Genomic DNA, 57,671 nt, shown 5'->3' with positions numbered 1-57,671 from the left:
GATCTCGGGAGTCGCGGTTACTCTAGGCGGTCGGACGGCGGCCGGGAAGGCCGGGGATCTCCCCGGGAGCCCGGCCGGCAGGAGGACGTTCCTCGACCCGAGCGGAGGCCGCGGCGATGGGCAGCGTGGAATACTTCGAGCACACCGCCGACGTCGGCCTTCGCGTCCGAGCGGGGGACCTGGACGAGCTGTTCCGACTGGCCGCCGAGGGGCTGTTCGACTACATCGTGGTCAACCGCGCCGAGGTCCGTCCCGAGGTGTCGGAGACGGTCTCGCTGCGGGCCGACTCGCCGTCGGAACTGCTGGTCGACTGGCTCAACGAGCTGATCTTCCGCCTGGAGACGACCCACCGGCTGTTCGCTCGCTTCGAGGTCCAGCTCTCCGGCGAGGGGACGGCCCTGGAGGCGGCCATCGCCGGAGAGCCGATCGACCGCGACCGGCACGTGCTCGACCACGAGGTCAAGGCCGTCACCCGCCACGAGGCGACGCTCCGCCGGGAAGGCAACGGCTGGCTGGCGGAGCTGATCCTCGACATCTGATCCGGGTCGGCTCGGATGGCCCTCGGCCCGAGGATCGAGTGAAGGGCCGGGGGCCGGTTAGAGGAGATCGACGGGCAGGTCGTGCTCGGCGATGAAGCGATCGGCCTCGGCCCGGGAGAAGATGCCGGCGGTGGTGCCGACGGCCCGAACACAACTGGCCCCCAGGGCGCTGGCCAGCTTCAGGCAGCCGGGCTCGTCGAGCCCGGAGATCAGGCCGGCGATGTAGCCGGCGTCGAAGGCGTCTCCGCTGCCGGTGCCGTCCACGAAGTCGACCGGGTAGACGCCCAGGCGGAAGCGGTGGGCGTCGGAGACGGAGATCGAGCCGTGCTCCCCCCGGGTGATGACCACCCGCGAGGCCCCCAGGGACCGAAACGCCTCGGCCTGTCGAATCGGGTCGGTCTCCCCGTCGAGGATCAGGGCGGCCTCGTCGGCGTTCGGCAGGAAGACGTCGGTGTGGGGCAGCACCGGCCGGAGCGGCCCGAGGTAGTCGGCCGGGCCGGGGCAGGCGACGTCGAGCACGGTGGTGATCCCCCGCTGCCGGGCCCTCGCGAAGCGATCGGCCAGCGCCTCGGGGTCGAGGCCCGGCAAGATCAGGTAGCCGCCGACGTAGAGCACCCGGGAATCGGGAGCGAGGGCCGCGTCGAGGTCGGCGGCCGACAGGGCCGCGTTGGCCCCGAAGCTGTGGATGAACCGGCGATCCTGGCCCTTGACGTTCACAATCAGCGTCTGGCTGGTCGCCCGATCGCGGTCGACGACCAGGCCGCTGGTGTCCACCCCCTCGCGCTCCAGCGTCCCGGCGACGAAGCGGCCGAAGGCGTCATCGCCGACCCGGCAGCAGATCCGGGCCCCCACCCCCAGCCGGGAGAGCACCACGGCCACGTTGGCCGCCAGACCGCCGATGTTCAGGACCAGGTCGTCCACCTTGACCAGCTCCCCAGGGCCGGGGAGGCGGTCGATCGGCGGGGTCAGGTGATCGGCGACAATCACCCCGGCGCAGACGACCGGGGCGCCGTGGGAGTGGGTAGCGGACATCGTGTCGGGGGCCTCGCACGCTTTCCAATCGATCCCGGCAGCAGACGCTCCAGGCTACCGCGCCCCGGCGGAGGGGTGAAGCGGCCCCCCCTCTCTCTCTCCGGCCGGCGCCCCAGCCATCGCCCCGGCCCCCGGGCCTCCCGAGGCGGCGGCCCGCATCCGCACGATGTTTCGGAAAATCAACCCGTGATGATCCTGCGGAGCCCCCCGCTTCGACGCCCCCCCATTTCTCTTGTGCCGATTCGAAACCACCGTCTAAAGTTGTCCTATCTTCCACACCCCTCCGAAAACGGCACATCCCCACGGAGATCGCTCCTCTCCGACGACCTTCGCCCCGATCGATCACGCATGCAAGGAATCACGCTTGCAATGCACGGGCGGGAGATGCAAGATGAGGGAGGAGGCGCAGGGGCCCGGGTCCCGGGCCAGGGCCTCGGGCGGCCGATCGGAGGTCGGCCCGAGGGTGGGACGGGAGGGCGACGGGGACCGGACCGCGGCCCGATTGAGTGTTGCGACCCGAGAGAGACACCGAACGATGACCAATCTGCCTGACGGGCCCTGGCACCGGAGCGACCGCCGCGGAGCGAGGGTGGAGCGGCGACGGAGAGTCCGGCGGCCGGGCTTCGGACTCGAGCCGCTGGAGCAGCGCCGCCTGATGGTGGCGTCGCTGACAATCGCGGACGCTTCGGGGATCGAGGGGCCGAACACGCCGGTCAACTTCATCGTCCGGCTGTCGGAGCCCAGCGCCACTCCGGTGCAGGTCCAGTACCAGACGTCGGACATCACCGCGAAGGCCGGCACCGACTACGTGCCCGCCAGCGGGACGCTGACGATCCCCCCGGGTCAGGTGGAGGCCGTGATCACCGTCCTGCTGTTGGACGGGCCGGTCTACGGCGGCACCCAGACCTGGCGCGTGACTCTCAGCGACGCCTTCGGCGCGGTGATCCAAGACGGGACGGCCATCGGCACCGTGATCGACGACGAGCCGCTTCCGAGCCTCTCGGTCGATCCGGTCCAGGTGGTCGAGGGGGATGATGGCTCTCCTCAGGCGGTCTTCACCGTGCGCTTGCAGCCCCGGTCCTTCTTCGACACCTCCTTCTCCTTCGCCACCAGCGACGGATCGGCGACCGCCGGCTCGGACTACCAGGCCGTTCAAGGCTCGATCACGTTCAAGGCGGGAGAGATGGAGAAGACCATCTCGGTCCCGATCCTCCCCGACCAGGCGATCGAGGCGGACGAAACCTTCCGCCTGGTCTTCACCCCCACCGGGGGCCCGTCACAGCAACCGCCGGCCGAGGGATTCCCGGCGACCATCCTGGACGATGATCAGGAGTTCCGCTTCTCCAAGTCGAGCTATTCGGTCGCCGAGGGCGACTCGGTCGAGGTCGTCATCTTCCGGAACGCCGGAGGAGCGCTCGCCCGAGCCGCCTCGGTCGACCTGGCGGCCGGCGGCGGCTCGGCGACCATCCCCGGCGACCTGCCCGCCTTCGCCCAGACCGTCCAATTCGCCCCCGGGACCAATCGGGTCGCGGTCGTGATCTCGACCGTTGATGACTCCGAGCCCGAGGAAGCCGAGACGGTCGACCTGCTGCTCCAAAATCCGACCGCCGGCGCCTCGATCGGCATCCCAGGGACCGCCTCGCTCACCATCGCCGCCAACGATCAGCCAACCCCGGGCCCGGGTCCGGGGCCTGGTCCGGGGCCTGGTCCTGGTCCTGGTCCCGAACCCGACCCCGGCCTGATCTCTGCTGGCCTCAGGGGGGATTACGACGGCGACGGGAGAACCGACCTGGCCCTCTACCGCTACGACGCCGCGACCGGATCGGCTGTGTTCGAGATCCGGATGTCCAACAACGGCAACCCGTTCGACACCTCGATCGTCATCACCAACGTCGGCCCGAACGTGATCCCCGTCTCCGGCGACTTCGACGGCGACGGCAAGACCGATGCGGCGGTGGTCGATCCGCAGGGCAAGCTGTTCGGCTCGACCGTGCCGAATGCGAGCATCTGGATCTTCCTGCTCTCCGGCTCGAACAATGCCCGCCGCGAGGTCCCCTTCGGCGGCGCCGGCGTGCTCGACCGGCCGGCTCCGGCCGATTATGACGGCGACGGCCGGACGGAGATCGCCACCTTCCGGGCGACCAGCGACATCACCCCAGGAGCCGCCGAGTGGTTCATCCTCCCCTCTCGGCCGAACCCGAACTACGAAACCAACACCGGGGCCTTCCGCGTCGTCTTCGGCGCCCCGGGGGGAGATGATCTCCCCGCTCCGGCCGACTTCGACGGCGACGGCCGGGCCGACATCGCCACCTTCCGCCCGATCCCGACCCCCGACGACCTGAAGCGGGGGGTCAGCCCGTTCGTGGCCCAGTGGTTCATCCTGCCCTCGCTGCGCAACGACCTGACCTTCTCGGGCAAGGTGGGCGGCTACCCCGTCACCTTCGGCGCCGCCGGCAACGCCGACCAGCCGGCGATGGACGATTTCAACGGCGACGGCCGGGCGGAGATCACCGCCTTCCGCTCCATCAGCGACCTGGTGGACGGCCGAGCCCAGTTCTTCGTTCTGCCCAGCGCCGGGGAGGCGCCGAACTACGGCGGCGGCTTCCCGGTGACGTTCGGCCAGGCCGGCGACCAGGCCGCCATCGGCGACTACGACGGCGACGGTCGGCCGGAATACGCCGTGTACAACCCCGGCAACGGGGTCTGGCTGATCGACCCGGCCGGGCTCCCCTCGGGGCAGCCCTCGAATTCGCCGATGGCCCAGACCTTCCGCCCCAACGGTGGCGGGGTGCCGGTGCTGGCTCCGCTGTACTTCCGCCTGCTGGCGACGAACAACATCCCGGCGATCACCTGATCGCCGGGCCCGGAGCGATCCCGAGCCGGTCGATCGACCGGGGGGAGTCCGCCCCGCTCGGGTGCCGGCCTCCCCCCGGTCGGTCGGTTCCGGATCCGGTCCCTGGCGTTGGCGTTGTCGGGTGGGGAGCGATCGCCTCAGCGGGGCCGGTCATCCATCCGAGCGGTGGTCGACGGAGACGACGACCTCGTCGGGCCGGGGTTCGTCCCGGGAGCGGACGCGCTGGCCGATCAGCTCCTCGATCTCGACGTCGGAGATGACCTCCCGCTCGATCAGGGCGTCGGCCAGGCGGTCGAGCTGCGCTCGGTGCTCTTCCAGCAGGCGGTAGGAGCGCTGGTCGGCCTCTCGGAGGATGCGGGCGACCTCCTCGTCGATGACCTGCTGGGTGTGCTCGGAGTGGTCGCGGGGCTCGGTCATCTCTCGGCCGAGGAAGGGGTGCTCCTCGGACCCCTGGACGTAGACCGGGCCGACCCGGGGGCTCATGCCCCACTGGGTGACCATCATCCGGGCGAGCCGGGTGGCCTGCTTCAGGTCCTCGGCGGCGCCGGTGGAAAGATCGTCGTAGACGAGCTTCTCGGCCGCTCGGCCGCCGAGCAGCACGTCGAGCCGGGCCCGGATCTGGCTCTCGGAATAGCCCAGGCGGTCCTCCTCGGGGAGGAACTGGGTGACGCCCAGCGACCGCCCTCGGGGGATGATCGTCACCTTGTGCACCGGGTCGGTCTTGGGGGTCATCCAGGCGACCAGGGCGTGGCCGGCCTCGTGGTAGGCGGTGGCGCGCTTGTCCTTCTGGGTGATGAACTCCTCACGCTTGGCCCCCATGATCACCTTGTCTCGGGCGGCGTCGAAGTCCTTCATGTCGACCTTGTCCTTGTTCTCGCGCGTGGCGATCAGCGCCGCCTCGTTCACGAGATTGGCCAGGTCGGCCCCGGACATGCCGACGGTGGACCGGGCGATGGCGTCGAGGTCCACCTCGTCGGCTAGGGGAACGTGCCTGGTGTGGACCTTGAGAATCTCCAGGCGTCCCTTGCGGGTCGGCCGGTCGACGGTGACGTGGCGGTCGAAGCGGCCGGGCCGGAGCAAGGCCGGGTCGAGCACGTCGGGGCGGTTGGTGGCGGCCAGAACGATGACCGTCTCGCTCGGCGTGAAGCCGTCCATCTCCGTCAGGATCTGGTTGAGCGTCTGCTCCCGCTCGTCATGGCCGCCGCCCAGGCCGGCTCCCCGGACGCGCCCCACGGCGTCGATCTCGTCGATGAACAGAATGCAGGGGGAGTTCTCCTTGGCCGTCTTGAACATGTCGCGGACCCGGCTGGCGCCGACGCCGACGAACATCTGGATGAACTCCGACCCGGAGATCGAGAAAAACGGCACACCCGCCTCTCCGGCCACGGCTCGGGCCATCAGCGTCTTGCCCGAGCCCGGGGGGCCGATCAGCAGGACCCCCTTGGGAATGCGCCCGCCCAGGCGCTGGAACTTCTCGGGGGTCTTGAGGAACTCGACGATCTCCTGAAGCTCGGCCTTGGCGTTCTCCAGGCCGGCAACCTCGTCGAAGGTGGTGCGCTGCTTGGACTTGTCGTGCCGCTTGGCCGGGCTCTTGACGAAATTGCCGAGGATCCCCCCGTCGAACTGGTCCCGGGCCCGACGCATCATGAAAAAGATCAGGCCGCCGATGAGCACCATCGGCAGCAGGAAGCTGACCCACAGCAGCGTGGTCGGCGTCGAGGGCTCCAGCACCGTGACCTCGGGCTTGTTCCGGGGGGTGTCGGTGCCGGGGATGGTGTCGCTCTCCAGCGCCTCGAGGATCTCGTCGAGCGCCTTCTCGGTGGGGATCGTGGTGACGAAATGCGACACCGTCGTCGCGGCGGCGTTGGGGGAGGCCTTGTAGTCCGTGTCGGGCTGGCGGAGCTTCCCCCGCGCCTCGCTCCCCTGGATCGTGATCGATTCGATGTTGTCGGAAGCCACCTGGTCGAGGAACCAGGGGGAATAATTGACGCGAACCTCGGCCCGGAAGGGGTTCCACATCAGGAACACCAGGACCATCGCGGCAATCAAGAACAGCAGCGACCACGGGGGCGTGGGAGTGCCGGACGAGCCGCCTCCCGAGCCGCCGCCGTTGCCGGCCTTGCGCCGCTCGGGAGCGCGGCTTCGGGTGGTGCTGTCGCCGTCTTGGGGCGCTCGCTGATTCTCCATCGGCTCGTCATTCCGTCCTGAAAAGGGTAGCCCGAGGGGGACACTCCGGCTCCTGGTTGTTCGGCGCGTGCCGGCCGGTCCTCGACAGAAGGAGTGTAGAATCGGGGTCGATCCGAGGCGACCGCGGCCGCTCGGGAGCCGAGGCCCGGCCCGGCCCGGTCCGGCTTAGTGGCCGGCGCCTCCCTGCTCCAGCCACTTCTCGCAGTCCAGGGCGGCGGCGCAGCCGGAGCCGGCGGCGGTGATGGCCTGGCGGTAATGGGTGTCCACCACGTCGCCGCAGGCGAAGACCCCGGCCACGTCGGTGGCGGTGGCGAAGTTCGCCATCCGCTCCCGGAGCCCGGCGGGGGCCTCGACGTCGTCCCAGGCCAGCGCGGCCCGGGTCAGCAGATACCCCTCGGGGGTCATGGCCAGCTGCCCCCGGAAAATCTGGGTGTTCGGCACGTGGCCGATGGCCAAAAACAGGCCGGAAACCTTCAGATCCTTGACGATCTCGCCGGTCTGGGTCGAGCGGAGCCGGATCCCCTGAAGCTTTGGCCGCGGGTCGGTCTCGCCGTAGACTTCGTCGACCACGGCGTTCCAGGCGTAGTCGATCTTCGGGTTGGCGAACAGCTTCTCCTGCATGATCTTGGAGGCGCGGAGCCGGTCGCGCCGGTGGATCAGTGTGACCTTCGAGGCGAACCGGGTGAGGAAGGTCGCCTCCTCGGCGGCCGAGTCGCCCCCGCCCACCACGGCGATCTCCTTGCCCTTGTAGAAGTGGCCGTCGCAGGTGGCGCAGGTGCTCACGCCGGCCCCCTTGAACGGCCCTTCGTTGCCCAGCCATCGCGCGGCGGCTCCGGTGGCGACGATCAGGGAGTCGGCGGTGTACTCGGTCCGGGTCCCGCTCTCGGGGTCGCCGGAGGGGTCGTCGGTGGTCGAGACGACGAAGGGCCGCTTCGAGAGGTCGACGGCGATGGCGGTTTCCCAGCGGGTGTCGGCGCCGAAGCGCTGGGCCTGCTCCCGCATCCGGTTCATCAGGTCGGGGCCGTTGATCCCCTCGGGGAAGCCGGGGAAGTTCTCGACGTCGGTCGTCAGGGTGAGCTGACCGCCGGGCTCTCGGCCCTCGAAGACCAGGGGGGCGAGGTTGGCCCGGGCGGCGTAAATGGCGGCCGTCAGGCCGGCGGAACCCGAGCCAATGACGATCACGGCGGCGTGCTGGGACATCGTTCCCTCACCAAGGTCGACCGAACGAAGCGATCCGGGGGCCCTCGGCGGCCGGCCGGGGCGGGGACCCGACATGGTACCAGGATTGGCCCCGGGGATCGGCCCCGAATCCGGTCCCGGCGGCCTTCGGCGCCCAGGGGCCCTCGAGCCTCCCCAAAGCGGAGGGGGCGCAACCGGCCCATTATACGAACCGCGACCGGCCTCCGCCCAGGGAGCCGCCGGCGCCGAGCCCCGACCGGACGTCGGAGCGTAAGCTAGGGTTCCCTCGGCAGGACGGGGACGAGGAACCCCGCCAGCGCCCCCCCGCCGACCGCCCCGCCCCCCGGGGACGTCGCGAGGACCGAGGACCAGGAGCGTGCGACCGATGCTCGTACTGACCCGCAAGCGAATGGAAAAGCTCTACATCGGCGGAAACATCTGCGTCACCGTCGTGCGGCTGGAAGGGGGCCAGGTCCGGCTGGGAATCGAGGCACCCCGGGATGTCCCGGTCGTCCGCGCCGAGCTGCGCGACCGAGACCGCGCCGAGGCCCTGGCCCGGAACCCCGGCTCACCCCCCCGGGCCTCCTCGGCCTCGGCCTCGGCCTCGGCCTCGGCCTCGGCGGCAGCGGCGGCGGCGTCCCCGCCCAGCTGGCCGGTCCGCTCCGGACCGCTCACCGGCCGGGCTTCCTCGGTCCGGGGGCCCGGGGCGACGCTTCAGGATTGCTGAACCAGGTCCGGCTCCCGGAACCGGTAGCCCACGCCCCGGACCGTCTCGATCAGCTCGGAGCCCGCCCCCAGCTTCTTGCGCAGGCTCTTGATGTGGACATCGATCGTCCGCTCCAGGACCATCGCGTCCTCGCCGATGGCGGCGTCCATCAACTCGTGCCGGGTAAAGGCGCGGCCGGCCTGCCGGAGCAACACCTCCAGCAGCCGGAACTCGGTGGGGGTCAGCGGCAGCTCGACCCCCTCGAACAACGCGCGGTGCCGGTGCTTGTCCACCGTCACCCCCTGGACCTCGATCACCTCGCCGGTCGCCGGCTCCCGGCGGCCCGATCTCCGGCGGAGCACCGCCTTGATCTTCCCCACGAGCACCTTGATGCTGTACGGCTTGGTGATGTAATCATCGGCCCCCACCGCCAGGCCGATCAACTGGTCGCTCTCCTCGGACTTGGCCGTCACCATCAGGATCGGGATCTCCCTCGTGCGGGGCCCCGACCGCAGCTCCCGGCAGACCTCCAGGCCCGGCTTGACCGGCAGCATCAGGTCGAGCACGATCAGGTCGGGCAGGCGGAGCTGGGCCTGCCGCAGGCCGTCCTGGCCGTCCCAGGCGGTGAGGACCTCGTACCCCTCTCGCCTCAGGTTCATCGCCAGCGTCTCGGCGAGGTGACGCTCGTCTTCGACGATCAGGATTCGAGTGGTGGCCATGAGCGTTGCCGTCAGGGGGTGCGCGCCGGAAGTCTCCAGGACGATCGTACCCGACCCAGCTCGGGCTCGTTGTGAAGGATCCGCGAGGATTTCATGAAGCCGACGCCGGCTCGAACGGCCGGCGTTCGAGCAGCTGGCGGACGACCGCGACGGGGTCGCCGGTCTGCTCGAAGATGGCGACCTGGCGCTCCGAGCCGGTGGGCTGCTCGGCCAGGTCGAGCACCGTCTCAATCTCCCGGAGGCAGCCCAGCTCCTCGGGCACCCCGCGGCGGAGCAGCGTCTCGACCAGCTCCCGCACCACGCGGCGGGCCGGGCGCGGCTCGGCGGTGAACGGGTCGACCAGCTCGGCGGCCATCCCGTAGCGGCAGGCCCGCCACTTGTTCTGGCGGTTCATGAACGGGTGGCCGTCGGGCAGGTAGGTCCCCTCATCGATCTGCCGGGACAGATCCCGGACGAGGCACTGCACCAGCGCCGCGATCGCCACCACCGAGGGCAAATCCGGCGGCATGTCGCACACGCGCACCTCGACCGTCCCAAAGTTGTGGTGCGGGCGGATGTCCCACCAGATCTCCCGGAGCGACCGGATGAAGTTCGTCTCGACCAGATGGTTGAGCAGCCAGACGTACTCGCTCCAGTTGCGCATCACCGGAGGCATCCCGGCGGTGGGGAGGTCCTCCATCACCTTGCTGCGCTGCGAGTGCAACCCCGTGTTCCGGCCCGACCAGAACGGGCTGTTGGCCGACAGCGCCAGCAGGGTCGGCAGATGCCGGAGCATCCGGTCGCAGATCATGATCGCCTTGTCGCCGGAGTCGACCCCCACGTGCACGTGCAGCCCGAAGGTGACCAGCCGTCGGGCGGTGTCCTGCAACAGGTCGACCAGCCCGTAATACCGCTCGTCGGGGGTCACGCGCTGCTCGTACCACCTGGAGAAGGGGTGGGTCCCGGCCCAAAACAGCCGGAGGCCGTGGCGGCCGACAATCTCCTCGACCACCCGGAGCTTGCCGGCCAGGTCCTCGCCCACCTCGGCGGCGGTCTGGCAGATCTCGGTGTTGATCTCCAGGTACGACTGCATGATCTCCGGCTTCACCCGCCCCGACAGCGCGGCGGGGATCTCCGGCAGAATGTCGTTGATCGCGTTGCGCAGGGCGAAGGTTCCCTCGTCGACCAGCTGCAGCTCGATCTCCACCCCCAGGCTCGGCCAGGTGTTGCGGACGAATTCGAGGCGCTCATGCATGGCCGGAGCCTCCCTCGGAGAGCAGGACGACGGATCGGGCCAGGATCTTGGCGCCGATGACCAGGGCGCGCTCGTCGATGTCGAAGCGGGGGGAGTGCAGGGCCGGCCAGCCGGCCGCACCGGCGACCCCCAGCCGAAGCATCGCACCGGGAGCCAGGCGGAGGTACGCGGCGAAGTCCTCACCGCCCAGGCTCGGGTGCGGGATCTCCCCCACCTTGTCCGGCCCAACGACCTCCGCCGCGGCCCGGGACAGAGCATCCATCACCCCCGGATCGTTGATCACCGGGTCGACCCCCTGGAGGAACTCGACCTGAATCTCCGCCCCGGTGGCCGCGTTCACCCCCCGGGCGATCGCCTGGATCGCGGCGCAGGCGCGCTCCCGAGCGGCCTGGCTCAACGACCGAAGCGTCCCCTCCAGGCAGACGGTATCGGGAATCACGTTGTTCGCCTGCCCGCCGTGGAACATGCCAAAGGTGACCACCACCGGCTCCCGGACGTCGACCGACCTCGGCACCTCCTGATAGACGGCCGAGACAAACCGCACCGCCGCCGCGATCGGGTCGATCGCCTGGTGAGGACGGGCCGCATGCCCCCCCCGGCCCCGGACCTCGACCTTCAGATCCCGGCAGTCGGCCGTCAGCACCCCGGCCCGACGGGCGACTCGGCCAACCCCCAGCTCCGGGTCGACATGCAACGCGACGATCGCCGACACCCCCTCCATCGCCCCGGCCCGGATCATCTCCAGCGCCCCGTCCCCCGTCTCCTCGGCCGGCTGGAAGATCGCCCGCCAGGGAATCGCCCGGGGCAAGTGCTCCCGGCAGCGATGCAAGGCCAGCGCCGCCCCCAACGCCATCGCGGTGTGCGCGTCGTGCCCACACGCATGCATCACCCCCGCGCAGGTCGACCGGTACGGCACGGCGAGCTTGGCGTCCTGCATCCGCAGCGCGTCGATGTCGGCCCGCAAGGCGACCCGAGGCGGGCCGTCGGACCCCGGTTCCGGTTCCGGCCCGGCGATGAGCCCCCGGCCGGTCGGGGCGATCCGAATGAGGATCCCGGCGTCCCCGAGGATCCGGGCCAGCTCCTCGGTGGTCCGGTATTCCTCCAGACTCGGCTCGGGATGGGCGTGCAAGTGCCGTCTGACCGACCGGAGCAGGTCGGCCATCTCGTCGATGCAGGCGTCGATCGCCTCGGCGAAGGTCATGACCATCGTTCCATCTTATCCCGGCGCGCGGCGAGGGCGAAAGCGAACGGCGAGGCGACCTCCCCGCGAAACCGCGCCGATGCTTGTCATCGGATCGTCCCCCGGCGATCATCGACGCTGAGGGATGGGCGCGAGGGCTCCCCCCGGCCGATCCGATCTCCAACGGGCCTCCCCCCCAGCCGGGCGGCCCGGCGACCGGAATCCGCTCCGACCGACCGACCGACCGGCCGACCCGAGCCCTCCCCGAGACGCGACGATGACCGAGACGACCTACTTCGAGGAAGTCCGCTGCGAGCTCTCCGCCGGCCTTCGAGACGACCACCTGACGGCCAGCGTGGTCGACGACGAGGGACGGGTCCAGTACCTCGACGTGACCCCCGGCCTGATCAACCGGCACGACGGGATCCCGTTCTTGCCGGTCGGGTTCGTCCAGATCGACCGAGAGCGGCGCCGGGTGCTGGTCGAGTTCCCCTGCGAGGCGTATTCCGGGGCCAACAGGGCCTGGATCCCCTTCGAGACGCTGCGGCACGAGGACAGGCCGATCCCATGATCCTCTCGGACCGGGAAATCGCCGCCGCCATCCGGGAGGGCTCGCTCCGGATCGACCCGGTCCCCGCCGATCATCTCTGGACCTCGACGGCCGTCGACCTGACCCTCGACGCCACCCTGGTCCGCTGGAAGACCGGCGGCCTGGTCGTCCGGCCGGGGGTCTCGGGCTTCAACGTCCGCCGTCTGCTGGCCGATCCCGACCTGGCCGATCGGGTGCCGATCCCCCCCGAGGGCTTCCCCCTGGGCCCCGGCCAGTTCGTGCTCGGCTACACCGAGCAGGCGATCCATCTCCCCCGATCGGCCCGCCTGGCCGCCCGGGTCGAGGGCAAGAGCAGCCTGGCCCGGCTGGGAGTCGGCGTCCACGTCACCGCCCCCACCATCCACGCCGGCTTCGGCGACAACCCGGAACGCATTGACGAGCCCGGCCTGCCGATCCAGCTCGAAATCTTCAACCTCGGCCCCCTGACCGTGGCCCTCGACGCCGGCATGCCCATCTGCCAGCTCATCCTCGAGGAGGTCGGCCAGGAGCCGAACAAGGGCTACGCCGGCCAGTTCTCCGCGCAGCGGAGCTTCACCGAGCTTCGGCCCTGAGCCGAACCGCCTCCCAAAAGCTCGTGGTCGGCGTTCGTTGTGACCGCCAGACCCCCGAATCGCGATCCTCTTACCAGAGGGACGCCAACCGTCCGGGGACGTCCCCCGTCCGCCTCGATCCTTGGCAACTCGATCACCCCGACCGCGGCGCTCGCTCACCTCCCGCGAAGGGCCGAAGGGAATCCGACCACGGAACGAGACAACCTTGCCCCCCTCCACGCCGCACGGCCTCCCCTCGTCCCGAACCGGTTCGCCCGGAGCCGGCGGCTCCGGCCTCCCCTCCTCGACCGCGTGTCCTGCTCGAATTCCGCGATCGTTCCCCATCATCCCGGCGCGGAACGAACCCATTCCGGGCCCCGTCCCGGAAGGGGCCTCCGAACGGAATCCCATGTTAAGCAAGAAGTTACAGCATGGAACTGGAGCCTCATCCTCGGGCGCTCCGGAGCGCACCGAGCGCGTGCCGTCCCGAATCGGCCCCGCACCGACCGGCGTCGGGAAGCGACCGAGGGGTCGGTGGCGACGAGGACGAGCGACCTCGATCCTCATCCCGGTGCTCCCGGCGCCGAACGAACCCATTCCAGGCCGTCCCCCCGGCGGCCTCATCCGACACAAGCCGCACAGGGCCAACCACTTACGCTATCACTCCCAGCACGCTCCGGGGAGCGCACCACCGCGCACCGATCGGTGTTCCCCACGCTCCCGGACGGTGTTGCGAGGAGGGCCGCCTGGTCCCGGTGTCCGAGGGGGAACGGCCTCGCACGGCCCCGGGGCGGGACGGGGCTTCCGCGACCGAGCCCGACGCGGTCCGGGGCCCCCGGACGGACCCGTCGGGACGCCTCCCCCCGGTCGATCCGGTCAGCCGATCCGGCCGGTGATGTAGGCCTCGGTCCTTGGGTCCTTGGGGGTGGTGAAGAGGACGTCGGTAGGGCTGAACTCGGCGAGGACGCCGGGGCGGTGGCCGTTCCCCCGGGCCTCGTCGAGCATCAGGCAGGCGGTCATGTCGCTGACCCGACGGGCCTGCTGCATGTTGTGGGTGACGATGACGATGGTGTACTCGGCCTTAAGGTCCTCCATCAGGTCCTCGACCCGGGCGGTGGAGATGGGGTCGAGGGCCGAGCAGGGCTCGTCCATGAGGATGACCTCGGGCTCGACGGCCAGCGTTCGGGCGATGCAGAGCCGCTGCTGCTGGCCTCCGGAGAGGTCCAGGCCGGAGCGGTTGAGCTTGTCCTTCACCTCGTCCCAGAGGGCGGCTCGGCGGAGGGAGCGCTCGACCAGCTCGTCCAGGTCTCCAGTGTAGCCGTTGATCCGGGCCCCCCAGGCGACGTTGTGGTAGACGGTCTTCGGGAAGGGGTTGGGCTTCTGGAAGACCATGCCGACGCGGCGGCGGAGGGTGACGGGGTCGACCTCGGGCCCGGCGACCGGATCGCCGTCGAAGCCCAGCTGCCCCTCCATGCGGAAGCCGGGGATCAGATCGTTCATCCGGTTGAAGCAGCGCAGCAGCGTGCTCTTGCCGCAGCCCGAGGGGCCGATCAGCGCGGTGATCCGGTTCCGGGGGATGGCGATGGAAACGCCCCGCAGGGCCTGGGTCGAACCGTACCAGACCGAGAGGTCTCGGGCGACGAGGACGGCATCGGCGCCGGGCGCCGGGGGAGCCGCCGGGGAGGGATTCCGGGAGACGATCGGCTGCTGGTCGAGGCTCATCACGACTCGGCTCCCCCCTGGTCGGTGGGTTGGGCGACTTCGGAGTCGGGTCCGGACGCGCCGGGCCCCGGGACGACGACGGCGGAGGCGAGGCCCGTGCGAGAGCGGCCGGCCCGGCGGCCCGACCAACCGAGGCGGCCAAGCTGAGCGATCGCCCGGCTGGCGGCCCGCTGGCCGGTCGGGGTCCGGAGGAAGATCGCCACCGCGTTCATCGACAGCAGGATCCCCAGCAGGATCAGGATTCCCCCGGCGGCGACCGAGCGGAACTCCTCCCGAGGGAGGGTGGCGAAGTTGTAGATCTCCACCGGCAGGGCGGTGTAGTAATCGGACGGGCCGCTCGGCGGGAAGAGGATCGAGTTGGCGGCGCCGACCATCAGCAATGGCGCCGTCTCGCCGATGGCCCGGGACAGCGCCAGGATCGTTCCCGTGAGGATTCCCGGCAGGGCCGAGGGCAGGACGTGGTCCCGAATGACCTGCCAGCGGGTCGCCCCCAGGGCCAGCGCGGCCTGCCGCAGCGACGGCGGCACGGCCCGAAGCGCCTCCTGGGTGGCGATGACCACGATCGGCAGGACCAGCAGGCTGAGCGTCAGCGCCCCGGCCCAGAGCATCTTCCCCAGCGCCAGCGCCTGGAACCCGAACGCCCGGCTGAAGACCACCAGGCCAAGGATGCCGTAGACGATCGACGGCACGCCGGCGAGGTTGGCGATGTTCGTCTGGATCGCCCGGCGCAGCCGGCCCGCAGGAGCGTACTCCTCCAGGTACAAGCCCGCCCCGACCCCGACCGGTATGGCGATCAGCGCCACCAGCAGCAGCAGCCACAGGCTGCCGATGATCCCGGCCTTGAACCCGGCGAGCTCCGGATTGGGGCTGTTGGTCGAGGAGGCGATCCGGGAGAGGAAGGCGGCCAGCTCCCGAAGCTGCTCCCCGACGGCGAACCACGGCGGGTTCGGCGGCAGGGCCAGCGCCTTGACCAGCACCGCGCCGAGAAGCACCACGAGCACGACCACACCGCTGAGCGTCGCCGCCAGGCAAAGCCCGGCGAAGCCGGCGCCCAGCGCCCGGCGCAGTCCCCGGCGAGGCCGGTACAGGGCGTCGCTGGCCCGGCTCACTCGTATTCCTCCCGGAAGTGCTTGAGGATGATCCCCGAGACGATGTTCATCGCCAGGGTGATGGCGAACAGCGCCATGCCGACGGCGTAGAGCGACAGGTGCTCGGCCGAGCCGACCGCCGCCTCTCCCTTCATCACGTTGACGATGTAGGCGGTCATCGTCTCGACCGACCGCAGCGGGTTGAGCACGATCTGAGGCTTCACTCCCGCGGCCAGGAGCACCGCCATCGTCTCCCCCACCGCCCGGCTGATCGCCAGGAGGAACGAGGCCAGCACCCCCGACAGCCCCGCCGGCAGGACGACCCTCGTGGCGACCTCGAACTTCGTCGCCCCCAGGCCGTAGGCCGCCTCCCGAAGCCCCCGGGGGACGGCCGAGAGCACGTCCTCCGACAGGGAGGAAACCATCGGGATGATCATCACCCCGACCACGATGCAGGCGCTCAGGGCGTTGTAGAACTCGACCCGGATCGCCGGCTCCAGCACCGCCTTGAGCACCGGGGTGACCAGCAGCAGGGCAAGGTAGCCGTAGACGATCGTCGGGATGCCGGCCAGCAGCTCCAGCGCCGGCTTGAGCACGGCGCGGAGCCCCCGGGGGGCGTACTCGCTCAGGAAGATGGCGCTGAGCAGCCCGATCGGCAGGGCGATCAGCGACGAGCCGAAGGCGATGACGAACGTCCCCCAGAGCAGCGGCAGGATGCCGTACCTCGGCGGATCGGCCTTGGGGTTGAGCGTCGCGCCGCCGAGGAACTCGAACAGGCCGATCCCGGCGACCCGGAAGAAGCGGACCGTCTCCAGCCCCAGCACGAAGACGATGCCAACGGTCGTCAGCACGGTGATCAAGGCGCAGACGAAGATCAGCGGGGGGACGACGAACTCCTGAGCCGACTGGAGCCGGGACCGGCCGGCCCAGGATCGCCTCGGGGGCGGCTCGGGGGAGATCGGCGTGGTCTGGGGAGACTGGGTCACGATCGACCTTGCCGGGAGGCGGCTCGGGAAGCGTCCGGGAGGGGCGTCCCGGCCGTCTCCCTCGACGGCCGGGGTGGGGATTGGCTCACTCGGCCTCGGCGGTGCGGCCGCCTTGGAGCCGCGCCAGCGCGGCGAGGTTCTCGGCCCGCTCCTCCTCGGTCGGAGCGACGTAGCCGGCCGTCTCGGCGAGCTCGGCGACATGCTCCAGGTAGTAGGTCACGAAGTCGGCGACCTCGGAGCGGGCCAGCGCGGCGTCCTTGACGTAGATGAACAGCGGGCGGGAGAGCGGAGCGTAGGAACCGTCGTAGATCGTCTCGATCGCGGGAGCGACCGGCTCGGCGTCGTCTCCGTTCTTGATCGGGACGGCTCGGAGCTTGTCCCGGTTGGCGGCGAAGTAGGCGAAGCCGAAGTAGCCGATGGCTCCCCGATCGCCGGCGATGCCGCTGATCAGGACGTTGTCATCGGCGCTGGGCTGGACGTCCTCGCGCTGGCCTTCGAGCTTCAGGGCGTCCTTGACGAAGAACTCGAAGGTGCCCGAGTCGTCATCGGGGGTATAGAGGGAGATCGGCTGGTCGGGCCACTCCGGGTTGAGATCCCTCCAGGAGGAGACCGTGCTGCCCGGCTTGAAGAGCTCGGTCAGCTGGGAGACGCTCAGGGCGTCGACGAAGGTGTTCTCCGGGTTGACGGCGACGGTGATGCCGTCGTGGCCGACGACGAAGCGCGTCCAGTCGAGGCCGTTGGCCCGGGCCTTCTCCTCCTCCTCGGGCTTGGCGGGGCGGGAGGCGTCAACGATGTCGACCTCGCCCGCGAGGTAACGGCCGAAGCCTCCTCCGGTGCCGTGGTAGTCGACAATGATGCGCGGGGTGCCCTCGACGGAGGCGGTGTACGCCTCCTGGGCGGCGAGGCTAATCGGGTAGACGGTGCTCGACCCGTCGATCACAACCGGGGACGGCCCGCCACAGCCGGCCAGTGCCAAGGAAGCCAGCAGGACCAGGGCAAAAGGGGAGAGGAAACGGAGCATGAGAGGGGATGGTTCCTGGGTCTGAGGGCGTCCGGCGGGCCCGGCCGACGACCGAGGGCCAACGACCGGGACCGACGTCCGATCGGGTGGGCGGCAGGGTCGATCCGAGGGGACACCGGCCCTATCCTAGAAGCCGATCGTACCTCAGATCGGTGAAATTCTTGTGAAGACCTGGGCCGACCCTTCCTCAGAGGATCCCGAAGGCGGCTCGGGAGGAGCGACGCCCTGGCTTGCCAAGCTCGGACGGCTGGGGATAATCGGGACGGGAGCCGGGGAGGCCCTCGGCCGGGGAGAATGATTCCCGACCTCAGGCCCGATCGCCCCGGCGACGGTGGCGATGGCGATGGCGAGACCGACGAGCAGGGAGGTGGTCGCGTGCGCGTCGAAGACCGATCGCCCGGCCGGGAGCCCACGGGATCGACCCCAAGGGCCCTGCTGCTGGTCGCCCTGATCGTCCTGGGGGCGGCGGCCGAGGGAGCCGGCCAGGGAACCGCGAACCGTCCGATCGGCGACGGGCCCGTCCCGGAGGGCCTGAACTTCGCCAACGGGCTGTTCCGCGCACGGCGATTCGACCTGGCCGTCCAGGAGTACGATCGGTTCCTGAACTCCGCCCCCGCCGACTCCCCCCACCGGGTCGAGGCGATCTTCGGCAAGGCGAACGCCCACCACTTCCTCCAGGAGTACGAGGAGGCCCGGACGGCGTTCGAGGAGTTCCTTCGGGTTGCCCCGGCCGACCACCCGAACGCCCCGACGGCGCTGTACCGGATCGGGGAGCTGGCGTATGTTCTCGGCGACCTGCCGGCGGCCCGGAGGGCGCTGGAGGCCTATACGAGCGGCCCTCCCGCCCACCGGTACCAGGATCTCGCCTGGCCCTACCTGGGCGACGTGAGGTTCCGGGAAGGGGACCTCGACGGGGCGAAAGCCGCCTATGAGCGGGCCCTGACCGCGTTCCCCGACGGCCGGCTCGCCGACCGTTCCCGGCTCAACCTGGCCCGGGTCCTGGCGCGGCTGGGGGACCGGGAGGGAGCCCTGGCCCGGTTCCGGGAGCTGATCGACCGGCCCGGGGCGGAGGGGAGGGACGAGGCGCTCGACCAGGTCGCCCGCATGGAGCTGGAGGCCGGGCGGTTCGATCGGGCGCTGGAGGCGTTCGAGGCCCTGGAGCGCGACGTGCCGCAGAGCGTCTACGCCCCCCGAGCCCGGCTGGGGAAGGCCGAGGCCCTGGCGGCGATGGGGAAGCCGGACGAGGCCGCCGCGGTGCTCTCGGCATTGCGGGACGACCCGTCCGCCGAACTGGGCGCCCGGGCGTCGTACCAACTGGGGATGCTGGAGCGGGATCGCGGCCGGGTCGCCGAGGCAAAGGCGATCTTCGACGAGGCGATCGACCGGTTCCCGGACACCTCGACCACCCCCGCCCTGCGCTACCGGGCCGCCGAGACCGTCGAACTGGCGGGGAATCCGGCGGAAGCCTTGGCTCGGTTCGAGCGGCTGGCGGAAGCGCATCCCAATCACTCCTGGGCCGACGACGCCCTGCTCCAGGCCGCCTCGATCGCCCTGGAGTCGGATCAGCCCGATCGGGCCGCCGAGCTGGCCCGCCGCGCCCGAGGACCGCAAGGAAACGGCCCGCTGGCGGCCCCCGCCCTGCTGATCGAGGCGAGGGCGGCCCTCGACCGGGGGCAGGCGGACGAGGCCGTCGGCCTGCTCCAGACCTTGCTCGACTCCTCCGCTCCGGACGCGGGGACCGCAGAGGCGGCTCGCTACTATCTCGGGCTCGCCCTGCGGGCCTCGGGGCGGCAGGAGGAGGCGATCGCGCAGCTCGAATCGCTGGCGGAGGCGGCGGGTTCCCGGTTCTCGGCCGACGCGCTCTACCTGGTCGGCCAGCACCGGTTCGACGAGGGCCGCTTCGACGAGGCGGCCGACGCGCTGGCCCGCTACCTCGACGCCCGGCCCGATGGCGACGTGGCCGATCACGCCCTGGCCCGGCTGGCGCTGGCGCTCGACGCCCAGGGGCGAGACGACGAGGCGGACGACGCCCTCGACCGGCTCTCGGAGGGCTTCCCCTCGAGCGTCGTGCTGGGGCCGACCCGGCTTCGGATCGCCGAGCAGGCGATGGCCGAGGAGCGTTGGGACCGGGCCGAATCCCTCTTCCGGGCCGTGGCCGAGGATGAGGACGCCGAGCCGGCGCTGCGGGCGAGGGCCTGGTCGGGCCTCGGCTGGTCGCTCCGGGGCAAGGGGAGGCTCGAGGAGGCGGCCGAGGCGTTCGCCCTTCTGATCGACCTGGCCCCCGACGACCCGATGGCCGAGGAGGCGGGGCTCGCCCGGGGCCAGGCGCTCCGGGAGCTGGGAAAGACCGACGAGGCGCTGGCCGCGTTCTCCTGGGTCGTGGAGCACGCCCCGGACTCCGGATCGGCCCCGAAGGCCGACCTGGAGCGGGCCCGCCTGCTGGTCGACGCCGGCCGTCCCGGGGAGGCGGCGGCGATCTATTCCCGCCTCGTCGATCGAGGGGCCGAGGGGACCGGAGCGCCGGTGGACCGGCTCCTGAGCGAGCTGGGCTGGGCCTGGATCGACTCGGCAGCGGAGAGCGAGGCCGATCGGGCCTTCTCCCGGCTGCTGGACGAGCACCCGGACTCCCCCTTCGCCGGAGACGCCCGGCTGAACCTGGCCGAGTCGGCATACCGCAGGGGAGAGCTGGACCGGGTTGTCGCGGTGCTCGGCCCGCTGGCGGCCGAGGGCGCCGAGGTGGACCCGAGGTTGCGGCAGGCGGCCCTGTACCGGATGGGGAGGACCCGGGCGGATCTCGGGGAGTGGGACGAGGCGGGATCGCTCTTCGACCGGCTGGTTTCGGAGTTCCCCGCGGGGCTCTACGTCCGGGAGGCGCGGTTCTGGGCCGCGGAAGTCGCCTTCCGATCGGGCAACGCCCAGGAGGCCGAGCAACGGTTCACCGCGCTGATCGAGGAATCGCCGGCCGACCAGGAGCCGGAGCCCTGGCTGGCGACGGCCCTCCTGAGGCGCATCCAGGCGCTGGTGCAACTGGAGCGCTGGAGCGATGTGCTCGCCCTGGCCGACGCCCTGAAGGCGGAGCGGCCCGACTTCCCCCAGATGGCCGAGCTCGACTACGCCCGGGGCCGAGCCCTGCAAGGCAAGGCCCCTCCCCAGTTCGACGAGGCGAGGAGGGCCTACCAGGCGGTCATCGACGCCCGCAAGGGGGGAGAGCTGGCGGCGATGGCGCAATTCATGAGGGGAGAGACGTATTTCCACGAGAAAAACTACGACGAGGCGATCCGGGAATTCCTCCGGGTCGTCTACCTTCCCTCCTACAATGACGCGAGGAAGTGGCAGGCGCTCTCCCTGCTGGAGGCGGGAAAAGCGTTTGAACAACTCGACCGCTGGGCCGACGCCGCCGATCTCTACGAAGAGTTGCGCTCCCAGTTCCCCGACGAGCCGGCCTCGGAGGAGGCGGCTCGGCGGCTCGCGGTCGCCCGGAGGCGGGCGTCCGACGGGGCGGTTGGCCCGGGATCGCCCCCCGGCCGTCGCGGATGAGGTCGGCGGTCGCGACGGGATCCGGCCCGGCCGGATCGATCACGGCTCCCCTGCGAAAAGGACGTTCGCCATGCCTCGATCCTCATTCGGATTCGCTCGCCTCCCGGGGCCGGCCCGAGGGCTCCGGCCGGCGGTCGTCGTGCTGGTGCTGGTCGCCTCGAGCGTCGGGGCGGACCGCCCGTCGAACTGGGAGCGGGCCACGGGCGTCGTCTCCGAGCAGGCCCAGGTCCTCTCTCGGGCCGCCTCCGACTGGTACCGCCGCACTCCCCCGGCCGACCGTGTCACCTGGGGGGGACTGGCGGCCTGCGCCCTGCTGGGGCTGAGCGTGCTGGCCGAGCGATCGAGGCGGCTGAGGCACGGCGAGGCGCTGCCTCCCCGGTTCGTGGACCGCTTCCTGGACCGCGTGCGAGACGGTCAGCTCGACCGGACCAAGGGGATCGACCTGTGCGAGTCGCACCCGAGCCCCGCCTCCCGGGTCGCGCTGGCGGCCCTGAGACGCTGGGGAAGGCCGGCGAGCGACCTGGACCGAGCGGTCGCCCTGGCGAAGCAGGTCGAGGTGGACCGGATGCGGCGGAACGTGGGGACGCTGCGCCGGATCGCGGCGCTGGCGCCGCTGATCGGGCTGCTCGGGACCCTGCTGGCCGCCGGCCGGGCGCTGTCGGCGTTGGGAGAGACGGCGGGGGCGACCGCCTGGGGACCGGCGCTGGCCGGGGCGCTGGCGCCGTTGACGGCGGGGGTCGCGGTGGCGATCCTGGCACTGGTGGCCTATGACGGGTTGATGGGCCGGGTCGAGGCGATTTCCGGGGCCCTGGACCGGCTCGGGGCCGAGACGGCCGAGGCGATCGCCCAGCTCTCCGCCGCTCCGGCCGGGCGATCCCCCGGAGGAATTGGCCGGGCCGCCGCTCCCAGGCCCCATTTCGACCGGGGAGGGTCCCCCTCCTCTCGGCCCGCCGGGCCGATCCGGGTCGAGATCCCAGATGCCCTGAGGGACTTCTGACTCGGATCGACCGGCCGGAGTCGGGGCCCGGCAGTGACCTCCGGGCCCCCTCCCCGACGACCCGCCAACCAACCGCACCGGACGGATGGACACCAGTCGAGGATCGGCCGAGCGTCGCCCCGGGCTCCCCCCGGATCGGGACCCCAGCCGGGGGGGCGGAGCGGCGAGAACGGCCCGGAGGCGCGATGACCGGCCTGAACCTGGAACCGTTCCTCCGGCTGCTCCGGGCCGACGTGGGGGCCTGGGCGTCCCTCGGGGCGATCGCCTTCCTGCTGGCCCTGGCGGTCTGGACCGGGTGGGGATCGCGTCGCGTCCTGCGCAAGGGCCTGGTGCTCTCGGTGCTGGCGCACGTCGGTCTGGTCCTCTTCGGGGGAGAGGACCTGGCCCGATGGATGTCGCCGGGGCTCCCGGGGGGGATGACCGCCCCGGACGAGGGGATTCGATCGATCCGGCTTTCCTCGGTCGGGTCCCTCGGCGGCGTCGAGGCCGGACAGCCCCTCGGGGGCCTTGGGAGCGGCAGGGGGGCGGCGGCCGACCTCGACCTGGCCGGGCTCGACCTCCCGGCGCCGGCCGACCCGATCCTGCGGGCCAGCCGCCCGGCGCCGGTCGAGGGCCCGGAGGCCGGGCCGACCGTTCCGATCCGGCCCGACTCCCCGGCACTCGCCGAGGCGGCTCCGAGCCCGATGCCGGAGGTGCCGGGCCTGGCCGAGGAGCGTCCCCCGCAACTCGTGCCCGAGGCCGACCCGGTCTCGGAGGTCGTCCCCGCCGAGGTCGATCTGTCGGAGGTTGCGGCGCCGGCCCCGGCCGAACGCGCCCCGGAGGGGGTTGCGCCTCCGCCGCTCCCTGAGCCCGACCGCCTGGCCTCCCGTCCCCCCGGCCAGCGATCGGGGAGAGAGGACGAGACATCCCCCCGGGTCGGTCCGGCCGAGCCCCTGCCCCGGCTGGACGAGCCCGAGCCTCCTGCTCTGACAGTGCCCGATCCCCCGAGATTCCGGCCCGAGGCGGAGCCCGATCGCCGCTTCGCCAGCGGCGGCCCGGAGCCGACGGTCGGGAGGCCAAGGACCGAACCGATCGCCCCGGACTCGGACGCCGTGCCCGCCCCGAGGGGGCTCGAGCAGAGGAACGAGCCTCCTCCGCTCGGCCTGCCGGAGGCCGACCTGCGCGCGATGGCCCGCCCGAGGGCGCGGCCGGAGCCGGGACCGGCGTCGGAAACCGAAGCCGGGAGGGCCTCCCCGGGATTGGTGCCGGAGCTCGATCGGGTCGTCCCGGGGGCGGTGCCCGACCGGCCGGGGCTCGAGGGGCCTGGCGGCGGTCGCGCGCTGCTGGAGGTGCCGGAGGTCTACCGATCGAGGCTCGACCCGAACCGATCGGACCTGGCCCGGAGGGCCGGCGCCAGCTCGGCCAGCGAGGAGGCCGTGGAGCGGGCCCTCGACTGGCTCGCCCGCCATCAGGACGAGGACGGCCGATGGGACGCCGGCACGGCCCGCTACCGGGACGGCTCGGCCGCCCCAGGGGAGGACAGCTTCACCACGCACTGCCCCCCGGGGGACATCTGCCCCGGGGAATGCTACTACTGGGAGGCCGACACGGCGCTGACCGGCCTGGCGCTGCTGGCGTTCCTCGGGTCGGGCTACACGCAGACCGAGGGGAAGTACGCCCCGGTGGTCGGCCGGGGGATCGACTTCCTCGTCCGGTCCCAGAAGCCCGACGGCGACCTGAGGGGCACGAGCAAGGCCGTGGGGATGTACTGCCACACGATGGCGGCCCTGGCGCTGTCGGAAGCGTACGCGATGAGCGGCGACCCCGAGCTGCGGGGGCCGGTTGAGCGGGCGGTCGCCTTTCTCGAGGAAGCGCAGTACCCCGGCCGGATGGGCTGGCGCTACGCCCCGGGAGGAGAGATCGCCCAATTGCCCGCCGAGGACGGCCGGGGGCTGGTGTACGCGCCGCACCCTCCGGTCGGAGATACGAGCGTCCTGGGCTGGGTGGTGATGGTGCTCAAGTCGGCCTCGGAGGTGGGCGTGCCGGTCTCTCCGGCGAGCCTCCGATCGGCCCGGGACTGGCTGTCCCGAGTCGCCGACGGCCATTCCGGGGGCCTGGCCCGCTATCAACCCACCCGGCCCCCCGACCCGGTGATGACCGCCGAGGCCTGGGCCTGCCGCCAGTTCCTCGGCCTGGGAGGTCCCGGCCCGGCCAGCTCGGAGGCGGCCGCCGAGCTGCTCGGCAACTTGCCCACGGCCAAATCCTATAATAGTTACTTCTGGTATTATGCCACGCTGGCGATGTATCAGCACGGCGGCCCGTCCTGGGAGCGCTGGAATGCGTCGATCCGAGACACCCTCGTCGGCCTCCAGCGCCGGGATGGCCACCGCTCCGGGAGCTGGGACCCCGACCCGACCCGATACGGCACGCACGGCGGCCGGGTGTATGCGACCGCTCTGGCGACGCTAACCCTGGAAGTGTATTACCGCTACCTCCGCCTCTACGCCCCCGAGGGGGGCGCGGTCGGGATCGCGGACCCGCTCCGGCCGGGGGGAGGCGTGGAGCGGGCGGGGGCGGACGCGGTTCGTTGAGAGGGAGGGATCGGATCGGGCGAAGGGTGGAGGGTGAGGGGAGCCGGGAGAGCAGAACGCGAAGAGGGGAAGAGGGGAGAGCGGAACGCGAAGAGGAGAAGAGGGGAGAGCAGAACGCGAAGAGGGGAGAAGGGAGAGCGGAACGCGAAGAGGGGGAGACAGGCGAGCAGAAAGCAAAACCAAAGAGAGGGGAGAGCAGAACGCGAAGAGGGGAAGAGGGGAGTGCAGAACGCGAAGAGGGGAAGAGGGGAGAGCAGAACGCGAAGGGGGAGGAGGGATCGCAGAACGCGAAGAGGGGAAGAGGGGAGAGCAGAACGCGAAGAGGGGAGCCGGGAGAGCGGAACGCGAAGAGGGGAAGAGGGGAGAGCGGAACGCGAAGAGGGGAAGACAGGCGAGCAGAAAGCAAAACCAAAAAGAGGGGAGAGCGGAAGAGGGAAGGGGGCGGTCGGATCGAAGATCGGGGGGCTCCCCCGGTGTCGGTTCGGCGCGGGTCCGTTACAATTGTCGTCGCCTGGGCGAGCCGCCGAGATCCGGGAGGGTCCGGGAGGGGGCGCCTCGGGGCCGGACGGGGGGGAGGATGCCTTGGACCGCCTGCTCTCGATGCCGATGTGCTGGGCCCAGACGGCTCCGGACCAGTCACGGTTTCCGCTGCTGGCCCTCCGGCGCTGGTTCTGGGGGCAGACCCTGTCGTCTCCCCGGGCCGAGCCGGGCTCCGAAGGGCTGGTGGCCTGGGTGCTCGGCCTGCTCGTGCTGCTGGCCGTCGCGATGGCGGCCCAGGGGCCGGGGAAGGCGCTCCGGCAACTGTTCGACCTGCCGGGGCACGTGCGGCTGATCGGGGAGGCGACGGCTCGGCTCCGGACGTCGGCCCGGCTGGTGATGATCCTGCTGGGGGTGGCGGTGCTGTCGTGGACCAGCGCCCTGGTGGCGCGGTACAACCGGCCGGAGGGCCTGGCCGATCTGGCGCTGCTGACCGGAAGCCGGTCGGCCGTGGAACTGGCGATCGAGCAGGCGGGCCTCGCCGCGTTGACCCCGCTGCGCGACCTGTTCAGCCTGGCCGACCTGATCGTCTTGCTGGGCGTGGGGGCGTTCGTGTCGTTCAAGTTCGCGGCCGACCGCTGGGGAGATCCCGAGGCGGAGCCGATGGGCAAGCCGCTGCCGCTCTGGGGGACCGTCGCCTGGGTGAGTGCGGCCCTGTACGGGCTCTACCGGCTGGCGCAGATGATGGCGACCGGGGGAGACCTGCCGATCGGGGGGGGCCTGTTGGTGGAGCCCCTGGTGGTGCCGGCCCTGATGCTGGTGGCCGACGGGCTGCTGGCGTCCTGGGTGCTGGTCGAGCTGGCTCGGGCCGAGCGGTCGAGCGATGTTGAGCCGTTCCGGACGGCGGCCGTGCTGTCGGTGCTGCCGGCGGCGGCGCTGGCGTGCCTGCTGGTGTTGCCGGCTCGCTACGCGGCGGTCGCGGCCTACCTCAGCCTGCCCTACGTGCCGGTGGAAGTCGCCCGGGCGGCGATCGGGCCGGTGCTCGGGGGCTGGGGCCTGGTGTCCTTGCAGGGGGCGGCCGTGGTGACGGCGGGCCTGGCGGGAGCGGTCCCGTGGTGCAGGGGAGGACCGGGCTCGGCGCTTCGGGGCTTCGGTCGACTGCTTCGGGCCGAGGGGGGGCACCTGGTGGCGGCGTTGGCCGTCGGGGGAATCGCGGCCGGCTTCCCGGCCGGTCTGGCCTACCTCGTGATGCTGTCGCTGCCGGCGCAGCCCTGGGTGCTGCCGGCGGCCGAGAGCTATGCCCATTACGCCACGATCATGGTGGGGCTCGGGCTGCTGGCGGCGCTGGTGGAGCTGGGGGGCCGATCGGTGCTCCCGGCCAGGCAGGGGGAGCGCGAAGCGGTGGCGGAGGCGGCCGGGGCCGCAAGCTGACGTCCCCGGAGAGGCGCGCCGGGGCGGGTCGACCTCGCCGTTCCGCTTGACATGAACCCGCCCCGGTGTGAGGATAGTCATAGTCGATCAGGCCCGGAGAACGCATGCGAGCGGCGGATCAGGATACCGCCCTCGCGGCCTGGAAGCGCCCGCCACCGTGGCCAGCCTACTGCATCGTCCTCGCTCGTCGACCGCGTCCCGGGCCGGGCCCATCCCCACGACACGTTGACAATTCGGCACTCGCCTCATTCCGAGGTTCATCGCCCCCTGCGCGGGCGACGGCCGCCGGCCGAGGGAGCGGGCACGCCGCGCCGTCCCCTCCCGTTGCGTCCGCGCGCCGTCGCGACCGACCCACGCGCCCGCCGTCGCGTCCGGAGGCACCGAGCAGTCAGGAGGGACACCGCATGTCGGCCGGATCGGACTTGATCGCCAAGCTCGCCCGCCGCCAGAACCTGGCGGACTACCAGAAGAAGCACTGGACCGGGACCTTCACCGAGTATCTCGACATCGTCTCCCGAGACCCCAAGGTCACGCGGAACGCGTACCAGCGGGTCTATGACATGATTCTCAGCTTCGGCACCGAAGAGATCGTCGTCCACAAGGAGAAGCTCGTCCGCTACAAGTTCTTCGACGACCCGATCGACGACGGGCACGACGCGATCTTCGGCCTGGAGAAGCCGTTGATGAATCTGGTCAACGTGCTCAAGAGCGCCGCGTTGGGCTACGGCACCGAGCGTCGCGTGCTGTTGCTGCACGGGCCGGTCGGCAGCTCCAAGAGCACGATCGCCCGGCTCTTGAAGAAGGGGCTGGAGTACTACTCCCAGACGGACGAGGGAGCGCTGTACACCTTCGACTGGAAGGAAGAGGGCCCGGAGGGCGAGACGCACTGGGTCCCCTGCCCGATGCACGAGGAGCCGCTCCGGCTGGTGCCCCAGGAGCACCGGGCCGATCTGCTGGCGGAGCTGAACGAGGGGCGAGGGCCGGACGACTTCCAGGTGAAGATCGTCGGGGATCTCGACCCTTACTGCCGCCAGATGTTCAAGGAGCGCCTGGAGCTGCATGGCGGCGACTGGGCCCGGGTGCTGGAGGACGTCCGCGTCCGTCGCGTCATCCTCTCGGAGCAGGACCGCATCGGCATCGGCACCTTCCAGCCCAAGGACGAGAAGAACCAGGACGCCACCGAGCTGACCGGGGATATCAACTACCGGAAGATCGCCGAGTACGGCTCGGACTCGGATCCGCGCGCGTTCAACTTCGACGGCGAGTTCAACATCGCCAACCGCGGCATCATCGAGTTCATCGAGGTGCTCAAGCTGGACGTGGCCTTCCTGTACGACCTGCTCGGGGCCAGCCAGGAGCACAAGATCAAGCCGAAGAAGTTCGCGCAGACGGACATCGACGAGGTGATCATCGGCCACACCAACGAGCCGGAATACCGCAAGCTCCAGTCCAACGAGTTCATGGAGGCGCTGCGCGACCGGACGGTGAAGATCGACGTGCCGTACGTCACCAAGCTGTCGGACGAGATCAAAATCTACGAGAAGGATTACAACAGCCGGCGCGTCACGGGGAAGCGGATCGCACCGCATACGCTGGAAGTGGCCGCGATGTGGGCCGTCCTCACCCGGCTGGAGGAACCCAAGAACGCCGGCCTGACGCTCATGCAAAAACTGAAGCTCTACAACGGCAAGACGCTGCCGGGCTTCACCGAGGACAACATCAAGGAGCTGAAGGAGGAGGCCGAGCGCGAGGGAATGCACGGCATCAGCCCGCGCTACGTGCAGGACAAGATCTCCAACGCCCTGGTCGCGCACGCCGAGGAACGCTCCGTCAATCCGTTCATGGTGCTCAACGAGCTGGAAGCCGGGCTGAAGCACCACTCCCTGATCAACAACGACGAGGTGCGCAAACACTACAAGCATCTGCTCGCGGTGGTGAAGGAAGAGTACGAGGACATCGTCAAGAACGAGGTCCAGCGCGCCATCGCCGCCGACGACGAGGCCCTGACGCGGCTCTGCGGCAACTACATCGACAACGTGAAGGCCTACACCCAGCGGGAGAAGGTCAAGAACAAGTACACCGGCCAGCCCGAGGAACCCGACGAGCGGCTGATGCGGTCGATCGAGGAGAAGATCGACATCCCGGAGAGCCGCAAAGACGACTTCCGCCGGGAGATCATGAACTACATCGGCGCGCTGGCCATCGACGGCAAGAAGTTCGACTACCGCACCAACGAGCGGCTGCAAAAGGCCCTGGAGCTGAAGCTCTTCCAGGACCAGAAGGACACGATCAAGCTGACGAGCCTCGTCTCCAGCGTGGTCGACCAGGACACGCAGGAGAAGATCGACATCGTCAAGGGCCGGCTGATCCGCGACTACGGCTACGACGAGGACTCGGCGACCGACGTGCTGAACTACGTCGCCAGCATCTTCGCCCGGGGCGACGTGAAGCGCGGGGGGGGCTAACCCGCTCGGGGAGTCGGGGAGGGTCCCCCGGCCCCTCCCATCGGGGATCGGACGCGGTTCCCCCGTTCTTTCGAATCGAGCAGGCAGGGCGGGCCGGCCCGACGCGGGCGGCTCCCTCCGCGCCGACGGGCGTCGCCGCGCCCGGGCCGGCCCGCCCGATCTCCCAGCGTGGGGAGGGGCGAGGGCCTTGGTGCGAAAAATCGAGCGGGACCAGAACCGCTTCCGGCAAATCGTCCGCGGCAAGATCAAGGCGGACCTGAAGAAGTACATCACCCACGGCGAGATGATCGGCAAAACCGGCGGGGAGCTGGTCTCGATCCCGATGCCGTCGATCGACCTGCCCGAGTTCCGCTACGGAACCAAGGGCTCCGGCGGCGTCGGCCAGGGCCCCGGCGACATCGGCCAGCCGATCGGCCGCTCCGGGGACGGCGAGGAAGGGACCGGCCAGGCCGGCGACCGTCCCGGGCAGCACATCCTCGAGGTCGAGCTCACCATGGACGAGCTCGCCCAGATCCTCGGCGAGGAACTGGAGCTGCCCCGCATCCAGCCCAAGGGGCAAGCCAACATCATCGAGGAGAAAGACAAATATACCGGCATCCGCCAGGCCGGCCCCGAAAGCCTCCGCCACTTCAAGCGGACTTACAAGAAGGCCCTGAAGCGTCAGATCGCTTCGAACACCTACAACCCGGACGACCCCGTGGTCATCCCGGTCCGCGAGGACAAGCTCTACCGCTCCTGGAGCCCCATCTACCTGCCGCAGACCAACGCCGTCGTCTTCTACCTGATGGACGTCTCCGGCAGCATGACCGACGACCAGAAGGAGATCGTCCGGATCGAAGCCTTCTGGATCGACACATGGCTCCGCAGCCAGTACGACGGTGTCACCACCCGCTACATCATCCACGACGCCGCCGCCAAGGAGGTCGACGAGCACACCTTCTACCACACCCGGGAAAGCGGCGGCACCCGAATCAGCTCCGCCTACCGCCTGGCGCACAAGATCATCGACGCCGAGCATCCGCCCGCCGACTGGAACATCTACGTCCTCCACTTCTCCGACGGCGACAACTGGGGAGAGGACAACCGCCACTGCGTCGAACTGCTCCGCAACGACCTGCTGCCCAAGTGCAACCTCTTCGGCTACGGCCAGGTCGAGAGTCCCTACGGCTCCGGCGAGTTCATCCGAGAGCTGGAGGACGCCTTCGAGGATGAGCCGAACCTGGCGCTGTCGGAGATCCGAGACAAAGAGGGAATCTACGACTCGATCAAGGAATTCCTCGGCCGAGGCCGCTGAGGCGGGACCGGCGAGCCCTGGAGCAATCGGAGCCAGCCGCGATGCCGACCGAACCCACCCGAGATCGGACGACGACGCCGGGGCCCTCGCCCGACCGGGTCCCGGTGCGCCAGCCCGAGCCGGGTCGCGACCGATCGGAGCGGACAAGCGGTGCCGCCAGCCGCCCGATCGCCTGGATCGTCGGCCTCCCGGCTAGGGGCGTCGAAGCCTGCTCCGAGCCTGCCGGCCAGGGCCACGCGGGCGAGCAGTCTCGGCGCCCGAGCGGATCTCGGGGGCCAGGACGTCCGAACCAAGCTCGATGGCGAGGAAGTCGGCCTGAGTCCCGAGGCCGACCGGTTCCCCGCAGTCATCAGATGCCTCGCGGCGACGGGCGGCCAAGCGATCTCGGCCGGCCGGTCGGCCGGAGGGACGGGCCCCCAGCGGAGGAGAGCCGATGAGCTTCGTCAGCACCCAGCACGACCTGCCGGCCGACCTGAGGGCCCTCCAGGCGGAGATCGAGGAGCACGCGCGCTCCTTCGGCCTGGATTTCTTCGACACCATCTTCGAGGTGCTCGACTACGACGAGCTCTCCGAGATCGCCGCCCTGGGGGGGTTTCCCACCCGGTATCCGCACTGGCGGTTCGGCATGGAGTACGAGCAGCTCTCCAAGGGGTACCGCTACGGGTTGCAGAAGATCTACGAGATGGTGATCAACACCGACCCGTGCTACGCCTACCTGCTGCGCTGCAACATGCCGGTCGACCAGAAGCTGGTGATGGCGCACGTTTACGGCCACAACGACTTCTTCAAGAACAATATCTGCTTCGCGCCGACGAATCGGAAGATGATGGATGAGATGGCCAACCACGGCAGCCGGATCCGCTCCTACATGGAGCGGTTCGGCGAGGAGACCGTGGAGGACTTCATCGACAGCTGCCTCTGCCTGGACAACCTGATCGACATCCACTCGCCGTTCATCAAGCGCCGGGACGCCCCCAACCGCTACGACTTCTCGACCGAGGGGGACGACGCCCCCCCGTCGGACAAGTTCCGCAGCAAGGACTACATGGACCGCTTCGTCAACCCGCCGGAGGCGCTCAAGGAGGCCGCCCGCCGGCGCGAGGAGGAGAAGGCCAAGGCCCGGAAGTTCCCGGAGTCCCCCGAGCGCGACGTGCTGCTCTTTTTGCTGGAGAACGCCCCGCTCAACTCCTGGCAGCTCGACGTGCTGGCGATCATCCGAGAGGAGGCGTACTACTTCGCCCCCCAGGGCCAGACGAAGATCATGAACGAGGGCTGGGCCTCGTACTGGCACTCGACGATGATGACCACCCGGCTGCTCGACGGCTCGGAGCTGGTCGACTACGCCGACCACCACTCCGGCACGATGGCCACCCAGCCCGGCCGGCTGAACCCGTACAAGCTGGGGATCGAGCTGTTCCGCGACATCGAGGAGCGCTGGAACAAGGGGCAGTTCGGCCCCGAATACGAGGCCTGCGACGACTACGAGACCCGGCGCACGTGGGACACCGGCGCCGGCCTGGGCCGCCAGAAAATCTTCGAGGTCCGCCGGATCCACAGCGACGTGACCTTCATCGACACCTTCCTCACCCCGGACTTTTGCCGCCGACATCAGCTCTTTAGCTTTCGGCACAACGACCAGGCCGAGCTGTACGAGATCGAGAGCCGGGAATTCAAGAAGATCAAGGAACGGCTGCTGTTTGGCCTGACCAACTTCGGCCGGCCGATCATCCGGGTCCGGGACGGGAACTACCGGAACCGAGGGGAGATGTACCTGGAGCAGGAATACTTCGGCGTTGACCTGAAGCTGGACTACGCGCAAGACACGCTCCGGCACCTGCATCGCCTCTGGACGAGGCCGGTCCACCTGGAGACCTGCGTCGAGGGGAGGCCGACGCTCCTGTCGTTCGACGGGTCCGACCACACGATCCGACCATTGGGAGGCCAGTCCCATGAGCCTGAGCACCGCGATCGCCGCCGCGCTTGACGCGTGGCCCGACCAGCCCGGCATCGTCTCGGCCCAGGACGGGCCGGACCGCCTCGAGCTGACCCTCTCCTCCAACGCCCCCGTCGGGGTGATGCTGGAACACCTCGACTTCGCCGTCTCCGACCCCTCCCGATCTCCCTGGACGATCGACGAGCTGCGCGGCTGGGCGGATCGGCTGGCGAAACACGTCACCTACCTGATGGAGCCCCTCGTGGTGCTCGAAGTCGACGCCCAGGGGGGGGAAGTGGAGCTTCGGAGCCAGTCCCCGACACCCAGGGGGCAACTCCGGTCGTACTACGAAGTCCGCCTGAACGTGGCCGGAACGCTCCGGCTGCATCGGGTCGCCTTCGACGCGACCGACCGGAAGCGACGGCCGACGCCGTTCCAGCTCAGCCGAGAGGTCCTGGAGCGTCTGGCCGACGACCTGGCCGACACCGCCCACGGCCGATGACGGGGGGATCCTCCGGATCGGCGACGGTGAAGAGGCTCCCGGTCGCCATCCGGGCGAGGCGGCGCGCCATCGCCCGGGACGACCGGGCCCGGCTTCTGGTATAGTGGGCCGATCAGATCGGGCCGAGGAGCCCGATCGCACGCCCCGACCACCGGAGGCCCCCCCCGCCGATGCTCCATCCCTGGCACGACGTGACCCCGGGCGAAGACCTGCCCATGGTCTTCAACGCCATCGTCGAGATCCCGACGGGGGCGAACATCAAGTACGAACTCGACAAGCGCACCGGCCTGCTCCGCATGGACCGGGTGCTTTACTCCGCCGTCTACTACCCGGCCAACTACGGCTTCATCCCCCAGACCTACGCCGAGGACGACGACCCGCTCGACGTGCTCGTGCTCTGCCAGGAACCCCTGGCGCCGATGACGCTGGTCACCGCCCGGGCCATCGGCCTGATGACGATGATCGACTCGGGCAAGAAGGACCACAAGATCCTCGCCGTCGCCTGCGGCGACCCGGAGTTCAACAGCTTCCGGGAGGCCGACGAATTGCCCCCGCACCGGCTCCAGATGCTCCGGCGGTTCTTCCAGGACTACAAATACCTGGAGGGCAAGGCGGTGGAGGTCGACGAGTTCCAGCCGTCGTCCTCGACGTCTCCGATCATCGAAGACGCGCTGCAACGTTATAGCCACTTGCGGCGAAAGGGGTTCCGATCGTGACCGTGACGCGGGCCATCGTCATCGGCGGCTCCGGCCAGATCGGCGGCTGGCTGCTCCGGCACCTGTGGGATCGGGGGCATGAGGCGGTCGGCACGTATGCCACCGTCCCCTACCCCGGGCTGCATCCGCTCCAGGCCTCGGACCGAGAGGCGGCCGCGCGATGGCTCCGGGACCAGCGGCCCGACGTGGTCTTCTACCCGGCCGGCTTCACCTTCGTCGACGGCTGCGAGCGCGACCCGGAGAAGGCGAGGGCCTCCAACCTCGAGGAGCCGCTGAACCTGGCCCGGGTCGCCGGCGACCTCGGTGCCCGGTTCGTCTACTTCTCGACCGATTACGTCTTTTCGGGCCGAGACGGCCCGGACGACGAGAACGCCCCCCCCGATCCTCCCAACGTCTACGGCCGAGCGAAGCTCGAGGCCGAGCGGGCGATCGCCGACCTGCTCGGCGACCGAGCGCTGATCGCCCGGACGAGCTGGGTCTACGGTCCCGAACGCCAGGGGAAGAACTTCGCCTACCAGGTGGTCCGCCGGCTCATCGGCGGAGAGCCGGTGATGGTCCCCTCCGACCAGGTGTCCAGCCCTAGCTACGGCCCCGACGTGGCGCTGGCCGCCGTCCGGCTCGTCGAGGACGGGCACTCCGGCCTGTTCCACGTTGCCGGGCCGGAGGTGATCAGCCGACTTGAGTTCGCCAGGGGGATCGCCGTCGGCTTCGGGCTCGACCCGTCCCCGATCGGATCGAAGCCGACGGCCGAACTGAGTCAGGGGGCCCCCCGCCCCTTGCGGGGAGGCCTGGCGACCTCGAAGCTCGCCCAGGCGCTGCCCGGCCTGATGCGTCCGCTGTCTTCGAGCCTCCAGGACTTCCTCCAACGGCTGGAGGCCGGAGAGGGCTGGAGCGACCCCCGGGTCCGGCCGTCGGGGCCCTGATCGGGGTCGGGAACGGTGCGACGTTCCTGCTCATCGAGGGAGCGGGCGAGTTCGCGACTCCTGGAGCGTGTCGGGACAAAGCTCGCCTATCGCCCCCGGGCGAGGCCGGCTAGGATGAACACCGGTCGGAGAGGATTGCATTGGGAGGCCCGGGGCAGGGAGGCTCGGATGACGCCCTACGACGTGTCGATGGTGGCGGTGATCATCGCCGGGATGATCTGGGGGGCGTGGCGGGGGATCACCTGGCAGCTGGCGAGCATCCTCTCGCTGGTGCTGGGGTATGCGGTCGCCGTGCCGATGTCGGCCCAGGTCGCGCCGTACTTCCCCGGGCAGCCGATCGTGGCGCGGAGCCTGGCGATGCTGGCGCTCTACGTTGCCGTGTCGGCGAGCGTCTTCGGGGTCGCCTGGGCGATCCGGACCACGCTGCGCAAGATGAGGTTCGAGGCGTATGACCGGCACCTGGGGATGATTCTCGGCGGGCTGGAGGGGGCGCTGCTGGGCGTCGTCGCGACGGTGTTCATCATCAGCCTCGCCCCGCAGAGCCGGACGCCGATTCTGACGAGCAAGGCCGGCACGGCGGTTGATCACGCCTTGAAGCTGGTGCAGCCGGCGCTGCCGGCGGAGATCCGTCGGATGCTCGAGCCGTTCTGGAAGGACCTGGAAGCCGGCCCCGATCCCGAAGGCGAGGCGGACCTTGGGCCGATCGCGGCGGAGTCGGGCGGCGGTCTGACCGAGGGGACCGAGCCGAAGGCCGACCCGGACCTGTTCCGGAGCGCCTTCGAGCGCGGCGGGGCGGAGGCCGGGAGGGCCATCGCGGATCAGTTGCAGGGCGGCTGGATCGGGCAATCGGGCGTCCGCGATGATCGAACTTCCCGTCGGTGACCGGCCGATCAACCTGACGCAGGTGCTCAAGCTCGCCGGCTGGGCCGACAACGGCGGCATGGCCAAGGCGATGATCGCCGACGGTCTGGTGCGGGTGAACGGCGAGGTCGAGCTTCGGAAGCGCCGGCAGATGGCCGCTGGCGACACGGTCCAGCTCGACATCGAGGATGGCCCCCCCGCGCTACGGCTGGTCTGATCCCGGGAGGCTTCCCCGAACCGGCCGGGCGCCGGGTTCGGGAGTCGCATCGATCGGAAGCCGTCCGAATTGATACAATCGCCCGGCCGGCAATCGCCGGTGAGAGGGCCAAGGTCGCCTCCCCGACGCTGGTCTGGCCGGAGCGTTCTGAACTCCTTCGCCGCGCCCGGGACGGAATCATGAAGCGGATCGGGATCCTGACCGCGGGGGGAGACACCCCCGCGCTAAACGCGACCATCGCCGGTGCCGTCGAGCGGGCCAATCAGCTCCGGATCGAGGTCATCGGCCTGATCAAGGGCTACAGCGGCCTGCTCAACCCCGAGGTGCCTCATGTGCATCTCAATCCTCTGTTTCAGAGCATCCCCGAGCTGGACGCGGCCCGGGGCGGGACGATTCTGGGCGCCTCGCGAGACTACGTCTCGGCCGACGATCGGGAGACGATCGAGCGGGTCGTCTCCCGGCTCAACCGCCTGGGGGTGGAGGGCCTGATCTGCATTGGCGGCGACGGCACGCTCAACGGCATGCAGGCGATCTGCGAGTCCCTGCCCACGGTGCTCGCCCCCAAGACGATCGACAACGACCTCGGCCTGAACTACGCCGACGAGCCCTCCGAATTCTCCCGGGTGCCGGACGAGCAGTCTCCCAAGGGGTACCGCTACACCAAGGCCGAGGAGCGGCGGTTCGAGCTGGAGGAGATGGTCAACTTCGCCACCCCCGGCTACGCGACCTCGGTCTTCGTCGCCGCCCAGAACGTCCAGCGGATCCGGACGACGGCGGAGAGCCACCGCCGGATCGCGGTCATCGAGGTGATGGGCCGGGATTGCGGCATGATCGCCCTGGGGACGGCCTTCGGCCAGCCGGACATGATCCTCGTGCCCGAGGTGCCGGTCGACCCGGAGGCCGTCGTGACCCGGGTCCTGGAGATCCTCGATTGTCAGAAGCACGCCGTGATCTGCGTCTCGGAGGGGATCAAGGACGCCCAGGGGCACAATTTCGGCGCCGTGAGAACGGTGAAGGATCCGGCCGGCAACATCCAGTACTCCGGGGCGGCGGAGGCGGTGAAGCAGATCCTCGTGGAGCAGATCGGCGACGCCTTCTTCACCCGAAAGCGGCGCAACGAGAGCGCCGACGCCGCGATCTTCTGCCGGAAGATCGGCCACACCCAGCGCGGCGGCCGACCGATCCGGTTCGACCGCTTCCAGGCCTCGCAACTGGGGGGCGAGGCGGTCGACCTGCTCGTCGAGGGTCGGCATAACTACGTGGCCACGCTTCAGTACCGCGACGGCGGGTTTGTGCACGAGGGGATCGACGCGAGCCGGCTCCGCGACCGCTGGGGAGTGATCCACGCCCGCCCCCTGTCTCGCAGCTTCTACGACGAGGCGAGGTTCCGCCCCTCGGCCAAGGGGGTGGCCTACCTGCAGGCGATCTTCTCCGACGCGCTGGGGTCGGAGGACCTGGAAGCCCAGCGGCCGATCTTCGATTCGGGGAACCTCATCCGCCCTTACGATTCGGTCAATTTCCACATCAGCAAGCGGATCCGGCGCCTCTGCCCCGACGCCGGCTGAGGCCGGGGGGTTGTCGAGCATGGTTCGATCGCCTACAGTCCCCCGACACCTTCTCGCCACGGAACGGGGGCTGATCGGATTGCGCCGAGGTGGGTCGGCTCGGACGGAATCGGGCCCACAGGCCCCCTCGAACGGCCACAATGAGGCTACCTTGCAGATTCGAACCACCGGCCGAGCACGTGACCGCCTTGAGATCATCCGCCCGGAGGCCAGCGAGGAGGACGGGACCGACTCGCTCGCCTCGGTCGTGCGCCGGGGGCTGATGCACGCTCCGAAGTTCATGCCCTGCCGCTTCCTCTACGACGCGATCGGCTCGGAATTGTTCGAGCGGATCTGCTCGCTGCCGGAGTACTACCCGACCCGGACCGAGGACGCCATCCTCCGCGATTGGGCGGCGGAGATGGTCGTCGGGTGGGCCGAAGCGACGACGATGATCGAGCTGGGCAGCGGCAGCTCGACCAAGACCCGACGGCTGATCGAGGCGGCGCTCCAGGAGTACGGCCGGCTGCACTACGTGCCGATCGACGTCTCGGAGATAATCCTCGAGCAGTCGGCCCGGGCGCTGATCCAGGCCTACCCCCGGCTGTCGGTCACGGGGGTCGTGGCGGATTATGACACCGCGCTTCGGGCGATCGCCGGGCGGTTCCCGGGCCCGAAGCTGGTGGTCTTCCTCGGATCGAGCCTGGGCAACTTTGACGACGAGGATGCCGTCGGCCTGCTCCGGAACCTCTCCGAGACGATCGGTCCGGAGGACCGCCTACTCGTCGGGCTCGATCTGATCAAGGACGCCGCGGTCCTGGAGGCCGCCTACGACGACGCCGAGGGGATCACCGCGCAGTTCGGCAAGAATCTCCTCCGTCGGATCAACCGCGAGCTCGGAGCCGACTTCGACCTCGACCGATTCGGCTATCGGGCCCGGTTCGAGGCGGCTCGGCACCGGGTGGAGATTCACCTGGTCAGCCTTCGGGACCAGGTCGTGACGATCCCCGGCGCCGAGATGGTCGCCTCCTTCGCGGAGGGGGAGACGATCCACATCGAAAATTCGCACAAGTACACTCCCGAATTGATCAGGGAGCTTGCGAGTCGTTCTGGGTTCATTGAGGAGGAATCCTGGACGGATCCGGGCAACCTCTTCCGGGTCCAGCGTTGGCGTCCCCGGGATTGAGCCGGGGCCGCTCCGCGGTGCCGCCGGCCAAAGCGCATCGGCCGGCGACCGCGAACCCGGTCGGATCGCGTCCGAGGGCGGAGCGGGCTCTGATAGGTTTCCCGCTGGAGCCCGGCCCGCCCTCGCACCGGCCGACCGCCCGAGTTCCCGGATCGAGCCACGACGCCCCTGGGATCAGGCATCCCGGCAGAGGCGGAGCCCGGAGAACTGCCAGCGGGCGTCGGGGTGGAAGAAATTGCGGTAGGTGGGCCGCATGTGGCTGGCCGGGGTGGCGCAGGAGCCTCCGCGGAGAACGTGCTGGTTGCACATGAATTTGCCGTTGTATTCCCCGACGGCGCCGGCGGAGGGCCGGAAGCCGGGATAGGGGAGGTAGGCGCTGGCGGTCCACTCCCAAACGTCGCCGAAGAGCTGTGCCGGCTCGTCGTTGGGGGCGAGAGAGGGAGCGGGGGCGGGGTGGAATCTCCCGGAGTCGGCGAAATTGCCGGCGATGGCGACGTCGGCGGCAGTCTCCCACTCGGCCTCGGTGGGCAGTCGGGCGCCGGCCCATCGAGCGAAGGCGTCGGCCTCGTAGTAGCTGAGGTGGCAGACCGGCTCGGCGGGGTTGACCGGGAGCATGCCGGCCAGGGTGAAGGTGCACCAGCTCCCGTCGACTCGTTCCCAGTACAGGGGAGCCTCCCAGCCGAGTTGCTGGACAGCCGCCCAGCCGTCGGAGAGCCAGTGGTTCGGGCGGGAATAGCCGCCGTCGGCGATGAACTCGAGGAACTCGCCGTTGGTCACCGGACGGGAGGCGATCCGGAAGGCCGGGACGAACTGGCGATGACGAGGCCCTTCGTTGTCGTAGGAGAAGCCCCCTTCGGCGTGGCCGATCCACCGGATCCCCTCCGGGTAGGAGATCCAGCGCAGCGGAGGGGCCTCGGAGGGGGGATCGGAAAGCCGATCGGCGAACGCCGGGCGCAGCGGGTTGTGCCAGAAGGCGTGCTTCAGGTCGGTCAGCAGGAGTTCCTGGTGCTGTTGCTCGTGATTCAGCCCGAGGGTCAAGATCGGCGCGATGCGGCGGATTGCCTCGGGGTCGGCGGCTCTGAGCAGTTCCTCGACGCGGGAATCGACTTGTTCCCGGTAGGAGAGGACCTGCCGGGCGGTCGGCCGGGTGAGCATCCCCCGGCGGTCTCGGGAGATGCGGGCGCCGACGGCGTTGTAGTAGGAATTGAACAGGAAAGCGAATTGGGGGTGGAATGGCCGGAAGACCGGCTCGTGGGGAGCGAGGACGAACTCCTCGAAGAACCAGGTCGTGTGCGCCAGGTGCCACTTGACGGGGCTGGCTTCGGGCATCGACTGGACGACGAAGTCCTCGGGTTCGAGCCGATCGCAGAGGGCGGCGGAGGCCTGTCGCACCCCCCGGTAGGCGATCGCCAGCGCCTCGGCCGGGGAGCTCGACTGAGGGCACGGCGGGTCGTCGACGGCGGCCGGGGGAGGGGTCGATCGCGACATCGAGCGGCTCCGATGCGGGAAAGCGGTTCGGGGGACCTCGAGAGGCGAGGGGATGGCCCTGTTCTAGGAGCGCCCGGGGGGGCCGTCAAGCGATCACGGCGTCTTCACCCGATGACGGGGAACACTCGGGAAAAAAACTTGGGGAAATGCGCGATTCCACCCCGGCAAAGTCGCGATGATCAAGGAGACGAGAGCGACGTCCCCCTCCGACTGGGGAGGCCGAGCCGCTCCCGGGACACGAGGCATCGAGCCTGACGCCCCGGGGCTCCCCGCGACGACGACCGCCGCGGGCCCGGCCGCCGGGACGATTGTCCCGAAGGGCCCGAGCTGAGGACCATCCCGAACCGATCGCCCGAGGGAGCCGGTTCACGCCGGCGTCCTTCCGCCCGCCCGATGCCCGCACTTCGAGGCGACGGAAGCCTCGCCGCGCCCCGGTGATCTTCCCGGCCGACCGCCGCGACGGCCCGTCGCCGCGGTCCGGGCCGTCGAGTCCGACCAGCCGCGATCCCGAATCGCGGAGAAGGTCTAAGGAAATCGTCTCGTACGACACCGAGAGCGACCGACCCGCCCCCGAGCCGACGGCTCTCGGGGCACGACGATCCCACGACGGCCCGGCTGGCCACCCGAGGGGTATCGCCGACCGGCCCGAGGCCCGATCATGCCGAAGCGACCACGAGCAACGACCATCCCGATCGCCCCGGCCCTGGAGGCTCGCCCCGACTCGGAGCGAAGCCTCCGGCGTTGGGTTCGGGCCCATGCCGGCCTTCACATCCCGCACAAGGCCGTTTGCCGGGGGCACCAGGCCCCCTGGCGGTTTTTCGCCGACGCCTTCCTGGAGCGGCCCCCCGTCATATTGGTCCTCGGCCCCCGGGGAGGGGGGAAATCGTACCTTTCGGCCCTGGAGACCCACCTCGTCAGCCGGTTCGACCCGGGACACGGCACCCGGCTGCTCGGAGGGAGCCTGGCGCAGTCGCAGCAGGCACACCAGGCGTTGGCGGAGCTCGCCCGGGACGACCCGGCCCTGGAGAAGCTCACCGAGTCGAGGGCGGTGTACACCAACGGGTCCGAGGTGCGCGTGCTCGCCGCCTCTCCCACGAGCGTGAGGGGGCCGCACGTCCCAAGCCTGAAGCTGGACGAGGTCGACGAGATCGACCCCGATTGCCGGGACGCGGCGCTGGGCATGTGCATGAACCGGGGGGACACCCCGGCCTCGGTCCTGATGACCTCGACCTGGCATCGGGTCGACGGCCCGATGTCGAACCTGATCGAGCGGGCCCGGGGGAACGAGTTTCCGCTTTACTCCTTCTGCATCTTCGAGGTGCTTCAGCGCTGTCCTGAGGAGAGAAGCGGGCCGAACCTGGAGAAGTGCCCGGAGTGCCCGATCGTTTCCTGGTGCCACGAGGATCGCGACTCCGATCCGCTCGGCCGGCCGAAGGCCAAGCGGGCGTCGGGGCACTACGGGATCGACGCCCTGATTCAGAAGGCCCGGGTCGTCAGCCGTCGGGCCTTCGAGGCGGACTACCTCTGCCGGGGGCCGAAGGCCGACGGGCTCTGGTTCTCGGGGTTCGACCCCGTCGCCAACGTCAGCGAAGCGGCCGAGTTCGACCCGAGCCGGCCGGTGCTGCTGGCGGTGGACTCGGGGGTCTTCACCGGGGCGGTCTTCTTCCAGGTCGTCGGCGTATCGACCCCGATGGGCACGGTCGATCAGGTGCACGTCTTCGCCGAGTACCTGGAGGAAGGCCGTTCGGCCGAGCACAACGCCCGGGCGATCCTGGAGGTGGCTCGGGAGCGTTGCCTGGGGCGGATCGACGTCGCCTCGACCGACCCGGCCGGCAACGCCCGTACGGCGGTCGGGCCGACGGTGCTCGGCGAGTACGAGCGGGCTGGGCTGAGGAACCTGAAGTTCTGGCCGGGGGGGGCGTCGGTCACCGACGGCCTGGCGCTGGTCGAGTCGTTCCTCCGCCCGGCCGACGGCGGCACCCGACTGCTCATCCACCCGCGCTGTGAACACACGATCCGAGCCTTCCAGCACTACCGAAGGGCCAGAAGAGCCGGCCAGTGGGCCGACCACCCCGAGGACCCGCAGCACCCGCATGAGGACCTGATGGACGCCCTCCGCGGGGGGCTCCGGACCCGGTTCCCTGACGGCCGCGCCCCGGCCCCGGCCCTCGGCCGGGTGCCCGCCCGCAGCGTCTTCTAAGGCGAGCCCCGCTGGCCGGCGTGGAGCCGGCGCCGATGCTTCCCCCTTGACGACTCCCAGGAACGACCATGCCGACCAATCGCGACACCCTCGAACTGCTCGGCCGCCGGCATCCGGAATGGCAAGAGCACGCCCAGCGGTGGCGGTGGCTGCTCGACTCACTCGAGGGCGGCGAGCGCTACCGCCAGGCCGTCTACGGCTTCGACCGTCGCGGCCTCCCCGTCCGCAACCTGATCCGCCACAAGCGGGAGTACCCCGACCCGAGAGAGGCCGGCTCCTCCTCGCCGATCCCCGGGGCCGACCCGTTCTCCCCGTCGGTGATCTCCCCCGACCCGGCGACCTTCGCCACCGACGACGACTACGAGCTCCGCCGCGCCCGGACTCCCGTGCCGACCTTCCTGGCCGAGGCGATCGAGACGCACCTGGCGCGGATCTACGCCCGGGAGATCAAGCGCTCCGGCCCCAAGGCGCTGGAGGCCTGGTGGCAGAACATCGACGGCTGCGGGACCACGATCGACCAGTGGATGGCCGAGACGGTCGCCCCGCTCCTGCTGACCCTCGGCCAGCTTGACCTCTGCTTCGACCACCCGCCCGCCCCCGCCGGCGAGGAGATCGAGACCAGGGCGGACCTCGTCCGGCTGGGGCTCGATGCCTGCGTCGCCTCGGTCATCCTGCCGGAGAACATGCTCTGGTGGCGGCTCGATCCCACCGGCCAGCGCTACGAGGAATGCCTCGTGCTGGAACGGCACGAGACGGCCGACGGCCCCGAGACGCGCTACCGCCAATGGACGGCCGAAGGCTCCACGCTCTACGACGAGTCCGGCACGGTGCTCGCCGAAACACCGCACCCGTTCGGCCGTGTGCCGATCGTCCGGGTCTTCGACCGGAAGAAGCCGCGATGCCGGAACATCGGCCAGTCACGATATGAGGGGATCGCCGAACGTCAGCGCGAGTACTATAACCGCGACTCGGAGCTGATCCTCTCCGACACGACCCAGGCCCACCCGCTGCTTCAGGGGCCGGAGGATTACATCCAGCCCGACGGCACGGTGCCGATCGGTCCGGGATGGCTCCTGCCGAAGAAGAAGAACGTCCAGGGCGGGCAGGCAACCTACGAGGGGTTCGACGTCGTCGAGTTCCCGAAGGAAAGCGCCGAGTCCATCCGCCGGAACAAGGCCGACATCCGGGACGACGTGGACCGCGACGCCTCGCTCGTCCGCACCCCGGTGCGGGAGGCGGTCGCGCAGTCGGGCCTGGCGAAGCTGATCGACCAGGCCGACGGGAACAACCGCCTGGCGAAGATCGCCCGGGTGCTGGCCCAGGCGGAGCGCGTGGCGGCCGAGTTCGCCCTGATGGTCCTTGGCGACGGCCCTCCCGCCGCCGAACTGCTCGCCGGGATCGAGATCCTCTACCCGGCCGAGTTCGACCTGTACACGGCCGACGCGGTCGCCCGCGCCGCGGCCGACTTCCAGGCCATCGCCGGCCGGGCCGGAGCCCTGCCAACCTGCGAGGCCCTGATGCTCTCCCGGCTGCTCCGTCTCTGCCTACCCGGGCTGGCCGACCCCCAGTACTCGGAGTGCGAGCGCGAGATCGCCTCGTATGTGGAGGAAAGGTCGCGGGCCCGGAAGAGGGACGGAACGGCCCCCTACGACGAAGTCGCCCGACGTGATGTCTTCCAGGACATCAACGTGATCTGACGTGATTAGCCGGGGAAGGCCCCTCGGCTCCCCCCTTCGAACGAATCGACCAGATCGTGTTCCCCCATCCATTCGAAACAGCGCCGGTGTCGCCCCCCGGGCGGCCGGCGCGCATCAGGGCGGCCGGGGCGACGCGCCGGGATCGACGGCGAGGGCGGTCCGGCTGCCGGAGGACGAAGACGTGATGAATCCTGAATTGGTGACCAAGCTCGTCTCGGCCATCTCCGTCGGTCTCTTCGGGGTGACGGTGATCGTGACCCTGGTGCTCCCACTGGCCTTCGGCCTGATCGAGCGCCGCCCCTGAGCTGCCCCGCGACCCTGAGTCTCACCGTCACGAACCGACCCGAATCGACCGCCGAGGACGGACCATGACCCCGCACCGCATCCTGCTGAACCCCGAGGCCGGCGAGGGGGGCGCAACCGCCGGCGCCGCGACCGCCCGCGAGGCCGGGCCGGGACCGGAGGCCCCCGACCCGGGCTCGGCCTCCGACCCCAGCCCGGCCGACGCGAGCCGCGCCGCCGAGGAGCGGCTCCGGACGCTGGAACGCCGGTTCGACGAGGAGCGGAGCCGGCTGGCCCGCAAGGCCGAGGACTGGGAGCGCGCCTGCAAGACGGCCCTCAAGGAAAAGGAGCTGGCGGCGGCCCTGGCCGGTCGGCCGCTTGTCCGGGGGGCCGCCGCGCAGCTGATCGCGCTCTGGAGGGATGAGCTGGAGGTCGTCGACGAGGCCGATCGGCTCCGGGTCCGCTCCCGGGACGGCCGGTCCGTCGAGGACGCGGTCGCCTCCTGGCTCGCCGGTCCGGACTACTCCCACTTCGTCCGGCCGGCGTCTCGAGGGGGGACGGCGCCCCCCGGAGACTCGCGATCGGCCTCCAGCGCTCCGGCGGCCTCCCCGCCCAGGACCCTGGGGGAGACCGTGCTCCAGCAATGGCGAGAGGCCGTTCAGGCCTCCCGGCGGGAGCTGGGCGTCCCCATCGGACTCGGACGGCGCCGGGTCTGAGGACGAACCGACCGATTCGCTTGGATTTGCTTTTTCTTGAATTGAACCATCGGAATTCCCATGCCTACCACGTTCCTGCAAGGCATCCAGAAGGCCTCGGACCACCAGGCCCAGATCCGCAACGACATCCACGTCGTGGCCGCGAACTGGTTCGTCAACCGCTGCCCGTTGGTCACCCGGCTGCCTCGGCTGCCGGTCGGCTCGACCACCTTCTCGATGATCAACCGGGCCTTCCGCAAGCGGACGGCCACGCTGGCCGCGGCGGTCGCCGCGGGAGACGGTCAGATTACCCTGGATGACGCCGGCTCGTTCATGGTCGGCGATGTGCTCGAGCTCCCCTCGGGCGAGCGGATCGAGGTCCTGGCCGACCCGAACCTGACCACCGGCGTCGTGCAGGTCCGCCGCGCCGCCGAGGGCACCACCGCCGGCTCCGCCTCGGTCGGCGGGGTCGTCCGCCTGATCGGCAACAGCCGGACCGGCGCCGAGGTGAACCAAAGCGGCGTCGCGCTGGCCCCGACCGGCGTCGTCCAGTACTGCCAGACCTTCCAGCACCCGGTGCAGATCGGCGGCTCGCTCCAGGCGAGCCTCGGCTACCAGACGTCTCCCGGCATCCAGACGCCGTTCGACCAGCACAAGATGGACGCGCTCCAGAACCTGATGGACGACATGGAGGTCTCCTCCTACTACGGCCTGGGCGAGGCCCCGACCGTCGCCGGGCGGCCGAAGCAGCGCGGCCTGCGGTCGCTGCTGTCGACCAACCGGGTCTCGACGCCGACCAACGCCGGCGCCTACAAGCCGAGCGACCTGATCCGGGACACCCTGGAGCGCTGCCGGGCCAACGGCGGCTCGCCGGACGTGATGCTCGTCTCGTCGAACTTCATGACCGGCCTGGCCATCTGGGGGCACGCCGCCCAGCGGATCGACGCGGGCGTGAATGTCTTCGGCCTGCCGATTGACGTCTTCGAGGCCCCCTTCCTCGGCGGCATCTCGCTGATCGAGGCCCCGCTGCTCCGCCCGTTCACCGCGATCGCGCTGACCAGCAGCGAGATCCGGCTGCGGATGAAGCGCAATGAGTACTGGAGCCCCCGCGGCAGCCGGGGAGACGCCTTCGAGGGCGACTGGATCGCCGAGGGTGCCATCGAGGTCGAGAACGAGTCGCACCACGCCTGGCTCGAGGGGATCACCGCCTTCTCGGCGAGCTGATTCCGGCCCAGGTCGGCACCTGTTGCCGACGGAGCAGGACCGCCCGGGGGGCCCGGATCTCGATCCGGGCCCCCTCCCCCCACATCTCCCTCCTCCACCGGGGCCACCCCGGAGGACGCGACCCGTGAGCCGACTTGAGTTTCACTTCCGAGGCGTCCCCGAGTTCGTCGACGCCGAGTCCGAGAAGGCGGGCCGTCCCGAGCTGGCCGGGGCGGCCCGCCGCGTGCCGGCGCTGGGAGCGCTGGCGACCCTCTGCGCCCAGGCGGTCGAGGCCGCCGCCGACGGCCGACCGGCCTCCGACATCCTCCGACAGGCGGCCGATTTCCGCGACCAGTTGCGGATCGCCGCCGATGCCGCCGATGCGATGCTCTCGGCCGTCTCCCGGGGCTGCGACGCCGATTGGTCCCTCGAACACGGGCCCCGGCCCGCCGGGGCCTCGAGCCGGGGCACTCCCCGGCGCCGCCGGCCGGAGCCGGGCTCGGGAGCGAACGACGAATCATGAGCATGAACCTCGATGCCTACGCCACCGACGAGGACGTCGCCCTGACGGCGAGCGACGACCTCGGTACCCTCTTCCCGGCCGACCAGGTGCTCGCCTCCGGGCTCGACGGCGCGTTCAGCCCAGCGGACCGACGGACCCTGACCTCGGCCTCCGTCGACTTCGCCGCCGCCGGGATCGCCTCCGGGCACGTCGTCCGGTTGGTCGGCCCCCCCGAGTTCTTCCGGACGCCTGGGACGCTGCTCGGCGTCTCGGCCTCCTCCTCGGGATCGCTGACACTCCGGAGGCTCGGCCTGGAGGCCGGGGCTCCGATTGCTCCTCCCGAGGGGCTGACCGGTGTGGAGTTCGTCTCGACGACTCTGGCACCACAGCTCTCCCAGGCGAGTCGGGAGCTTGATCGGATCCTCGGTCTCGACCCGCCCTCCCCAGGCTCGCCTCCCCTCGACGCCGACGCCTCGGAGGCACTCCGGGACGCGGTCGTCCTGCTCGTTCTCGCCCGTCGGTACGCGGCGATGGCCCGCGAGGAGGGGGACACCTTCGCCACGAGGGCGAGGCTCTTCCGGGAAGAGTTCGAGGCCCTGGTGACTCGGCTGTCGTCCATCGGCTCGATCCTCGGCCCTGGCCGGGCACCCCGACCGGGCACTCGACTGATTCGGTGAACATCCTTCGGCGAGAGATGGGCGCCCCTCCCCGGACGCCGAGAATGAGGATCTCCCGACGTGATCGCTTGATCGTCCGGCGATTTGATCCCCGGCCGCTCGGGGCGGCTGGCGCTCTCCTCGACACCTTCGCCCCCGAGGGCCACTCCCGTCCCCGGGCGGGGCTCTCCGGCCTGTTACCGAGGACCAGGGGCATCGGCCCCGCCCCCATCCCTGCCCGACGACCTCGCGGAGCCTCTCCATGAGTTATTCTGACCGAGATGCCTACGACGCGATCGTCTCCGCCCTGGCATCGAGCCGGGCCTTCCGCGCCGTCCGGCTCGACGACGCTCCGAGGGGAGCGGCCGGCGTCGGCCCGTCCCCAATGGCCGTCGTCTCGCCGGGAGGATGGGAGGATTCGCCCACCGACGATCCGGACACCACCCTGCGACGAGTCTCCTACCGGGTGACGATCTCCGTCCGGGGAGACGACGCCCGCTCCCGGTTCCGAGAGGCCGACCGCCTGGCCGGGCTGGCAATGGACTTGCTCGACGGCGCCGATCTCGGCGGAGGATGCGTCCCCTCCCTCTCGAAGGTCGAAAAGGGGGAGTGCCGCCCCTCGGTCGCCGACGGGGAGGCGACCTGCGAGCTGCGGGGGACCTTCTCCTACCTCTCCCCCTCCTCCCTCGGGTTCGTCGCCGACCGACCTCCCGGACTGAGGCCGGAGGATCTGGCGCTGGTCGGCGAGACGAACCGATTCACCGAGCCTCAGGTCATGCTGGCCTCGCTTCAGGTCGGGATCGACTCCGATCCGGCCGCCGGGCAGCTCCATGTCTCCTCGGCCGACCCGGCCCGGCCGGCCCTGGTGGTCGACGGGGCCGCCGGTCAGACGGCCGGGGTGTTGCTGGTCCGGGCCGGCGACGGCTCGGTGCGACTGACCGTCTCTCCGGCCGGTGAGCTGGGAATCGGCACGGCGCCGAGCAGCCCGCTGCACGTCGCCGCCAACGCTCACGGTCTGGCCCTGGACATCGCGCAGGCGAACGCCGACCCGGCGATGGTCAGCCGGATCGCCGGGCGGTTCGTCACCTCGGGCCCGGGGGGGGCGGGCGTCTTCAATTACGCGACGTTCCACGTCGCCTCCGGAGCCAAGAACAACCGCTGCATCTTCGCGCAGGCGACGAGCGGGGCGGGAAGCCCGGATGTCAACATCGGCCTGTACGCCCTGGCCGACGGCGGCTCGGTGCAGAACTCCGCGGTGTTCGCCCAGGGCGGGACCGACGCGGTCGACTTCGCGATCCTGGCGATCAACCGGACGGCCCTCCGCTCCCAGAACGCGGGGATCCCGGCGCTGGAGGTCCGGGGAGTCTCCGGGATGACCGCCCCGCTGGTCGCGATCCAGGACCCGGCCGGCGCGACGATCGCCGGGATCCTCGGCGACGGCGGCCTGCGGCCGGCGTCACTCCCGGACGCCTCGGCCTCCAACCACTCGATCTACTTCAGCAGCACCCTCGGGAAGCTGGCCTACAAGGACGCCGCCGGCACGGTCCATCCCCTCTACTGACCTGGGAGCGAGGGACAGCACTCCCCACGGTCCCCGGGAGCGATTTCCGATGAACCTGATCCGGGTTGGCCCGATCTTTGTGAACTTCGACCGCGTGACGACGGTCCGAGACCTGACTCCGGAGGCCGGCACCGGCCCCCGCCTGGTCCGGATCGAATTCGATGAGGGCCACACCGTCGACATCACCGCCCAGGCACAGTGGCTGCTGGACTGGATGATCTCGCAGGCGACCGACGTGACGCCGACCGCCCCCTAGCCGGGGCTCGACCGCGTTCCGTTCAGGTCGGGTCGACCTTGGCGTCCCCCGAGCGAACGCACTCGAGGTCGGCCAGGGAGTGGCACCCCTCAGGCAGCTCGGCCTCCTCGACGAGCATGTTGGGGATGTCGTCCTGGACGGCGAACCGAAGCCCGCACCGCGAGCAGACTAGGGCCCCGTCCTCCAGCCTCAGCGGCGCCTTCCCCATCGGGCAGACGAGCAGGGATAGCAGTTCCTCGCTGATCATCGGCTCCTCGGTCTTCGAGTCCGGCGGCCCCGCCCCGGCGGTCAAGGGTTCCCCGGGGCGGCATCCGGTCGTCATTATGGGAGACGCGGCCGGGGGACGGAAGGCGAATCCGGTCGCCTCTCGGCTCCCTCCCCCCCGGCTCCGGACCGACCGCCCAGGCCAAGGTGACGACCGAGGACCGATGCGCTACGAGCCGATCCGCAGGGTGGCGGTCACCGGCCTGGGGGCGCTGAGCCCCAACGGCCTCGACCGGGACTCCTACCGAGAGGCCCTCCGCGACGGGCGCAGCGGCGTGTCTGCCATCGAGGAGTTCGACGCCTCTGGGCTGGGCAGCCGGGTCGCCGGCGCCATCCGGGGGGTCGACCTGGGGAGGGCCCTCGAGCCGAAGCAACTCAGAGTCGTGCCCCGCACCGCTCCGCTGGCGATCCTCGCCGGCCTGGAGGCGATGGCCGACGCCGGGCTCGATCCCGAAGGGCTCGACCTGGAGACCCGGAGACAGGTCGGCGTCATCCTGGGCACCGGCGGGGGCGGCATCGCGTTCGTCGAGGAGCTGTACGGCTACTACTACCGGGGGCAGCTCGAGAAGGCCACGGCCCTGGCCGTGCCGGCCGGCACGCCGGGGAACATCTCCTCGGAGCTGTCGATCCGGCTGGGACTGCGGGGGCCGTCGCACGTCGTCTCGACCGGTTGTACGTCGAGCACCGACGCCATCGGCCTGGCCTTCCGCCGCATCCAGCACGGCGAGACGCCCGTGATGCTCACCGGAGGGGCCGACGCGCCGATCGCGCCGGCGATTCTGCTCGGCTTCGACGTCATGGGGATCATCTCCCGCAACTGGAACGACCAGCCCGCTCGGGCCTGCCGTCCGTTCAGCCGAGACCGAGACGGGTTCGTCCTGGCCGAGGGCTCCTGGATGCTCCTCCTGGAAGAGCGCGAGCACGCCCTCGCCCGGGGGGCACACATCTACGGCGAGCTGCTCGGCTACGCCAGCACCTGCGACGCCTGGCACCGGGTTTCCATGTCGAGCGACCTGGACGAGCCGGTCCGAGCCATCCGCCTCGCCCTGCAGGATGCGGGATTGACCGCCGACGACGTCGAGTACGCCAACCTTCACGGGACCGGCACGCCGCTGAACGACCGAGTCGAGACCGCCGCGCTGAAGCGGGCGCTCGGCCCGAGGGCGGCCTCGGTGCCGATGTCGAGCACCAAGAGCATGATCGGCCACCCGCAGGGCGCCTGCGGCGCCGCCGGCCTCGTCGCCACGCTGCTCGCCCTGGAGGCCGGCTTCCTGCCCCCGACGATCAACCTTGATGAGCCCGATCCCGAGTGCGACCTCGACTACGTCCCCCACCGCTCCCGCCCCGCTGGCGGTGCCCGGATCGCCCTGTGCAACTGCATGGGATTCGGCTCGAAGAACTCGGCGCTGGTCGTCCGCCTGGGAGACGAGCCGTGACCGCCTTCCGGGGCCAGACGGCGGACGACCGTCGGCGGCGATCGCCGCGGTCGTCTCGGCCCGGGGAGGGATCGAGTTCGGCAACGGAGGGCGGTTGGGCCGGGCGTTCTCGGGCGGGAACGCTGGTCGGGGAAGCGGGCGAATCGCCCGGGGGCGGCTCGCCTGCACGCTCCAGGCGGCTCCTGATACAATGGAGCTCATCGCCGAGTTGTCGATCCGGTTCGAGACGGAGGGGGGACCAGACCATGAGCCTTCGCGAGGCGCTGGCCGGCGCGGTCGCTCGAGATCCCCGCTACTCGGTCGAGGCCTACGAGTTCATCTTCGCGGCGCTCGACCTCGCGAAGGTCCGCAAGCGGAAGGCCCGCCGGGCGAAGGGGAGGGCCGGCAAGCCCCGGAGCAAGGCCGCCGAATCCAGGCACGTCTCCGGCCGGGAACTGTCCGAGGCCGCCCGAGACCTCGCCCTCGACCTGTACGGCCTGCTGGCCTTGCCAATCCTTCAGGGCTGGGGCATCCGGTCGACTTCCGACCTCGGCGAGATCGTCTACAACCTGATCGCCTCGGGGGACCTCGAACGCTCCCCCGAAGACGAGCGGAGCGACTTTGACGAGGTCTTCGACTTCGAGGCCGCCCTCGGCAGCTCGTACGTCATCCCGATCGAGGACCCGGAGGAGCGATGACCGCCGATCCCGCGCATTCCCCGACGATCCCGGCCGACCCCATCGGCGCGACCCCCGCCCAGCGGCGGCGGTTCGCGGTGGCGCTGGGCGTCTTCGGCCTCTGGGTCGCCGCCCTCGCCCTGCTCGCGACCCGGGCCGAACCCCCCGACCCAACGCCGGAGACGAACCCCGGGGCCGCCCCCCCCTCGGCCGTCCCCGACGGAGCGGCCGACGAGGACGACCGCCCCCGATGAGCCCCGACGGCGGCCGACGCCCCCGCCTGGTCCCCCCTCGGCGCTCCGATCCGGAGCTGATGGACGCCCCCGGGCTCCCCGAAGCCGAGGTCGCCGAGGCCTACGCCGTCCTCCGACGGGTCAACCGCCACCTGGGCAACAACCTCGTCATCGATCGAGAGGTCGCGCGCTTCCTGATCGAGGACCGTCCCGAATCGCCCGTTTCGGTCCTTGACGTCGGCTCGGGCTCCGGCGACATCCCCCGCCGAATCGCCCGCCGGTTCGAGTCGAAGGGGGCCCGAGCGGCCCTCGCCGTGGCCCTCGACCGCGATCCAACCGCCTCGGCCCTCTCCCGATCGGGAACCGGCGCGCCGATGGTCGTCCGGGCCGACGCGCTCCGGCTGCCGATGCCCGATCGCTCGGTCGACCTCGTCTCGGCCGTCAAGTTCGCCCACCACTTCGAGGGCCCGGCGCTGGCCCGATTGCTCTCGGAAATGGCCCGAGTCGCCCGGCGTCGCGTCCTCGTGCTCGACATCCGGCGGCACTGGGCCGCCTACTGGGGCTTCGTCGCCTGGAGCCGAGTCTTCACCCGGAACCGACTCGTCCGGCACGACGGCCCGCTCTCCGTCCTCCGAGGCTTCTCCCCTGAGGAGCTGACCGCGCTCGCCTCCCTGATCGCCGGCTTCCACTGGACCGTCCGGCGCTATCCCGGGTTCCAGATCGCACTGGTCGGACGCCGGAGCGACACCGGGGCGTCGCCGAGACTCGCGATGGAATCGGAGCAGAGCACCGAACACAAGCAATAGAGAACAAAAGCACAAAAAAAAACATCAAGAACAGATCCGTCTGCATCTTTGTTCTTTTGTTTCCTTCAGACCGAGTGATCCCCTCGGCGCCCCGCCCTCGGACGGGGAGGTCCATCAGCTCGGCAGCCTGGCCCGGTCGCGAGTCGACGCGAAGCCGAGCGACAGCAACGCGTCTCCCCACCGGCCGAGCATCGAGGCGGCGTCGATCAGCGACGGCCGGATGAGCGCGTGGTGGAAGGCCCGGCAGAGGGCGATGCGGCGATCGAACCGGGAGTGCCAGGCCCGGATGGCCTCTCGCACGACGGTCAGGTCGGCGGCCCCCTGGGCAATCGACTGGAGCACGAAGGGAGCGAGCAGTTCGGACCCAAGCAGCGCCATCGTCAGGCCCTGGCCCCCCAGCGGGTCGATGGTCCCCCGGGCATCCCCAGCGTAGAAGATGCCGGGCAGGAGGGGAGAGGAGGCCTCGATCCGGACTCCCGCGACCGTCTTCCACGGCCCGGCCGGCTCCGCGGCATGCCAGAGGGCGGCCAGGGTCGGATTGCTCAGGAAGGCGGCGTCGGCCAGTGCGTCGAGGTCTCCCCGATGCTCCCGGGAGAGCCGTTCCGGCAGCAGGCCGCAGAGGTTCGTCCGGCTCCCCTCGACCCGACAGGAGCCGACGTATCCTCCGGGCAACAGGTGGAGCCCGACCGTGCCGGGAGGCTCGTCGCACGCCGGGTCCCGGACGACAAGATGCCGCTTCAGGCCGAACAGTCGAGGACGCAGGCCGGGCACGCTGCGGGGGAGGGTCGAACCGGTCCGTCGGGCGAGGCTCGAATGGCGACCGTCGGCCGCGACGACAACCCGGGCCCGCAAGGAGAACGGGGAGCCCCCGACTCCCCGGCCAGCGACCCCGACGACCCGATCCCCCTCGAGGATCGGGCCCGACACCCGGGTCCCCTCGAAGACGATGACGCCAAGCCGGCGGGCCTCGCCGAGCAGGATCGCGTCCAGCGCCGATCGGCTCAGGCCGAGGCCGGCCCGGCCGTCGGGACCGACGACCTCGGCCTCAAGCCTTCGACCCCGAGGGGTCGTCAGCCGGGCGGCCCGGATCGGCCGGGCCCCGGATCGGGCGATCGCGTCGGCCAGACCGAGCCCTTCGAGCGCCAGGGCGCCCTCGGGGCTGAGGTACTCGCCGCAGAGTTTGTCCCGGGGGAACCGGCCGGCGTCGATCAGGGCGATCCGGGCCCCGGCCCTCGCCAGCCGGATCGCCAGCGAAGAACCCGCCGGCCCGGCGCCGACGATCGCCGCGTCGATCGGCCAGAGGTCGTCGGGGGAATCGGGCGGATCGGCTCGACTGGACATCGCGGGAGCTCCGGAGCGGTCGACGCCCCCTGATGTCGCCCTCCGCGCGTCGCTGGAGAGGCCCGATCGGCCGCCGAGCGGGGGGCGTCCGGGTGGCTCGGGAGCCGTCTCGCCGGTGGCGGGCCCATCGCCCCTTGGAACCGTCTTCGAGATCGGTCCCCGATCGCCCGACCCTCCGAGATGACCAGCGAATCCGGCCGGACCCCAATGATCGGCTTATCTCGACTCCCTCGGGATGATCAGCTCCCGGATCCGCTGGTGCACGCCCAGCCCCCGGGCTTTCAGCTCCCGGCGAAGCTGATTGAATGCATCATAGCAGGCCTGCGCTGAAGGGTAGCTCAGCCATCCCCGGAACGAGGACGAGCCCTCGTCCTTCCACGAGCTGGTCGGCCGGGATCCCGAGGCGGTCGCCGCGAAGGCCGCCTCGACCTGAGCCAGGATCCGCCCGGGATCCGGTCCGCCCTCCCCGTCTCCCCACAGGGCCGAGGGCCAGGCGACGTCCAGGTTGCAGCTCAGGTTCCGGTCGGACGAGGCCATGCCGATGACCTCGTAGGGATTCTCCACCTCGAGGCGGAGCAGCAGCAGTTCGACGTCGATCAGTTGGATCGGATGGTCGACCCGATCCTTCACGCCCGACCGGACCGAGGCCCCCTCGGCATCCCGCTCCGCACGGGGGACCACCGGATCGACGACCGGCATCGAGGGCTCCTGGCGGACGGCCTCGGCGGCGCAACGGCCGGCGACCCGGGCCCGGCACAAGATCTCATACGACCGGGACAAGATCCGGAAGGCCCACTCGTCTCCGCCGAGGTCGGGGTGATACTTCTTGCTCCTCGACCGGTATGCGTCCCGGATCTGCTCCATGCTCGCGTCGGGGGGCAGCCCGAGGACGACGAGCGGGTCGATGTCGAAGGTGTAGGTCATTGCGAAGTCAAGGCGTCAGGGCGTCGCGGGGACGATCCAGGGCCCTCCGTCTCACCGGATCAGTTTAAGGCCCCCGGAATCGCCCGGCGAGTCCGATCCTCCCCGATCGCCCCGGCGAGGTTGCCGAGCCGCCACCGCCCCGCCCGTCCCCTGGCATCGGGAGCACGCGGAGCGGCGTCTGATCCCCGACCGGGGCTCGGCCGTCAGGCGCTCTCTTTCTTGCGCTCCGAGGTGTCGGGATCTTCCTCGGAATCGGCCTCCTTCTTGGCCTTCTTCGAAGACTTCGACGAGGAGAGCGCCGCCGGCGACTCGAACAGGCTCCGCTCCTTGCGGACGACCTCCGGCGTGACGGTGTAGCGCGACTTCTCGGAGATGTCGGGCAGCTCGAACATGATGTCGAGCATGATCTCCTCGACGATCGACCGCAGGCCGCGAGCGCCGGTGTCCTTCTCCTTGGCCCGACGGGCGATCTCGGCCAGGGCCTCCTCGGTGAACTCGACCTCGGCCCCCTCCATCTCGAAGAGCTTCTGGTACTGCTTGACCAGCGCGTTGCGCGGCTCGGTGAGGATCTGGACCAGGGCCGGCACGTCCAGGGGCTGCAGGGGGCAGATCACCGGCAGTCGGCCGACGAACTCGGGGATCATGCCGAATTCGAGGATGTCGTCGCTGGTGACCTTGTCCAGCAGGCTGCCGATCTCGCTGTCGTGCTCGGTCTTGGTCTGGCCGCCGAAGCCGATCGTCTTGCGGCCGACGCGGCGGGCGATAATGTTGTCCAGCCCGACGAACGTGCCGCCGCAGATGAACAGGATGTTCGAGGTGTCCATCTGGATGTACTGCTGCTCGGGGTGCTTGCGGCCCCCTTGCGGCGGGACGTTGGCGATCGTCCCCTCGAGCATCTTCAACAGCGCCTGCTGCACCCCCTCGCCGGAGACGTCTCGGGTGATGGAGACGTTGTGCGAGGTCTTGCCGATCTTGTCGATCTCGTCGATGTAGATGATACCGCGCTGGGCGGCCTCCAGGTCGAAGTCGGCCGCGTGCAGGAGCTTCAGGAGGATGTTCTCGACGTCCTCGCCGACGTAGCCGGCCTCGGTCAGGGTGGTGGCGTCGCCGATGGCGAAGGGGACGTTGAGGATCCGGGCCAGGGTCCGGGCCAGCAGCGTCTTGCCGCAGCCGGTCGGGCCGATGAGCAGGATGTTCGACTTGTCCAGCTCGACCTCGCCGCCCCCTTCCTCGCCGTGGACCAGACGCTTGTAGTGGTTGTGCACGGCGACGGAGAGGACCTTCTTGGCGCGGTCCTGGCCGATGACGTACTGGTCCAGCTGCTCCTTGATCTCCCGGGGGGCGGGGATGTCGGTGAACAGCGCCTTGGGGACTCCCCGACGCTTGCGTTCCTGGTCGAGGATCGACTGGCAGAGCTCGATGCACTCGCCGCAGATGTAGACGTCGCCGGGGCCTTCGACGAGCGGGCCGACATCCCGGTAGCTTTTTCGGCAGAAGGAGCAGTAGGCGTTCCTGCGGTTGCCGCCGCCGTTGCCGGCGCCGCCCGGGCCGGTCAGATTGCCGCCGGCCCCGCCGGCCCCCCCGCCGCGACGCCCGCCGCCGTTGCCCCCGGTGCCGCCGCCGCTGTCCTTACCCGTGGGCATACTCGGTCCTTTCGTCGCAATCGCAACAGGGGATGAGAACGCGCGGCCGACCCGCCGTCGGGGGAAGGGCGGTCGGTCGATCGGAGACGGCGCCGGTCACGAGGCCCGGTCGCGATCCGACGCGTGCCGGGGCGATCTGAAGGCGAAGGGCATCCCGCCGAGAGAGAATCGGGAGGGGGTCGCTCCGTCCGCTTGATGTCCGATCGACGCCGCGCCCGGCCGGCCGCCCGCCCGACGCGACTCCCGCCGCTCGCCAACTGAGCCATTCTAGAGCATGCTCGGGGGTGAAGCAAGCGACGCCGAAGGCCGACGCGAGAGGCCCTGACCGGATCGCCTTCCTGTGACGTCGCTGGCGCCCGTCCCTGGAGCTAGATCCGACCCGATCCGCCCGAGCCGTCACCCAGGCTGGGACGGACCATCGGCACCGTTCTCGGGAGCGGTCTGCCCGTGAGGAGGTTGCGGCCCGGCATCATCGGCCCCGAGATCCGGCCAGCGGCGAGCAGGATTCGTGAGAGGCGGTTCGAGCATCCGAGGCTCCGGATCGCCGGTCCCTAATCCGGGGGACGACTTCGGGCAGGATCGCGGCACCTCCCCGCTGGGACCGGCCAGGACACGGCACGATGCCCCCCCCGGAAGATCCCCGATCGGGGATCGCGCGGGACCAACGCAAACCCAAATCCACACTTTTCATTTTTCTAATTCGTCGAATTGAAATGTGATCCGTCGGTTGATCCTTGCGTCGTGCGCCGGGCTTGAGTACGCAATTGAGGAGTCGTGCCCCAAATGTCCGGCCAATTCGGGCCGGCGGGGCCGCGTCTCGGAGGGTAACGAATGTCACACCGCCTGCGCACCGGAGGCGGCCGCGCCTCAGCCCCAGTCCTCTTGGTCGCCTCATCCTTCCTGTTTGGATGTGGGGAGAAGACGCTCCCCGTCGTGCCCGACGAGGCTCCCCCCTCGGCCGAGGCGGGAGCTGGCTCTTCCCCAACCGCGACCGTTGAGACGGACCCCATCAACGCCGCTCTCCAGGGGGGCGACCCTTCGCTCCCCCCCGGTCGCAAGGAATAAGTCGTCGGCCCACCAACCACGGCGGGCCCGCTGGCCCGATTCCGACGCTCAAACCACCGACAGCCCTCACGGACCCGCCATCGATCGGCGGGCCCGCATCCTCCCTATCTTTACATCCCCAGGTACCTTGCCGAGGCTTCCCAGAATGTCGACATCGGCTTCCCCACCCCTCCCCCGCCGAGGATTCACGCTGATCGAGTTGCTGGTGGTGATCGCCATCATCGGTGTCCTGATCTCGCTGCTGCTGCCGGCCGTACAATCGGCACGGGAGGCCGCCCGGCGCGCCCAGTGCACCAACAACCTCAAGCAACTCGGCCTCGCCGTGCACAACTACATCGACCAGAATGGCTCGATGCCCATCGGCGCATACAAGGCCCGCGAGCGCTACAACGTCACTGTATGGCCTTTGGGTTCTCTGGACGGGAACTTGATGGTACTCACGCCGCCGCCGGGACGCCAGCGAGGAGGTCACGTCGCACCTGGTCGGGCGACCGGTGGGCGTGACGGAGGATCAGCCATCGTT

The 57,671-nt window shown here is 70.4% G+C and carries 47 protein-coding genes; 32 read left to right on the top strand and 15 right to left on the bottom strand.

Annotated features, from left to right (window positions below; translation table 11 throughout):
- The first annotated feature begins 116 nt into the window (after positions 1 to 116).
- A complete protein-coding gene (locus TsocGM_RS00235) occupies positions 117 to 539 on the top strand; it encodes an archease (RefSeq protein ID WP_126723312.1) in 423 nt (140 codons plus the stop codon).
- 57 nt (positions 540 to 596) lie between these two features.
- Here TsocGM_RS00235 and TsocGM_RS00230 read toward each other — a convergent pair whose 3' ends face one another.
- Positions 597 to 1,571: a carbohydrate kinase family protein gene (locus TsocGM_RS00230; RefSeq protein ID WP_126723311.1), complete on the bottom strand. Its 975-nt coding sequence runs from the start codon at positions 1,569 to 1,571 to the stop codon at positions 597 to 599.
- 535 nt (positions 1,572 to 2,106) lie between these two features.
- Between TsocGM_RS00230 and TsocGM_RS00225 the strand changes: the two genes are divergently transcribed.
- Positions 2,107 to 4,425, top strand: a complete 2,319-nt coding sequence (locus TsocGM_RS00225; protein WP_158633312.1) for an FG-GAP repeat domain-containing protein — start codon at positions 2,107 to 2,109, stop codon at positions 4,423 to 4,425.
- Positions 4,426 to 4,575: 150 nt separating this feature from the next.
- Here the strand turns inward: TsocGM_RS00225 and ftsH are convergent, their stop codons facing one another.
- Together ftsH and trxB are read right to left on the bottom strand one after the other, a co-directional pair.
- On the bottom strand, positions 4,576 to 6,612 hold the full coding sequence (ftsH, locus tag TsocGM_RS00220; RefSeq protein WP_126723309.1) for an ATP-dependent zinc metalloprotease FtsH: 2,037 nt from the start codon (positions 6,610 to 6,612) through the stop codon (positions 4,576 to 4,578).
- Positions 6,613 to 6,777: 165 nt separating this feature from the next.
- Positions 6,778 to 7,812, bottom strand: coding sequence for a thioredoxin-disulfide reductase (trxB, locus tag TsocGM_RS00215; RefSeq protein ID WP_126723308.1), 1,035 nt, complete (start codon positions 7,810 to 7,812; stop codon positions 6,778 to 6,780).
- Between the two features lie 364 nt (positions 7,813 to 8,176).
- On the opposite strand from trxB, the gene TsocGM_RS00210 reads away from it, so the two are divergent.
- On the top strand, positions 8,177 to 8,518 hold the full coding sequence (locus TsocGM_RS00210) for a carbon storage regulator (RefSeq protein ID WP_126723307.1): 342 nt from the start codon (positions 8,177 to 8,179) through the stop codon (positions 8,516 to 8,518).
- Here the strand turns inward: TsocGM_RS00210 and TsocGM_RS00205 are convergent.
- The 3 genes from TsocGM_RS00205 to TsocGM_RS00195 form a co-directional block, all read right to left on the bottom strand.
- Positions 8,506 to 9,216, bottom strand: coding sequence for a winged helix-turn-helix domain-containing protein (locus tag TsocGM_RS00205; RefSeq protein ID WP_126723306.1), 711 nt, complete (start codon positions 9,214 to 9,216; stop codon positions 8,506 to 8,508). The genes TsocGM_RS00210 and TsocGM_RS00205 overlap by 13 nt on opposite strands.
- A 91-nt stretch (positions 9,217 to 9,307) precedes the next feature.
- Positions 9,308 to 10,450 (bottom strand): carboxylate-amine ligase, encoded by a 1,143-nt coding sequence (locus TsocGM_RS00200; protein ID WP_126723305.1) that lies wholly within the window; start codon positions 10,448 to 10,450, stop codon positions 9,308 to 9,310.
- Positions 10,443 to 11,657 (bottom strand): M20 metallopeptidase family protein, encoded by a 1,215-nt coding sequence (locus TsocGM_RS00195; RefSeq protein WP_126723304.1) that lies wholly within the window; start codon positions 11,655 to 11,657, stop codon positions 10,443 to 10,445. The genes TsocGM_RS00200 and TsocGM_RS00195 overlap by 8 nt, the downstream gene beginning before the upstream one ends.
- Before the next feature lie 250 nt (positions 11,658 to 11,907).
- On the opposite strand from TsocGM_RS00195, the gene TsocGM_RS00190 reads away from it, so the two are divergent.
- Together TsocGM_RS00190 and TsocGM_RS00185 are read left to right on the top strand one after the other, a co-directional pair.
- On the top strand, positions 11,908 to 12,201 hold the full coding sequence (locus TsocGM_RS00190; protein ID WP_126723303.1) for a hypothetical protein: 294 nt from the start codon (positions 11,908 to 11,910) through the stop codon (positions 12,199 to 12,201).
- Positions 12,198 to 12,791, top strand: coding sequence for a dCTP deaminase (locus tag TsocGM_RS00185; RefSeq protein ID WP_126723302.1), 594 nt, complete (start codon positions 12,198 to 12,200; stop codon positions 12,789 to 12,791). The genes TsocGM_RS00190 and TsocGM_RS00185 overlap by 4 nt, the downstream gene beginning before the upstream one ends.
- 855 nt (positions 12,792 to 13,646) lie before the next feature.
- On the opposite strand, the gene pstB is transcribed toward TsocGM_RS00185, so the two are convergent.
- The 4 genes from pstB to TsocGM_RS00165 all read right to left on the bottom strand — a co-directional run bounded on the left by pstB (position 13,647) and on the right by TsocGM_RS00165 (position 17,587).
- The gene (gene pstB / locus TsocGM_RS00180) at positions 13,647 to 14,492 is read right to left on the bottom strand and encodes a phosphate ABC transporter ATP-binding protein PstB (protein WP_126723301.1); all 846 of its coding nucleotides are present in this window, start codon (positions 14,490 to 14,492) and stop codon (positions 13,647 to 13,649) included.
- The gene (pstA, locus tag TsocGM_RS00175; RefSeq protein ID WP_126723300.1) at positions 14,492 to 15,601 is read right to left on the bottom strand and encodes a phosphate ABC transporter permease PstA; all 1,110 of its coding nucleotides are present in this window, start codon (positions 15,599 to 15,601) and stop codon (positions 14,492 to 14,494) included. Before pstA ends, pstB begins: the two co-directional genes overlap by 1 nt.
- On the bottom strand, positions 15,598 to 16,566 hold the full coding sequence (gene pstC, locus TsocGM_RS00170; RefSeq protein ID WP_233578110.1) for a phosphate ABC transporter permease subunit PstC: 969 nt from the start codon (positions 16,564 to 16,566) through the stop codon (positions 15,598 to 15,600). The genes pstA and pstC overlap by 4 nt, the downstream gene beginning before the upstream one ends.
- 85 nt (positions 16,567 to 16,651) lie before the next feature.
- On the bottom strand, positions 16,652 to 17,587 hold the full coding sequence (locus tag TsocGM_RS00165; protein ID WP_126723298.1) for a PstS family phosphate ABC transporter substrate-binding protein: 936 nt from the start codon (positions 17,585 to 17,587) through the stop codon (positions 16,652 to 16,654).
- A gap of 375 nt (positions 17,588 to 17,962) precedes the next feature.
- Between TsocGM_RS00165 and TsocGM_RS00160 the strand changes: the two genes are divergently transcribed.
- The 14 genes from TsocGM_RS00160 (at position 17,963) to egtD (ending at position 38,240) form a co-directional block, all read left to right on the top strand.
- Complete coding sequence (locus TsocGM_RS00160) at positions 17,963 to 21,124, top strand: tetratricopeptide repeat protein (RefSeq protein WP_158633311.1); 3,162 nt, start codon at positions 17,963 to 17,965, stop codon at positions 21,122 to 21,124.
- Positions 21,125 to 21,194: 70 nt separating this feature from the next.
- Complete coding sequence (locus TsocGM_RS00155) at positions 21,195 to 22,121, top strand: MotA/TolQ/ExbB proton channel family protein (protein WP_126723296.1); 927 nt, start codon at positions 21,195 to 21,197, stop codon at positions 22,119 to 22,121.
- Positions 22,122 to 22,306: 185 nt separating this feature from the next.
- Positions 22,307 to 24,691, top strand: coding sequence for a prenyltransferase/squalene oxidase repeat-containing protein (locus tag TsocGM_RS00150; protein WP_126723295.1), 2,385 nt, complete (start codon positions 22,307 to 22,309; stop codon positions 24,689 to 24,691).
- Positions 24,692 to 25,273: 582 nt separating this feature from the next.
- On the top strand, positions 25,274 to 26,599 hold the full coding sequence (locus tag TsocGM_RS00145) for a hypothetical protein (protein WP_126723294.1): 1,326 nt from the start codon (positions 25,274 to 25,276) through the stop codon (positions 26,597 to 26,599).
- Between the two features lie 404 nt (positions 26,600 to 27,003).
- A complete protein-coding gene (locus tag TsocGM_RS00140; protein ID WP_126723293.1) occupies positions 27,004 to 29,064 on the top strand; it encodes a PrkA family serine protein kinase in 2,061 nt (686 codons plus the stop codon).
- Between the two features lie 187 nt (positions 29,065 to 29,251).
- Complete coding sequence (locus TsocGM_RS00135) at positions 29,252 to 30,358, top strand: DUF444 family protein (protein WP_126723291.1); 1,107 nt, start codon at positions 29,252 to 29,254, stop codon at positions 30,356 to 30,358.
- 433 nt (positions 30,359 to 30,791) lie between these two features.
- Entirely contained in the window at positions 30,792 to 32,342 is a 1,551-nt protein-coding gene (locus TsocGM_RS00130) for a SpoVR family protein (RefSeq protein WP_126723289.1), read from the top strand.
- Positions 32,308 to 32,793 carry a hypothetical protein gene (locus tag TsocGM_RS00125; protein WP_126723287.1) on the top strand — a complete coding sequence of 162 codons (486 nt, stop codon included), beginning with the start codon at positions 32,308 to 32,310 and terminating at the stop codon, positions 32,791 to 32,793. Before TsocGM_RS00130 ends, TsocGM_RS00125 begins: the two co-directional genes overlap by 35 nt.
- A 170-nt stretch (positions 32,794 to 32,963) precedes the next feature.
- Entirely contained in the window at positions 32,964 to 33,509 is a 546-nt protein-coding gene (locus TsocGM_RS00120; protein WP_126723285.1) for an inorganic diphosphatase, read from the top strand.
- Positions 33,506 to 34,432, top strand: coding sequence for an SDR family oxidoreductase (locus TsocGM_RS00115; protein ID WP_233578107.1), 927 nt, complete (start codon positions 33,506 to 33,508; stop codon positions 34,430 to 34,432). The genes TsocGM_RS00120 and TsocGM_RS00115 overlap by 4 nt, the downstream gene beginning before the upstream one ends.
- Before the next feature lie 168 nt (positions 34,433 to 34,600).
- Positions 34,601 to 35,314, top strand: coding sequence for a CvpA family protein (locus TsocGM_RS00110; RefSeq protein ID WP_158633310.1), 714 nt, complete (start codon positions 34,601 to 34,603; stop codon positions 35,312 to 35,314).
- Positions 35,292 to 35,510, top strand: coding sequence for an RNA-binding S4 domain-containing protein (locus TsocGM_RS00105; protein WP_126723280.1), 219 nt, complete (start codon positions 35,292 to 35,294; stop codon positions 35,508 to 35,510). Before TsocGM_RS00110 ends, TsocGM_RS00105 begins: the two co-directional genes overlap by 23 nt.
- Positions 35,511 to 35,689: 179 nt before the next feature.
- The gene (locus TsocGM_RS00100; protein ID WP_126723278.1) at positions 35,690 to 37,075 is read left to right on the top strand and encodes a 6-phosphofructokinase; all 1,386 of its coding nucleotides are present in this window, start codon (positions 35,690 to 35,692) and stop codon (positions 37,073 to 37,075) included.
- Positions 37,076 to 37,226: 151 nt separating this feature from the next.
- Positions 37,227 to 38,240 carry an L-histidine N(alpha)-methyltransferase gene (egtD, locus tag TsocGM_RS00095; protein WP_233578102.1) on the top strand — a complete coding sequence of 338 codons (1,014 nt, stop codon included), beginning with the start codon at positions 37,227 to 37,229 and terminating at the stop codon, positions 38,238 to 38,240.
- Positions 38,241 to 38,414: 174 nt separating this feature from the next.
- On the opposite strand, the gene egtB is transcribed toward egtD, so the two are convergent.
- Positions 38,415 to 39,728 (bottom strand): ergothioneine biosynthesis protein EgtB, encoded by a 1,314-nt coding sequence (gene egtB / locus TsocGM_RS00090; protein ID WP_126723275.1) that lies wholly within the window; start codon positions 39,726 to 39,728, stop codon positions 38,415 to 38,417.
- 658 nt (positions 39,729 to 40,386) lie between these two features.
- Between egtB and TsocGM_RS00085 the strand changes: the two genes are divergently transcribed.
- The 8 genes from TsocGM_RS00085 (at position 40,387) to TsocGM_RS00050 (ending at position 48,780) form a co-directional block, all read left to right on the top strand.
- A complete protein-coding gene (locus TsocGM_RS00085) occupies positions 40,387 to 41,928 on the top strand; it encodes a hypothetical protein (RefSeq protein WP_126723273.1) in 1,542 nt (513 codons plus the stop codon).
- Between the two features lie 68 nt (positions 41,929 to 41,996).
- Positions 41,997 to 43,625 carry a hypothetical protein gene (locus tag TsocGM_RS25695; protein ID WP_158633309.1) on the top strand — a complete coding sequence of 543 codons (1,629 nt, stop codon included), beginning with the start codon at positions 41,997 to 41,999 and terminating at the stop codon, positions 43,623 to 43,625.
- A 368-nt stretch (positions 43,626 to 43,993) separates the two neighbouring features.
- The gene (locus TsocGM_RS00075) at positions 43,994 to 44,623 is read left to right on the top strand and encodes a hypothetical protein (RefSeq protein WP_126723271.1); all 630 of its coding nucleotides are present in this window, start codon (positions 43,994 to 43,996) and stop codon (positions 44,621 to 44,623) included.
- A gap of 60 nt (positions 44,624 to 44,683) precedes the next feature.
- On the top strand, positions 44,684 to 45,826 hold the full coding sequence (locus TsocGM_RS00070) for an SU10 major capsid protein (protein ID WP_126723269.1): 1,143 nt from the start codon (positions 44,684 to 44,686) through the stop codon (positions 45,824 to 45,826).
- A 124-nt stretch (positions 45,827 to 45,950) separates the two neighbouring features.
- Entirely contained in the window at positions 45,951 to 46,328 is a 378-nt protein-coding gene (locus TsocGM_RS00065; RefSeq protein WP_126723267.1) for a hypothetical protein, read from the top strand.
- Complete coding sequence (locus TsocGM_RS00060; protein ID WP_126723266.1) at positions 46,325 to 46,984, top strand: hypothetical protein; 660 nt, start codon at positions 46,325 to 46,327, stop codon at positions 46,982 to 46,984. The genes TsocGM_RS00065 and TsocGM_RS00060 overlap by 4 nt, the downstream gene beginning before the upstream one ends.
- A gap of 241 nt (positions 46,985 to 47,225) precedes the next feature.
- The gene (locus tag TsocGM_RS00055) at positions 47,226 to 48,524 is read left to right on the top strand and encodes a hypothetical protein (protein WP_126723264.1); all 1,299 of its coding nucleotides are present in this window, start codon (positions 47,226 to 47,228) and stop codon (positions 48,522 to 48,524) included.
- Positions 48,525 to 48,573: 49 nt separating this feature from the next.
- On the top strand, positions 48,574 to 48,780 hold the full coding sequence (locus TsocGM_RS00050; RefSeq protein WP_126723262.1) for a hypothetical protein: 207 nt from the start codon (positions 48,574 to 48,576) through the stop codon (positions 48,778 to 48,780).
- Positions 48,781 to 48,802: 22 nt separating this feature from the next.
- Here the strand turns inward: TsocGM_RS00050 and TsocGM_RS00045 are convergent, their stop codons facing one another.
- A complete protein-coding gene (locus tag TsocGM_RS00045) occupies positions 48,803 to 49,027 on the bottom strand; it encodes a Trm112 family protein (protein WP_126723261.1) in 225 nt (74 codons plus the stop codon).
- Between the two features lie 181 nt (positions 49,028 to 49,208).
- Between TsocGM_RS00045 and TsocGM_RS00040 the strand changes: the two genes are divergently transcribed.
- The 4 genes from TsocGM_RS00040 to TsocGM_RS00025 all read left to right on the top strand — a co-directional run bounded on the left by TsocGM_RS00040 (position 49,209) and on the right by TsocGM_RS00025 (position 52,175).
- A complete protein-coding gene (locus tag TsocGM_RS00040; protein WP_126723259.1) occupies positions 49,209 to 50,480 on the top strand; it encodes a beta-ketoacyl-[acyl-carrier-protein] synthase family protein in 1,272 nt (423 codons plus the stop codon).
- Positions 50,481 to 50,725: 245 nt separating this feature from the next.
- A complete protein-coding gene (locus tag TsocGM_RS00035; protein WP_126723257.1) occupies positions 50,726 to 51,157 on the top strand; it encodes a Minf_1886 family protein in 432 nt (143 codons plus the stop codon).
- Positions 51,154 to 51,390 carry a hypothetical protein gene (locus tag TsocGM_RS00030; protein WP_126723255.1) on the top strand — a complete coding sequence of 79 codons (237 nt, stop codon included), beginning with the start codon at positions 51,154 to 51,156 and terminating at the stop codon, positions 51,388 to 51,390. Before TsocGM_RS00035 ends, TsocGM_RS00030 begins: the two co-directional genes overlap by 4 nt.
- Positions 51,387 to 52,175: a methyltransferase domain-containing protein gene (locus tag TsocGM_RS00025; RefSeq protein WP_126723253.1), complete on the top strand. Its 789-nt coding sequence runs from the start codon at positions 51,387 to 51,389 to the stop codon at positions 52,173 to 52,175. Before TsocGM_RS00030 ends, TsocGM_RS00025 begins: the two co-directional genes overlap by 4 nt.
- 114 nt (positions 52,176 to 52,289) lie before the next feature.
- Here the strand turns inward: TsocGM_RS00025 and TsocGM_RS00020 are convergent, their stop codons facing one another.
- The 3 genes from TsocGM_RS00020 to clpX form a co-directional block, all read right to left on the bottom strand.
- Positions 52,290 to 53,516 carry an NAD(P)/FAD-dependent oxidoreductase gene (locus TsocGM_RS00020; protein WP_126723251.1) on the bottom strand — a complete coding sequence of 409 codons (1,227 nt, stop codon included), beginning with the start codon at positions 53,514 to 53,516 and terminating at the stop codon, positions 52,290 to 52,292.
- Between the two features lie 216 nt (positions 53,517 to 53,732).
- The gene (locus TsocGM_RS00015; protein WP_126723249.1) at positions 53,733 to 54,440 is read right to left on the bottom strand and encodes a J domain-containing protein; all 708 of its coding nucleotides are present in this window, start codon (positions 54,438 to 54,440) and stop codon (positions 53,733 to 53,735) included.
- A 203-nt stretch (positions 54,441 to 54,643) separates the two neighbouring features.
- Positions 54,644 to 56,083 carry an ATP-dependent Clp protease ATP-binding subunit ClpX gene (gene clpX / locus TsocGM_RS00010; RefSeq protein WP_126723248.1) on the bottom strand — a complete coding sequence of 480 codons (1,440 nt, stop codon included), beginning with the start codon at positions 56,081 to 56,083 and terminating at the stop codon, positions 54,644 to 54,646.
- A 1,210-nt stretch (positions 56,084 to 57,293) separates the two neighbouring features.
- Between clpX and TsocGM_RS26675 the strand changes: the two genes are divergently transcribed.
- On the top strand, positions 57,294 to 57,671 hold a 378-nt coding region (locus tag TsocGM_RS26675; protein ID WP_126723246.1), incomplete at its 3' end, for a type II secretion system protein.

Origin of the sequence: Tautonia sociabilis (assembly GCF_003977685.1) — a bacterium.
GTDB classification, from domain to species: Bacteria; Planctomycetota; Planctomycetia; order Isosphaerales; family Isosphaeraceae; genus Tautonia; species Tautonia sociabilis.
Note: the sequence above shows the minus strand (reverse complement) of the source record. Positions and strands in the feature narration are given on the sequence as shown.

Coding starts and splice junctions, on each gene's coding strand:
- TsocGM_RS00235 (WP_126723312.1), top strand. CDS start 117: ATGGGCAGCGTGGAATACTTCGAGCACACCGCCGACGTCGGCCTTCGC.
- TsocGM_RS00230 (WP_126723311.1), bottom strand. CDS start 1,571: ATGTCCGCTACCCACTCCCACGGCGCCCCGGTCGTCTGCGCCGGGGTG.
- TsocGM_RS00225 (WP_158633312.1), top strand. CDS start 2,107: ATGACCAATCTGCCTGACGGGCCCTGGCACCGGAGCGACCGCCGCGGA.
- ftsH (WP_126723309.1), bottom strand. CDS start 6,612: ATGGAGAATCAGCGAGCGCCCCAAGACGGCGACAGCACCACCCGAAGC.
- trxB (WP_126723308.1), bottom strand. CDS start 7,812: ATGTCCCAGCACGCCGCCGTGATCGTCATTGGCTCGGGTTCCGCCGGC.
- TsocGM_RS00210 (WP_126723307.1), top strand. CDS start 8,177: ATGCTCGTACTGACCCGCAAGCGAATGGAAAAGCTCTACATCGGCGGA.
- TsocGM_RS00205 (WP_126723306.1), bottom strand. CDS start 9,216: ATGGCCACCACTCGAATCCTGATCGTCGAAGACGAGCGTCACCTCGCC.
- TsocGM_RS00200 (WP_126723305.1), bottom strand. CDS start 10,450: ATGCATGAGCGCCTCGAATTCGTCCGCAACACCTGGCCGAGCCTGGGG.
- TsocGM_RS00195 (WP_126723304.1), bottom strand. CDS start 11,657: ATGGTCATGACCTTCGCCGAGGCGATCGACGCCTGCATCGACGAGATG.
- TsocGM_RS00190 (WP_126723303.1), top strand. CDS start 11,908: ATGACCGAGACGACCTACTTCGAGGAAGTCCGCTGCGAGCTCTCCGCC.
- TsocGM_RS00185 (WP_126723302.1), top strand. CDS start 12,198: ATGATCCTCTCGGACCGGGAAATCGCCGCCGCCATCCGGGAGGGCTCG.
- pstB (WP_126723301.1), bottom strand. CDS start 14,492: ATGAGCCTCGACCAGCAGCCGATCGTCTCCCGGAATCCCTCCCCGGCG.
- TsocGM_RS00165 (WP_126723298.1), bottom strand. CDS start 17,587: ATGCTCCGTTTCCTCTCCCCTTTTGCCCTGGTCCTGCTGGCTTCCTTG.
- TsocGM_RS00155 (WP_126723296.1), top strand. CDS start 21,195: ATGCCTCGATCCTCATTCGGATTCGCTCGCCTCCCGGGGCCGGCCCGA.
- TsocGM_RS00150 (WP_126723295.1), top strand. CDS start 22,307: ATGACCGGCCTGAACCTGGAACCGTTCCTCCGGCTGCTCCGGGCCGAC.
- TsocGM_RS00140 (WP_126723293.1), top strand. CDS start 27,004: ATGTCGGCCGGATCGGACTTGATCGCCAAGCTCGCCCGCCGCCAGAAC.
- TsocGM_RS00130 (WP_126723289.1), top strand. CDS start 30,792: ATGAGCTTCGTCAGCACCCAGCACGACCTGCCGGCCGACCTGAGGGCC.
- TsocGM_RS00125 (WP_126723287.1), top strand. CDS start 32,308: ATGAGCCTGAGCACCGCGATCGCCGCCGCGCTTGACGCGTGGCCCGAC.
- TsocGM_RS00120 (WP_126723285.1), top strand. CDS start 32,964: ATGCTCCATCCCTGGCACGACGTGACCCCGGGCGAAGACCTGCCCATG.
- TsocGM_RS00110 (WP_158633310.1), top strand. CDS start 34,601: ATGACGCCCTACGACGTGTCGATGGTGGCGGTGATCATCGCCGGGATG.
- TsocGM_RS00105 (WP_126723280.1), top strand. CDS start 35,292: ATGATCGAACTTCCCGTCGGTGACCGGCCGATCAACCTGACGCAGGTG.
- TsocGM_RS00100 (WP_126723278.1), top strand. CDS start 35,690: ATGAAGCGGATCGGGATCCTGACCGCGGGGGGAGACACCCCCGCGCTA.
- egtB (WP_126723275.1), bottom strand. CDS start 39,728: ATGTCGCGATCGACCCCTCCCCCGGCCGCCGTCGACGACCCGCCGTGC.
- TsocGM_RS00085 (WP_126723273.1), top strand. CDS start 40,387: ATGCCGAAGCGACCACGAGCAACGACCATCCCGATCGCCCCGGCCCTG.
- TsocGM_RS25695 (WP_158633309.1), top strand. CDS start 41,997: ATGCCGACCAATCGCGACACCCTCGAACTGCTCGGCCGCCGGCATCCG.
- TsocGM_RS00075 (WP_126723271.1), top strand. CDS start 43,994: ATGACCCCGCACCGCATCCTGCTGAACCCCGAGGCCGGCGAGGGGGGC.
- TsocGM_RS00070 (WP_126723269.1), top strand. CDS start 44,684: ATGCCTACCACGTTCCTGCAAGGCATCCAGAAGGCCTCGGACCACCAG.
- TsocGM_RS00060 (WP_126723266.1), top strand. CDS start 46,325: ATGAGCATGAACCTCGATGCCTACGCCACCGACGAGGACGTCGCCCTG.
- TsocGM_RS00055 (WP_126723264.1), top strand. CDS start 47,226: ATGAGTTATTCTGACCGAGATGCCTACGACGCGATCGTCTCCGCCCTG.
- TsocGM_RS00050 (WP_126723262.1), top strand. CDS start 48,574: ATGAACCTGATCCGGGTTGGCCCGATCTTTGTGAACTTCGACCGCGTG.
- TsocGM_RS00045 (WP_126723261.1), bottom strand. CDS start 49,027: ATGATCAGCGAGGAACTGCTATCCCTGCTCGTCTGCCCGATGGGGAAG.
- TsocGM_RS00040 (WP_126723259.1), top strand. CDS start 49,209: ATGCGCTACGAGCCGATCCGCAGGGTGGCGGTCACCGGCCTGGGGGCG.
- TsocGM_RS00035 (WP_126723257.1), top strand. CDS start 50,726: ATGAGCCTTCGCGAGGCGCTGGCCGGCGCGGTCGCTCGAGATCCCCGC.
- TsocGM_RS00030 (WP_126723255.1), top strand. CDS start 51,154: ATGACCGCCGATCCCGCGCATTCCCCGACGATCCCGGCCGACCCCATC.
- TsocGM_RS00025 (WP_126723253.1), top strand. CDS start 51,387: ATGAGCCCCGACGGCGGCCGACGCCCCCGCCTGGTCCCCCCTCGGCGC.
- TsocGM_RS00020 (WP_126723251.1), bottom strand. CDS start 53,516: ATGTCCAGTCGAGCCGATCCGCCCGATTCCCCCGACGACCTCTGGCCG.
- TsocGM_RS00015 (WP_126723249.1), bottom strand. CDS start 54,440: ATGACCTACACCTTCGACATCGACCCGCTCGTCGTCCTCGGGCTGCCC.
- clpX (WP_126723248.1), bottom strand. CDS start 56,083: ATGCCCACGGGTAAGGACAGCGGCGGCGGCACCGGGGGCAACGGCGGC.